Consider the following 57,671-nt stretch of genomic DNA (forward strand, 5'->3'; position numbering starts at 1 on the left):
GTCCAAAGGTTTCACTGAAGACAGCGGACTCAATGTTGGAGATTTCGGCAATGATCTCACTGAAACCAGAGGTCAGGTTGCTAATTTCGGTCAGGATGCCACCAACAGCGGTCTCGATGAAAGAGATTTCGGATTTGATTTCCGGCAAACCAAAGGTTGGGTTGAAGATTGCAGATTCGATATTGGAAACTTCCGCCTTAATCTCACTGAGTCCAAAGGTTTCACTGAAGACAGCGGACTCAATGTTGGAGATTTCGGCAATGATCTCACTGAAACCAGAGGTCAGGTTGCTAATTTCGGTCAGGATGCCACCAACAGCGGTCTCGATAAAAGAGATTTCAGATTTGATTTCCTCTAAGCCAAAGGTTGGGCTAAATACAGCAGATTCAATGGCAGAGATTTCTGATTTAATATCCGATAACAAAGCACCTGGGCATTCAACATTAAGTGTGCTTACAATGGAGAGTATTTCGGATACTTCGGATTTAATTTCTTCCAGACCAAAGGTGGGGTTGAAGACTGCGGATTCGATATTGGAAATCTCAGCCTTAATCTCACTAAGCCCAAAGGATGGGTTGTTAATCTCGGTCAGGATGCCACCGATAATGCTCTCGATGAAGGAGATTTCAGACTTAATTTCTGGCAGACCAAAGGTTGGATTAAAGATACCATTCTCGATGTTTCTTATTTCACGCTTAATTTCTGGTAAACCAAAGGTGGGACTAAATACGCCCCTTTCGATGTTGCGTACTTCTCGTTTAATTTCCTGTAAGCCAAAGGTTGGACTGAAGATGGCACATTCAATATTTCTAATTTCCCTTTTAATTTCCTGTAAGCCAAATTTCCTGTGATTTAACAAGCAGAAAATAAGTTTTAGCTTAATACAGGTAAAAATAAAGCACTTTAACAATTTGTCATCATGGGGGGGTTGTGGTTTGCAAGGATTATGAGGTTTACAGGGATTATGGGGGGTACAGGAATCATTCCATGCTCCATCATTGCAGCCACAGTGGCTGCCAAAATCATCAAAATCACCAAAATCATTGGACCCTGCCCAATCGAGCATATTACCCCAATCCTGTGCATTCCCCCAATCGTCCCCAAAGCCTAAGGATTGTTCTAATTTACTTAGGCTACTGGATAGATCTTCAATGATTTGCTCTGCAATGTCATCGGGCAAACCATTTGGGTAGGACTTAAGCACATGGTCGGGAATATCACCGGTTAAATCTTGGGCGGAATAATTTGGGACCTTATCAAGCATGGATTCAACCATTGTTTTGATATGTTTCTTGAACTCCGTTTGATTCATTATAAAAAGTACCTCCTTTCCGTATTCATGTTAATTTATTCCACTAACCTGGAATCCGTTACACCATAAACTAAAAAAACACCCGAAGCGGGTGTTTTTCTAGTTTAATTTTTATGCGATGGGAACCTGCTGTTTTTGTAAAATTTTCAAAATCACGGTTATCGTCATTTTTTCTTCTACTTCTTTGAAAAATTTTTCTTCAAAGGGAAGATTCATACCACAGGGGCGTTGGCGATTTAGATATTCGGTGTAATCTAAGACCCTTGCACTAATTAATTCACAGTAAGGTAGTTCATTAAAGAATTCTTGACTTACCTGATTGTATTCAGAAAAATCGCCGGAAAGTAAATGATCTTTTTCGGCAAAGCCAGGGCCGGATAGTTGTTCGGTGCGGAAGAACTCAAATTCTTGTGTCGTATTTGTTAGCAAAGTAGCTGGTGGTGTTGTAAAGGTAACCGATGTCATACAACTAAAGGGAACATCCACGGTGCAGTGACGAAGGTCACCACATACTCCTTCGTGATTTGAGCAAAGGCGGGTAGAATAATCGATGTTTTTACGGACAAATCCTTTAATGGAAAGCATGGCGGGACCAGTGATGGCACCCGTGCCATTGGGATCTTGCAACAGCAAGCATTGAGTAACCTTTACCTTGTGCTTGATGAATTTTACTTCCAGCGCTGGTTCCGGTAATTTAATGATGGAGTTTACTGGAATAGTAATTTGCAATTCGGACAAAACCACGGGAATTTTTACAGTAACAGGTAATGTAGCAACAGGTATGGTTATAGAAGGAAATGTACTGGAACATTGACATTGTGTTCCACCAGTAACAATTTTACTGGGTTTAAAGGGTGGGCAGCATCCTGACATATTATCAAACCTCCTTTTATATGATACTGCATGTTATTCAACATAGGTAAGGTTTGATACAAAAAATTGGAAGAGGAGCCAAAAAAACTAATTTTAGGAAGATAATCTCTTATCAACCATGCTTTTTTAACAAACCCCTATAAACTAGTTTCACAAAGCACGACATCAGCTTTAAGGGTACCTTAGGCTGAAGGTTGATAACTAAAGTATAAATACAATTTTTTTAATATAAAATTTAAAATTGGTAACATATTCCTATTAAGTTAAATACTATATGGTAAGAAATGTAAAACAAAATAACCAGGGACTAAATCCCTGGTTACGTCTTGAAAAAACCTTGGCTGTCTGATTAATTGCTAGGGAGTACCATTGGTAATGGGTACTTGTTGATTTTGCAGTACTTTAAGAGTAATGTAGAGAACCATCTTTTCTTCCACTTGGGAAAATTCTTTTTCTTCAAAGGGAATGGTGGTATTTGGTCTCGTGCGGTTAAGGTACTCATCATACTCAACAATTCTTGCATTGATCAGTTCGCAATAGGGTAATTCTGTAAAGAATTCTTCACTAACTTGGTTATACTCTGAGAAATCACCGGAAAGAAGATGGTCTTTTTCGGCAAAGCCCGCATTACGGGGTAACTTTTCTCTGCGGAAAAATTCAAACTCATCCCGGGTATTGGCAATGGGGGCTTGGGGTGGTGTAGTAAAGGGAATGGTTGTTGTGCAACTGTAAGGCACATCAACTGTGCAGTGACGGATATCGCCGCAAACCCCTTCAGCGTTGGAGCAGGACCGGGTAGCATAATCAATGTTCTTACGTACAAAGCCCTTAAGGAATAAGGTTCCTGTGGTGGTTTCTACTGGAACGCCGCCCACGGTGGGTTCTTGCAGCAGCAGGCATTGGGTTACTTTTACACGCTTCTTAATATTTTTGATTTCCAGTGCTGGTTCCGGTAAAGTGATGACGGAATCCAGATTTACCTTTACAGTTATCTCTGATATTACCACAGGAATTTTAACTGTAACAGGCAAAGTAGCAACTGGTATGGATACGGCTGGAAATGTACTGGCACAGGTTGGCTGGGAGCCACCGCCAATTACTTTAACACATGCTTGCTTACAAAAAGCATCATTATTGGACATGTCTCTAATCCCCCTTAATGTTTTATAGTGCATGGTATTCAAATCAAACCAATGGTGTTACATTATGGGAAAAAATCAAGAAAAATTTGTTCTGCAAGCTATTTTCTGTTAACTATGGTTCATGTGTAATCCTTGGGGCAATCCTTTGTGGTATTTGCAAATCCATCGTTATCCAAAAATTCCTCCATTGCCTGCTGTAACTTTACGATATTATCCAATTCGCAATGAATATTATCTTCGGAGTTCCCCTGTTGAACGGAGTCCTCTTCGATTATGGAAACCTCCTCAGATTCTATCCCCTCAGATTCTTCCTTCATCATTTCATCGTCTTGGTCTACCGTTTTTGGAGGTACGATGGGGGGCGGCGGTGGTTGAAAGGGAGAAAGCAAAACCTGTTGATTTTGCAGTAGTTTAAGGGTTAGGTTAAGAACCATTTTTTCCTCGATTTGTTCAAATTCCTTCTCTCCGATAAGGGCTTCTTCATTATCAGGGTGGGATCCCTCAATAAATTCATCGTATTCGAGTATCTTGGCACTGATCATTTCACAATAAGGCAATTCGTTAAAATGTTCCATGCTAATTTGGTTAAATTCACTCATATCTCCGGAAAGAAGTTGGTCCTTTTCAGAAAAACCCTTGCCTTGTAATTTTTCTTTACGACTAAACTGGAACTGACTAACACTATTTTCCAGTATCGGTAAAGGTAAGGTTTGATAGGTAACAGTAGTTACACAGTTAAAAGGAACGTCCACCGTACAATGACGGATATCGCCACAAACACCTTCAGAGTTCGTACATTGTGAAGTTGCATAGTCAATATTTTTGCGGATAAAGCCCTTTATGAAGAGGTTACCTGGATTGGTAACCGTTCCAGGTTCCTGGAGCAGTAAACATTGGGTCAGCTTTACATTTTTCTTAATTTCTTTTATTTCTAAGGCGGACTCAGGAAGTTTGATCGTGGAATTTAAAAATAACTGTATCTGAAACTCTGATAAAACCACCGGGATTTTAGCTTTAAATGGGCCAACAATTGGTAAGAGATTACCGCTAAATATCTCACTGGTACAATTATTTAAAATTTGACCAGTGACCTTAGCACATTTTTGGAGATTAGACGATTCTTTTTTGTGTGGAAAGATTTCTGTTTTTGTTACTTTAGATTCAGCTAAAGGGGCCACGGCCTTCTCAGGATCGTCAAATATTGCAAGGGCTTTAATTTCTTGAGTTATTTCTAGGGGTTCTTCTTTTATTTCTAAGGAGTCCTCTTTTTTAGGTAAAACATCTTTAATTTTATCGAAGGTCTCTGCCTTTATCCATTTTGCGGAGATAATATCGAGTTGAGATAATTCCTCCAAATCAACACGGATATCATCCATGATTTCTGGTTCAAGAATTTGATAAATGTCCTCATCCGGGACAAAGGCTTGAGTGATCTGTGAATCACGAGATTCATCTTCAAAGGCATCTTCCTGGTTCCTCTGGCTTGGCATAATGTCCTCTTTAAGGACTTCCTCTTTAAGGACTTCAATCGTTTCACTTTCCTTTTCATCATTAGGGCTGCTATAAAAGGAGCTATTTTGTATGTTTGGGTTTACCTGGACTAATAATTTTTCAAATTCCTTTAGTATTTCTTTATTTGTATATTGACTTCTACCAGGTAGGAAGAAGTTTTTAAAATCAAACATGTCTATCCTCCTCCAACTTTTTATAACATGCTATTCAAGACTGTTTGAACAGGTTATTGAAAATCTTTAAAAATTAAGATTATTGTCAATTACTTTTTAAATACTATCGTTGCAAAAATGAAGCTGACGATACCGGCAGCTTCATTTTTTTGCAATTATTATAGTTGACCCTGGAAGTAAATGTTAAGTGTGATAGCACTGGCAGCATTTACGGCACTGTAATATAACCGTGCATATTTTAGGAAAGTAGTATTGACAAAGGTTTGCATGCTGTTTTGGTTAATGGTGGTGTTGCTTACATCATCAATCCAATGAATGTTGTCGGGGCTTATTTGCAGTTTAACCAGTGCCTGGGCGTTTTCCTCAAGGGAAGCATTAATCACCCCGTAGGTCCAGGCATTGACCGTAAAGATATTTGTTTCAGCGATGGGACCGCCGTTTACATCCGCGTTATCTGCCACCACGATAATTACTTCGGTGGTACCGATAGCTGTATTAACTGAACCAGTTACCAACAATCCGCCCGCAGGAGGTGTAATGGCTAACCCATCAGCAGAGGCTGTGACGGTGAGTCCATGGGCAGGTGCGGTGATGGCCAGCCCCGTTGAGGTGATGGCTAAACCGCTCGCAGGAGGTGTAATGGCTAAACCATCGGCAGAGGCTGTGACGGTGAGACCATTGACAGGTGCCGTGATAGCCAACCCCGTTGAGGTGATAGCTAAACCGTCCGTAGGCGGTGTAATGGCTAAACCAGTTGATGTAATTGTCAGATTACCGCTGGAATCGGTGTTTAATGCGGTATTATTGCCCCCATAAATCTTGATGCGAGCGTAATCCGGATTGTCCTGAAAAATTTTAAAGTTAGGCATATTGTGCTGCCCCCTTTGTTAAATTTTACCTCACCTTAGAATATTTCGGTGGATTGTAGAAAGTTACACTTTTTATGCATATTTTAAAAAAGAATGTTAATTTTAAGGGAGTATTCGCGATGGCAAACCAGATTAGTTTATGCATGATTGTTAAAAATGAGGAAGCAAACATTGGTAGGTGTTTACAAAGTGTAACTGGCGTTGTGGATGAAATGATTATTGTTGATACTGGTTCAACCGATCGGACATTAGAGATTGCAAAGGGATTGGGAGCTAAAATCTTTCACTATGAGTGGAACGATAATTTTAGCGAAGCTAGAAATTATTCACTGGAGCAGGCAAAATCAGACTGGATTTTATTCTTAGATGCAGATGAGGAATTGACGAATGAGAGCAAAGGTAATTTGGAAAAATATGTTGGGGAAGAAAAGTGTGAGGGGTATTTTATTAAAATAATTAATTATATAGGCAAAGAGGGGTGGGTAGAAACCTGCCCTGACTTGGTGTTCCGCCTCTTTAGAAATAAACCGCAGTACCGCTTTCACGGTGCTATTCATGAACAAATTGCCGATGTAATTCTCAAAAATAATAAAACGGCATCCTATCAAATCGCTGAAGGGATTGTAATCAATCATTATGGCTACTTAGATAGTCAAATAGAAGAAAAAAATAAAAAAGAAAGAAATCTAAAAATCATAGAAAAGGAAATGTCAGAAAGCCCAAATAACTACATTTTACAATATCACTATGGGATTGAATTATTTCGTTTAGAGAGGTTTGCAGAGGCTGCAAAGGTCCTCATACAGGTGGCTAACCAAACGGACACCGGTACAATTTACTTCCCTAAGCTGTTAAGATATATCGTTCTTTCTTATTACTCAGCCAAACAGCCGGCAAAGGCCCTGGAGGTAGTGCAGCTTGGCAGCAGATTTTTTCCTCACTATGCGGATCTTTATCATTATGCCGGCCTATGTTGTCTGGACCTAAAACGTTATAAAAAAGCCGCTGAATTTTTCCTGCAGGCTGTGGCCTTGCCGGAACAGCCGCCCCAATTTGCATCCTTTGCCGGGGTCAGGGGCTTCCGTTCCTACTATTATCTCGGTCAAATTGCCGAAAAGTTTTTAAACCTTGAAGAAGCTCTGCAACACTACCTGGCTAGTCTAAGGGATAATCCTCATTTTATCTATTCACTGGAAAGGATTATAAAGATACTAGAGCCCCGTCAAAACCCAGATTACACGAAGGAATGTTTAGAGAAGGTTCTTGATTTCAACAGTACCCAGGCCATGTTGGCACTCTCCAATATTTTTTATGACCAGGGTGCTTATCCGTTATGCCTTGAATTTATTGACCAGGTTATTGCCCGGGGAATTGTCTCAGGGGAAATTATGCTCCGGAAAGCCTTTTGTTTGATTCAAAGGAGAAGGGATCTTGAGGCACTAAGAATTTTAGGGGAGTTTACCCCGGAAAGCCCTCTTTACCACCTGGTTAAATTTAATGAGTTATTTTGTTATTGGGTTCAAGGTAAGAAAAAAAAGGTTCGCGGGATAGCGGATACTTTCCTAAGCATGGGACTTTCGGAGGATACAGAAAGCATTCTTAAATTGATGTTGAAATGCCAAGAGAAGAGAAAGACAGCACGAAAAATTCATATTGGGACGGATGGCGTTGCTCTGCTGTTGGACATTGTTAAGAGACTGCTTGATTTAGGGCAAATTGAAAGGGCTTCTGAGATGCTGGCCGGAGTTGTTCCCAGATGCCTGGAGGATAAGAAACGGGATTTTATTCTAATTTTCTATGAATATGGTTACCATGAAAAAGCGGTTGAATTAATTGAGGAGCATTTAGAACTTGAACCCACAGGAGAGGGACATTTTCTTCTGGCTGAGATATACAGCAAGCAAGAACGTTACGTTGAGGCCGAGCTGCATTACCGCTATGCATTAGAAATGGAGCCGGACGTACCCCATTATTATATGAAGCAAATTGAGTTTTACGAGCAGTGGAGGAAGGTTCTAAGGACAAATTCTTCGGATAATAACGAGGGTATAGCGGATGGAGGGGCATTTAAACATGAGTGAAATGACCATAAGTTTAGCTATGATCGTTAAAAATGAGTCCTCCCGTCTGAGTACCTGCCTGGAAAGTGTCAAAGCTCTAGTTGATGAAATTGTTATAGTGGATACTGGCTCTACCGATGATACCCCTCAGATCGCATACCAATATACTGAGAAGGTATACTTTTATGCGTGGCAGGGGGATTTTGGTGCTGCCCGTAACTATGCCATTTCCCAAGCATCCGGTGACTGGATCCTTTCCCTTGATGCAGATGAGGCATTGATTTGTGATTTTGTTAACCTTAGGGATTTAATCAGAAGTGACAAAAATGTTGAAGCATACATGGTACCCCTTGAACATCCAATTAACGAACAAACCGGGGAATTCAATAACTTTCTAGTTCTTCGCTTGTTTAGGCGGAAAGCGGATTATTATTTTATGGGCAGGATTCATGAACAGATCGTTGTTAACAACCCGGAGGTAGTAGCCGTAGCAGAGGGCATAAAGATTAAACACGGGATGCTATCGTCAAAGGAACGCAACAAGAAGAAGAGACGAAACCTGATCGCATTAAGGAATGAAAGTAGCCATGATCCCGAGAATTCATTTGTTAATTATTATCTGGGTGTGGAGTGGCTAGGTCTAGGCAAACCAAACCTGGCTCTACCATATCTGGAAAAAGCTTATAGAGATTTAACGGATGATTCCATTATGTTTAAGTCAGCCGCCTTGCGCTATTTACTGACCTGTCTGAACCTAATGAAGGAGTTTGACAAAGTCATCATCCTGGGTCAGGCAGCAGCGTTACGTTACAAGGGCTATCCAGATGTTTATTACCTGACCGGCTGTGCCTTGGAGGAAAAGGAAGAATATAAACTGGCCATTAAATGGTTTAAGCAAGCTACCCAATGTGATGCACCGGCAGCACTTTTTAGTCACCAACAGGGTACAAATGATTTTTTAGCCTATTATCATTTAGGCTTTTGTCACGAAAAAATTAATAGCATGCAAGGTGCCGAACAGTGTTACGAGCAAGCAATCAATCACAATAACCAGTATCACTATCCGAGCAACGGCTTGTTTCTGGTTAAACTTTATCGATGCGGTTGGAACGATACATTACAATACTTCAGAGAAAAAAACTTCTTTAATAATCCTCGCATAGCCCTAACAGTGGCTGAGCTCTTTAATAGAATGAAATTACCCCAGTATGCCAAACAGTGTTTAGTGGAGATGAAGGATCAGTTTGAACCAACCATTGAACTTCTATACGGCCTGGGAAAGTACCATATTTTATCTGGCGACATAAAGCAAGGCCTAGACTTTATGGAACAAGTGCCCGATGAGAGTGACCTTTACCTTGAGGCCAAAACATATATGGCACTGGGGTTACTCTTAAAGGGGAATTACCACTTGGCTAGGACGATGAGTTTAGAGCTTTGGAGGAAAAAAGAGCATCGATTTGCTGCCAGGGTGCTTAATCATTTGAGTCAGTTTGTTCATAGGGGTTTGCCCTTTGACAATTATCTGAAATATGAAAAGGAAGATGTCATCACCTTTTATCTAAAATTACTTGCTATCTGCCATGACTATCTGCCGGACTATCCCAGCAGGGATGTTTCTCAGATACACAATCTTTTGACAACATTGCAAAGGGCGGTAACCTTTCTTCCTGGGGGCGGCCACAGACTGAATCGTTACTACTTAGAAAAAATGAATGAAATAAAAGGGTTTGTTGATTATAAGTTTTAAAGTTGGTGAATGGCAAATTGTCAGGAAAAACCGTGAGTCTGTGTTTGATCGTAAAAAATGAAAGAGAACGTTTACTCAATTGTATTAATAGTGCGAGACAAATTGTTAATGAGGTTGTCGTGGTAGATACGGGCTCCACAGATGACACCGTTGGGATTGCCAGGGCAGCAGGGGCCAGGGTATTTAGCTATGCCTGGCAGGGTAACTTTTCTGATGCGAGAAACTATGCTTTGGAGCAGGCTACAGGCCAGTGGATACTGGTACTGGATGCAGATGAGGTTCTGGCACCGCTGGACGTGAATTACTTTAATAAGCTGCTTGCCGCTGATCAGGTTGAAGGTTACTTCGTTTCGATTCAAAGTTATCAGGGCGATGGCGGAGAGATTATGACGGACAATGTTGTCAGACTCTTTAAAAACAACCCCTTATACCGATTTAGCGGTGCTATTCATGAACAGGTGGCACCGTCCATTCTCAAAGAAACGGCTGGAAAGGGTCTGCGGGCCTGCTCCCTCCTTATTAACCATTTCGGCTATCTTGATATTGAAATCAAAAAGAAGGAAAAATTTAAACGTAATACCTTCATTATTATCAAAGAGCTGGAAAAAAGCCCCGCTGATCCCTTTCTTTTATATTCTCTGGCCTTGGAATATTTTCAGCGGGGTTTGATAGCCGAGGGTGTTAAATGTTTGGAAAAAGCTCTCCCACAAATGAATGGATCAGAGGGCTATTACCAGGATGTTATCGTTGCCACGGCTAACGGTTTATTAAATCTTGGCCAATTGGATCCATTATTTAGGTTCCTAGAGGAGTTTTTGAAGGTATTTCCCAATCACCAACAGTTGCTGATATGCAGGGGTCTGGGGCAGCTGCAGGCGCAGCAGTATGCTCAGGCTACCGAAGATTTAGTAAGGTCCTTGGGAGAAGACGAAGGTAAATTTCTGCCAAGGCATCAACATCTATGTCTGGTTGGTGATGTTTTGATGTCTTTGGGGCATGTTGATAAAGCGGTGGAACTGTATCTAGCTTCATTAAAGCATGAAAGTGGGTATATCTATCCCTTAATTAAAATTGTCGATTTACTTGGGTGTGCTTATCCGTTAATTGACGAGAAATTGAGCAGAGTAATGTCCGTAAACCGATTGGATCGTTTATGGAGACAGTTATTAAAGGAGCAAAAACCTTCTTATGCAATTGTCATTATTTTTTTAGAGATTGGTTTATTGTTGAAAAAGCCTGATCCAGAATTTATGCCGAGCCAATTAGTACTTGAATTATATCAATTCGTTCATTTTGAGCCTTTTCTTAAGAGGGCATCCTTTAACTATTTATGTGTTTCGGTTAGACAGTTATATTATTATTCTTTAATGTTGGAAAAGGGCTATGCTGATTTTCCAATAAATGATCGAGTAAGCAAGTTAATGAAGGAATTAATGATTCTGTTTGTCAAGGATTACTGCCCAAGGGCTGCTGCCAAAGGTTTAAATGTCTTGGGCTGGAGTGCGTTAGGGGGGGCTGGTGCTGAAAAAGAGAGTATTGATCGGTAGTCCGATAAAACAGAAGAAAGCAATTTTGCAAGAATTTCTACATTCTTTAGAGAAGCTGGAAAGGCGTGGTCTGCAGCTTGATTTTGTTTTTATTGATGATAACAACGACCATAATTTATTGGAGCAATTTGCAAGAAAAAGGGATCATGTTTTGATTTTAAAAAATGATGGAAAGGATTTATATGTATGTGATGAAAAGACCCATCAATGGAATGAACAATTAATCTGGAAGGTAGCCTCATTTAAAAACACTTTCATCGATATGGCCATTAAGGAAGGGTATGATTATTTATTTCTTGTTGATTCAGATTTGTACCTGCAGCCTAAAACCATACGTCATCTAGTCAGCCTAAATAAGGATATTGTTTCCGAGGTCTTTTGGACTACTTGGGAACCGGAATTAGCACCCATGCCACAGGTATGGGTAGCGGATCAATACAAACTTTTTGATTCGAAAAGGGGGGAGCCCCTGGACGAAGAAGAAGTTAAAAAACGAATGATGGCGTTTATTGAGCTGTTGCAAAGGCCAGGGACCTATAAAGTTGGTGGCTTGGGAGCATGTACTTTAATTAGCAGGCAGGCCTTATTAAAAGGGGTTTCTTTTAATGAAATATACAATATCAGCCTCTGGGGCGAGGATCGGCATTTTTGTGTCAGAGCAGCGGCTTTAGGCCTGGAACTCTATGCAGATACTTTTTATCCGCCCTTTCATATCTATCGAGAATCAGAGCTGGCAGAGCTTAAAATGTATAAGAGAAAGATGGGTTTAATCAGGAAAAAAAAGCAAAGTCAGAAGGACACCGGGCAGGGAAAGGGCGACAAAATCACACTGGCCATGTTAGTACGCAATGAATCTGGCCGGTTTTTAGCGCAAGTTTTAGCTCAGGCCAGGCAATACATTGATAATGCAGTAATTCTGGATGATGCCAGCGAAGATAATACCATTGAGGAGTGCAAGCAGGCATTGGAGGGGATACCCCTGACGGTGGTTTCTAACCCGGTTTCAGGTTTTGATAATGAAGTAAGTCTCAGAAAACAGCTTTGGCAAATGGCCGTTGGGACGAAGCCAGATTGGATTCTAATACTGGATGCGGATGAGGTTTTTGAAGCCAGTGCCCCTGCAATATTAAAAAATTTAGCTAAAAGGAAAGATGTTTACTGGTATTCCTTTCGTCTTTTTGATATGTGGACGGAGCGTCATTATCGGGAAGACAGACACTGGTGTGCCCACCAATTCTTTCGTCCCTTGATGGTTCGCTATATACCAGGCCATGACTACCGGTGGCATGAAGCACCCCTTCACTGTGGCAGGTTCCCCCTTAATATAAGTGGTATGAATGGAGAGAACCACCCCTTGAGAATTAAACACCTGGGGTGGCTGAAACCAGAAGACCGCCTGGCTAAGTATTATCGCTATAAAAAATTGGACCCACAAAGCAGATATGGCATAGCAGAGCAGTATGAGTCCATATTGGATCCCTGCCCAAACCTTGTAGAATGGGTGGAGGAAAAACAAAGATGAAGAATTCCTGAAATTTTAAGTTATTACACAAAATATGCCTTTCTAACATAACGTATATAAAAGGACATGAGGTGTAGTCCCGATGTCTATTTATAACATGGGTGCCATTAAGGATACCTTTGTATTTAATGATAAATTGGCAAAGCCCCAGTGTCATTCGCCGTATCTGCCTGTTGGGAAAATCCGTTCAGGATTTATTAAAGATACAAATTATATTTCCTATGTTTTTTTTGATCTTGCGGAAGTACCTGAAAACCAAGGGATTTCTAAAGCTGCATTATATTTTTATTTTTTTGACCCACCTTTTCTGGGGTTACCGCCAGAATATCTAGGTATTCAATTATTGGCTGGACCATTTAAAGACTGTGGTACTGATTTTTATAATAGGCCGCCGATCATACCTGGAACTTTAAGGATAATACCCATTCATCACAAAGCGAATTGCTTGGTCATACCAGTTACAGATTTTGTTAAAGCCTATCGAACAGGTCGAGTTAAGAACTTCGGTTTTGCACTGGTACCCGTACATAAGGGTACGAACGGCGTTTTACTTTTCCATGGTTCCGATGGAAATGATAAACTAAAACAACCTTTACTAAAAATAAAAACCTTTACTGGTAATCCTTCTAATAAGATAAACTGGGAGAAGGTCTATGCTGTAAAGGAACAGGCAACCTATTCAAGCACAGTGGAGGTCTGGAATTACTCTGTTTTTAGTTTTATTGTTAAAAACATTGGCTCAGAGAATGTACTGATAAAACTACAGGATAGTCCTGACAACGAGACTTTCATTGATGAAGAGCCTGAAATTGAGTTGGTTCCGGGACAATCGAAGGTCGTGGTTAGCAATTTTTTTACTCGTTATCTAAGGCTTACGTTTCGCTTAAAGGTTGATAAATGTGCCGAAGGATCAATTAGGATTTGGGCACAGGGCAGACAATAAAATGTAAAAGTGCTGTTAAATTGTGCCTGGGGAATTTGTCTGGCATTAATTGTAAAAACAACTTTTAAACTTAAAGGAAAGCAACAGGAAGCTGGTACATAAAAATTGTACCGGCTTCCTGTTGCTTTTCCACCAGGGGTGGTTAGCCCCGCTCAACTGCTTTTTTCAGTGCATCATAATGTTCTTGTACATAACTTTGTGATACGCCACTGCCGTGGGGCTTGCTATTATGTAAATACATATCAAAGTGTCCAGTGACCTCATTGTCTTGAATATTTTCGATGGTTGTATGAGGCATGCCAGAGAGGGAAGCTGCAATATTTTTGCCATCAATATGAATGCAAACTGGTCTGGGTGTCCAAGTCCAAGTGTTAAAAAGACTTAGCATGATCTCCGTGTCCTCTTTAGTTAGGGGCTCCACATCACAATGATTGCTTCCCCCTAATACTTTAAGCTTTAAAACCTTCCCGGTTGCTATATCTGTAATAGAAAAGGTTCGGTTTGGTTTAAGGATATGAATGCCCTCCTCAAACCAATCAACTAATTGACCGTAACGGGCAGAAGAATTTTCCTCTAAGGCATCGCTGCGGTTGATATCGCTACCACGGGATACCGTGCCCTTTAAAACTAGTGTTTGTCCTGCATAGATAAGATCACCCTTGAGATTGTTTAACTGACGCAGGTTTTCAACGCTAAGACCGTGTTTATTTGCTATCAGCCCTAGGGTATCCCCTGGTAACACCGTATAAAGGGTATTATTTGGGCGGTAAGCTGCAACGGTAGAAGCAGGCTCAGGCTTTTCCTGGGTTATCGCCGGGGAAGTGAGAGGAAGCCAGCCATTCTGGTTGGTATTATTCGTGGTGGGTTGTATTTTTTCCTTTGCCACTGGTTGCTGGGCACCTGAAATTTCATCAAGATAAAGAACTTGTCCCACGGTAAGAGAGTCATTTTTTAAATTGTTTAAGGCTTTTATTTTCTCTACAGAAATACTATAGTTTTGGGATATTTTCCAAAGGGAATCGCCTTCTTTGACGGTATGATTGGAAGCAAAGACAGGGTTTGTGCTTAACAAAAGTGAGAACAGGAGTCCTGGTAAGATATATTTCTTTTTTATCATTTGGCAAACTCCTTTAGGCAATGTTTATATAAAGCTTCATAAATTCTACAGGATGATCCATAAATATCCATTACTACCATTTTAACGATAGGATAATGTTATTTCAAGCAGAAAAAAGTTTCGTTTTTTACTACGGTTTATCAAAGGAGATTTAAATTGAGACAGGATTTTTTATGATGGGTGAGAAATATCTATTTAGAGAACAAGATAAGATAGGTGATAAACAATGAGTAAAAACAAAATTCGCAAAAACCTTACGGATCAAGAAATGTTTGCCGGTTACAAGGAAGAGGCTACCTTTGAAAATACTTGGGAGGATACAATTGTCCATAAACCAAAAATTAAACCTGTCAAGAAAGATTCCGATCAGGAGGGCATGCATTCCTTTTTCACCCCGGAACTTCAAGAACAGGTTGGTAAAGCTTTGTTGGAACTTAAACTAGAGCTTTATAAACAGGGAATTATTGATTATCGGCTGGAGGTAAGCCGGGAGGGCAACTCAGTGGTACTAACGGCCTTCAATGCGGTTGGCAAGCAGAAGAAACCTGAAAAAGCTGTGCCGAAACGTTAAGTTTCGGCACAGCCCCTTTCTCCGTATTCCGTTTACCCTTTGCTTGTGACTGCCCGCCTTGTGTTAATCACTGTTGGGTTGAGGCGGCGATGAAACAAGCGCGTTTAATGCTTAAGCTCTAATGTCCAAACCATTCTATTTTCCATCCCGTTTGAGGAGATTCGTAAACCATACCGCAATCCCAATACTGTTCTCCGTTGATACCATCCCACGCTTCATTGTATCGAAGATCCACCGTTACCCTAAAGACCTTCGTTTTTTTATCGGGCTCCTCTTTAATCCGTTCTGTTTTCAAAATTTTTGCGAATTTCGGGTTATCAAAACTTGACTTTGTTCCAATATTGGCATCTGTTAAAGGCAGTCCGATTCTTTCGTTAAATAACGCATCGTTTGGTATATTGATCGTCAAATTCTCCAGCAGCGTTTTTTTCGAGATGCAGTATTGCGCGGTCTTAGTGTCTTTTCGATCCAGTGCCGCGAAATATTTCTCAATGACCTGTTCCGGCTGTAATTTGGATAACCTTTTTTCGACGCTATCCCTTTCAATCCTGTCCGCAAGCCATTCATAAAGCGTTTGCCCAGTCACTTTTTCAAAGCTGTTGCCTTTCAGACTGCAGGCGTTAAAAGTGCTGTGTCGACCGGCGCTGATGAAAGCGCCGATGATTTTGCCGCCGTTTTTGACGACAATGCCTCTGCAATTCTCTATCGGGTGGAACTCCTGCGGCATAGGCTCATGGATTCGGTAGATTTCTACATCAATGTTGGCGGTGGCGTATCTGTTCATGTCCAGGCCGATATCCTTTGAAAGCTCGTTATTATAGGCAAAATAATATGTACCTGGGTCAAATTCAGATAAAACTTTGATCTTGTTTAACCCATAATTTATCCCGCCAAGCTGATAATCCAGTGTCCAGCCATAGGCATGAAACAGAGCTGCGGCATCGGGGTCATCTATATGGACGGTAATGTTTGCATTCTCCAGAAACGAATCGATATAACGCGCAAAATCGGTCCCTGTTTCGTAAAGGCCGCCGTCTTTTACGATGTAAGCCTTATCATACAGCGTATCGTAGTAAAGCCCGCAGCTATATCCACCGATCTCATTTGACAATTTTATCGTATACTGATTGGTATGATTATTTTCCAAATCATCCTCTTGTGCTGACGTCCGGCTCGTTCGGAGGGTTGTATCAATATATGCCACGATTTTGGTGTCGGTTGTCTCAAACTCGTCTGCCGTCTTAAAACCCTTGTTTTCGGAATGAAACGTAATTTTCACCCTATCATAATCGGTTGCATAGGCTGTTTCCGAAAGCCCTGAAGCACTTTCCGGTAATGAGTTTGGCCGGGTGCCTTGATTTGACGGGTTTTCGAGGGTCGGTTCCATTGGCCTGCTGGCCAAAAGAAAAATGCTGATTGCGACGACAGCCACGGTCGCCGCTGCGCGTATCCAAAACGTGGGCTTTTTATAATGCAGCACATTCTTCACCCTTGCCTTTACTCCCGTTTCGCCAAAAGCCAGCGGGCTGGGAAGCCCGCTTTTTTTAGCCGACAGAGCGAGAAGGGAATGGGAATAATCGCCTCGGATGTCGGAATCATAGCGTTTCATCACACGCTCGTCCGCTGACAGCTCCATGTCCCTCGCCATCAGTGCGTAGGAAACCCAGACGATGGGATTAAACCAATGCGCGCATGTGATCAAAAAGGCCAGCGGCTTGATCAGATAATCAAGGCGTCGGATATGCGTCCGCTCATGTGCTATCACATATTCAAGCTCTTTTTCACCAAGCCCTGTGGGGATATAGATTCTGGGATGCAGAAAGCCCAGCACAAAGGGTGTTTTGATCAGATCGGTTTCGTAAACGTTGTTACTTACCAGGATTGCGGTCATGACCCGTTTTTTCAAACGCAGATAGCTGATCAGCCCATACAGCAACAGCGCAAAAATGCCAGCCAGCCAAAGATACGATCCGATTTCCAGCGCAATTTGAACAGGATTGGCGCTGTTTATGGGGCTTACGGGCGGCAGGGATTTTTCAATAGCGGTATTGACGGCATGATCGACGGCCGGTACCCCGCTTTGGATGGATGGGTTCTGGGAAAAAATGATATCGTGTGGTATGGTTTGTGGTTGCACAGGAACGGCGCTCATCGGCAATTGGATCGAAAAGGGGCAAACAAGCCGAAAGAATACCACCGCCCAAAGCGCATACGAATAGATTTTCGGTGCTTTTCTCAGGGCCGGACGGATCAGGATGACGATCAGCGCGATGAAGCTCGCGCTCAGGCTCATGTTCAGAATTCCGATCAGCAATCCGCTCATTTCGTCGCCTCCTGAATCATTTTCCTGATTTGTTCGGCCTCGTCCCGCGTGAGCTTTTTGTCCTGCAAAAACGCAGCGACAAAGCAGGGTAAAGAGTTGTCGAAGGCCTTTTCGAGTATCTGTTCGCTCTCGTATTTTTGTACCTGTATGCGTTTAACGAGGGCCGTTACAACGGCTTTCTCGTTTTTTAACACACCCCGCTCCGACAGTCGCTTGATAACGGAGTACGTAGTGGATTTTTTCCACCCGAATTTGCTCTGACACAGCTTGACAAGTTCCGTTGAGTTAATCGGCTCTTTCTCCCAGACAATACACATGAAACGGTATTCGGCGTCGAATATTTTTATGTCCCCCATTTGAAGCCCCTCCTTGCAGAGTCGAATGTGTTAGACCTTATTTTGAGTCTGACGCATTCGACCTGTATTTGTCAAGAAAAAAGTTTATTCGGGCAACCTCCTTTATCTCTCTGTATAGACGAAAACGCCTTATTCCCAGAGGATCGCCTGGAAATGAGGTGCTTTCTTTCCGTATTCAGCTTGTTAGCGGGTAGGTTCACCATTGTTTCTTGTGACTGTCCGCCTTTGGCTGGCAGTCATTTTTCTTCTTAGGCACTTATTAACAGTAAGTCAAGCAATAAAGGAAAAGGGATTTAGCCAAACAGGCACGAATTTTGAAATGGATAGTTTTACGAAGGGGGAAGCAATTTTGAGCCTTCGCTTTATCGTTGGTAGGGCAGGAAGTGGCAAGAGTCATAGCTGTTTAGCAGAGGTACAACAGAAGCTGCGGGAAAATCAGGGGGAAGGGCCCATTATTCTGTTGGTACCGGAACAAGCCACTTTTCAATATGAATACATGCTGGCCACCACCCCGGAACTGAAGGGCATGATCCGAGCCCAGGTCTTAAGCTTTCGTCGTTTGGCCTACCGGGTTCTCCAAGAGATGGGTGGGTCCGCCAGGGCCCATCTTGGTGAATTAGGTAAAAAGATGGTACTCCGGCGAATTATTGAGCGTCGTAAGTCAGAGTTGAGAATATTTCACCGGGCAGCAAAGCAGCCTGGTTTTGCCGACAGTTTGGCCAGTACCTTGTCGGAGTTAAAACTTTACAGCGTTGAACCGGGGGACTTACAAAAGGGCTTACATCATATGCAGGGTGCAAAGGGCAGTACCATTTTGGATAAACTTCAGGATCTTAATCTGCTCTATAAAGATTTTGAAGAATTTTTAGCAGATCGTTTTATCGATCCAGATGATTATTTAAATTTGCTGGCCCAGCACCTTAAGGGGTCTCCTACTGTTCAAGGAGCAGAAATATACATCGATGGTTTTACTGGTTTTACACCCCAGGAATACGGGGTGATCGAGCAAATTCTAGGTACCGCAGCCAGGGTACATGTGGCACTTTGCTTTGATCCCATTTACTTAGTGGAAGCTTGCGAGGAATTGGAGCTGTTTTACCCCACGGTGGAGACCTATCATACCCTACGGGATCTGGCTGGCTCTTTAAGAGTTCCCCTGGAGGAACCGAGATTATGCCAGGCTGATACGCCGGTTCGCTTTGCCAGGGAATCTGCCATTGCCCATTTAGAGAAAAACTACTTCAATCACCCACTGCAAGCCGGGAACACGGCCCAGGGGGTAACCCTGGTGGCCTGTGCCAACCGCCGGGCGGAGGTGGAGGCTGCGGCCAGGGAAACGATTCGCCTCTGCCGGGAAGAGGGCATGCATTGGCGGGATATTGTGATCATGCTGAGGGATTTAGCCAATTATGGTGACCTCGTCAGTACCATTTTTGCTGATTATGGGATACCTGTTTTTATTGATCAAAAAAGGCAGGTGCTCCATCATCCACTGGTGGAACTGATACGCAGTGCCCTGGAGGTGGTCTGTCAACGGTGGACCTATGACCCGGTCTTTCGCTATTTAAAAACAGATTTGGTTCCCGTACAGCGCAACGAAATAGATTGGCTGGAAAATTACGTCCTATCCCACGGCATCCGGGGTAATCGTTGGATTGACAACAGGGCTTGGACCTATCGGAAGCAGTATACCCTGGGTGAGGATCAGGAGTTTAATGACCGTGCGGCAGAGGAACTGGCCCAAATTAATCAGATACGCTATGCTGCCATTGCACAGCTAAATGATTTTTATAAAAAGGCAACGAAATGTCGTCAGGTCCGTGATATCACCACGGCCCTTTTTGAATTACTGGAATCTTTGGCTGTGGCCGAGCGTATGGAAGTTTGGGCGAAGGAAGCAGAGAAGGCCGGTCGGTTAATCGAGGCCAGAGAACATGCCCAGATCTGGGATAATGTCATCCTGTTGTTGGATGAGATTGTCGAGGCCATGGGAGATGAGGAACTGAGTTTGGAAGAATACGCCCAGGTTCTGGAGGCTGGGCTGGAAGGTTTAAAGCTGGGCCTTATTCCACCGGGACTAGATCAAGTGGTGGTAGGGACACTGGAGCGTTCTCGGAACCCCAATGTTAGGGCAGCGCTGGTGCTTGGTATCAGTGACGGTGTTTTACCGGCTCGGCCAACGGAAGAGGGATTATTTAGTGACTCTGAGCGGGAAACATTAAGGGAAAATGGTGTAAATATAGCACCGGGGATCAGAAGAAAGCTTTTTGATGAGCAATATTTAATCTATGTGGCCCTAACCAGGGCCAGTGAAAAGCTGTGGCTTAGCTATCCCCAGGCGGATGACGAGGGAAAGGCCCTTAGACCATCCCAGGTCGTGCAGCGGGTTAAGGAACTGCTGCCCCTTGTTGAAGAACATATTTTGTCAGTGGAACCGCCCGCTGCCGGGGGAGAGGGGGATCTGTCTTTTGTGGCCAGTCCGGGTCGCACCCTATCTTATTTAGCCTCTATGTTTAGAGAAACGGTGGCTGGCCATCCGGTAGATCCAGTGTGGCGGGATGTTTATTCTTGGTTTGTCCGGCACCCCCAGTATCAGGAATCCTGTGCTAGGGCGTTGGCTGGCCTCTATCATGTAAATCAGGAAACCCCTCTGCCTGCGAGCCTGGGGCGTAGATTGTATGGCCATCCTTTAAGGGCCAGTGTGTCTCGCCTGGAACGTTTTATCACCTGTCCCTTTTCCCATTTTCTAGCCCATGGCCTAAAACTAAAGGAACGCGGCCAGTTTAAATTAGCCGCACCGGATTTGGGGCAGTTCTTCCATGCAGCCCTTAAACAATTTGCGGATCAAATAAAGCTTCTAAAAATGGATTGGGGCCAATTATCCCGTACCCAGATAGTCACCCTCACCGGGGAAATAGTGGCTGAACTGGCACCTCAATTGCAAAATGAAATTCTTCTCAGTACCGCCCGGCATCGTTATTTAATTAAGAAGCTGAGAAGAACCTTAGAAAGAGCGATATTTACTCTGACGGAACATGCCAGAAGGGGTGCCTTTCGACCAATAGCGGTGGAACTGGGCTTTGGTCCTCAGGCTGAATTGCCGGCAGTCCAATTGACTTGTGCGGAGGGTTATCAAATGGAAATGGTGGGGCGTATTGACCGCATTGATAGTGCCTGTGAGGGTGGGCAGCACTATTTTTCGGTTATTGACTATAAGTCGGGACAACCGGACATTCGATTAAACGATATTGTCCACGGTTTAAAGCTGCAACTGCTTACCTATCTGGATGTAGCCCTGCGTCAGGCAAAGCGATTGACCCAGCATGAGGCTTTGCCCGCTGGTATGCTTTATTTTAGTGTCCGGGACCCTTTGTTGACCACTGCCGGTCCCATAACAGAAGAAGAGGCTGAGAAAAGTCTTCTTAAACAGCTAAAAATGAAAGGTCTGTTACTTGCTGATCCATTGGTGATTGCCCAAATGGATCAAGGGATGAGCGGGCAATCGGAATTATTGCCTGTGGGTTTGAAGAAGAATGGGGACTTTTATGCTAATTCCAAGGTTCTTACGGAAGAACAGTTTAAGCTGTTAAGAGATTACCTAGAGGTTAAATTAAAGTCCATTGGTCAGCGTCTGCTTAACGGAGATGTTAGTCTAAGTCCCTATCAGAGAGGGAAAGAAAAGGCTTGCTCTTACTGCATCTTTAAAGCAGTTTGCCAGTTTGACCCACTGCTGGAGGATAACTTATTCCGACTGCTGGCAGATCAAGAGGAGCAGGTACTCTGGTCGCTGATCAAGGAAAGCCTGGGTGATAAACATGAGTGATAAAAGATGGACCGAAGAACAACTGGCTGCCATTACCACCCGTGATCATAACCTATTAGTGGCCGCCGCCGCCGGTGCCGGTAAAACCGCAGTTCTGGTGGAAAGGATTATTCAATTAATTACCGATCCCCACAAGCCGGTAGATGTGGACCAACTATTAGTTGTTACCTTCACCAATGCCGCAGCGGCGGAAATGCGTGAACGTATTGGCCAGGCCTTGAGAAAGGCCATCGAGGATAACCCCTTTTCTAAAAAACTTACGAAACAGTTAACCATGTTGAACCACGCCTCCATTACCACCCTGCACTCCTTCTGTCTGGATTTATTAAGACGTTACTTTTACCAATTGGATTTAGACCCGGGTTTCCGGGTGGCCGATGAATCCGAGTCGGAACTCTTGCGCTTGGATGTGCTGGAGGAACTCTTTGAAGCACGTTATAATCGGGAAGGGTCAGAAACCTTTGCCCTTTTGGTGGATAGTTACGGTGGCCCAAGGGATGATGCCAAATTACAGGAATTAGTTCTGGAACTATATCGTTTTTCTGGCAGTCATCCCCTGCCTAAACATTGGTTGCAGGGACTGGCGGAAAACTATGCTATTTCCGAGGATAAAACCCTAGATGATCTACCCTGGCTAACGCAGATAAAGGAATATGTTATTCAGGAACTGAGGGGAGTTTTAGGCCTTCTCAAACAGGCAGATCGGTTGGCCAGACAGCCAGGCGGACCGGAACCCTATGGCAAAACCCTGGGGGTAGATATGATCACTATTGAGCCCCTGGCCAATAGTTCAAGTAGTGTTTGTTGGGATCAATTATACCGTTCCTTGACCTTGGTTAAGTGGGGTAAATTAAGCCCTTGCCGGGGTGAGATTGATGACAATTTGAAGAATAAAGCCCAGGGCCTAAGGAATAAGGCCAAAGATAAGTTTAATGAGCTATTAAACACTTATTTCTGTGCCGAGCCCTCCGTTATTTTAGAGGACTTACGTTCTTTACAGCCCCTCATCAGCGAGTTAGCCAATCTGACCATTGAGTTTATGGCGCTTTACCAGCAGAAAAAACAGGCCAAGGGGTTGGTGGATTTTGGGGACCTGGAGCACTATTGCCTGGCCATCCTGCTCGATAAAAACAGTCCTGAGGGTGAACTGCACCCCTCGGCTGTGGCCCTTGAATTACAACAAAAGTTTGCCGAAGTACTGGTGGATGAATATCAGGATATCAATGCTGTGCAGGAGACGATTTTAAGGCTGGTTTCTAAAACAAATAACCGTTTCATGGTGGGAGATGTTAAACAAAGTATTTACCGCTTCCGGTTGGCGGAACCGAAACTATTTCTTAGCAAATCGGAACGCTATCGTCACTCTGACAAACCAGAGGGTATTCGCATCGGACTGAGTAAAAACTTCCGCAGCCGATTGGAGATTGTGCATGGGGTTAACTTTATTTTCCGTCAAATTATGACCAAGGCTGCTGGTGAAATACTTTATGATCAATTGGAGGAGCTTCATTATGGTGCTGATTACCCCCAGCAGGATGGGGTAATCACAGCAGGGGGTCCGGTGGAAGTTCATTTAATCGATCGTAAGGACAAGCAGGCAGAAATAATCAATGTCGAGGTGCCGGAACCAGAAGAAACTGGCGGTGAGTCTGAAGATCAGGAAGATTTAGATAATGATCAAGCTGAGGCCAGACTAATCGGCGGGCGCATTTTAGAAATGGTCAAGGGTTCGGAATTTAAGGTGTGGGATCATGCTGTGGGTCAATACCGTCCGGTAAGTTATCGTGATATCGTTATTTTACTGAGGGCCACCACGGGACGAGCCAATACCTTTCTGGAAGAACTAAGGGATATGGGCGTGCCCACTTATGCTGAACTGGGCACGGGCTACTTTGAGGCAGTGGAGGTAGAAACCTTTCTCTCTCTCTTAAAAATACTGGATAATCCCAGACAGGATGTCCCCTTGGCCGGGGTGCTTAGGTCCCCCATGGTGGGCCTTGGGGCTGGGGATTTAGCTGAAATACGCCTTTGCAGCAAGGAAGGGGATTTTTACGATGCGGTCTTAGCAGCTGCCCAGGGGGAGTTCGGTGCCTTATCTGTTAACCTAAGCAAATTCCTCAACCAACTGGAGGAGTGGCGCTCCCGGGCCAGGCGGGGCTCGCTGGCAGAATTAATTTGGCTGCTGTACCGGGAAACCGGTTACTATGATTATGTTGGCGGTATGGTGGGAGGAACCCAGAGACAAGGCAATTTACGGGTACTCTACCACCGGGCAAAACAATATGAAGCCACGTCCTTTCGGGGCTTATTCCGTTTCCTGCGCTTTGTGGAACGGCTCAAAAATGCCGGCAATGATTTAGGGGCAGCCAGATCATTGGGAGAAAATGAAGACGTGGTTCGCATCATGAGTATACACAAAAGTAAGGGCTTGGAATTTCCCGTTGTCTTTGTGGCAGGTTTAGGCAAAAAGTTCAACCTAATGGATTTAAATAAAGAGGTTCTCATGCATAAGGAACTTGGCCTGGGGCCTCAGATTATTCAACTAAGTAAGCGGGTTTCCTACCCCAGCCTGCCGAAACTTATGCTCAAGCAGCAGATTCGCAGGGAGTCTGTGGCCGAGGAAATGAGGGTGCTGTATGTTGCCTTGACCAGGGCCAGGGAAAAATTAATCCTGGTGGGGTCTGTGCGAGATTTGGCACAATCCCTGGAAAGGTGGGGTACCTCCGTGGCCCAGGCTGGCTGGCCTCTGCCGGATGCTGAACGAATGGCCGCCAAGTGTTATCTGGACTGGCTTTGTCCAGCCATTGCCCGGCACCGCAAGGGCCATGAACTGCGCAGGTTGCTGGAGGCAGACATGCAGCCCTGCGGGGCAGTGGCTGAGGACCCGTCGGATTGGCAGGTAGTATACCATGCCACGAAAGATATGCAAAAAAAGGATCAAGAAAAAAGCGGGCCGGCCCATGAACTTTTGACCCAAATAAAAAATCTCCAACCCTTGGAGGCTGGACCATTGGCAGCAGAAATTGAGTGCCGCTTAAGCTGGACCTACGGACGGTCTTTGATCACTACCCGACCGGCCAAAGCCGCTGTGACGGAGGTAAAACACAAGTTTGATCAATTTGTTCAACAAGAAGAAGGAATAATGCCCTATCGGCCTCAAATCACTGGCCGCCCTCGATTTTTACAGCAAGCCAAGGGTTTGACGTCTGCCGAAAGGGGTTCAGCCCTTCACTTGGTCATGCAGCATATATCCTTAGATCAGGTGCCGGATGAAGAGGCTGTTCAGCATCTTCTGGAAAAGCTGATGCAAAGGGAAATTCTCCTGCCGGAGCAGGCGGCGGTGATTAATCCAGCCCAGATTTTAAGCTTCTTTGCCAGCCCCATCGGCCAAAGAGTGCTGCAAGCCCCCCGGGTAGAGCGGGAACTGCCCTTTAGTCTGGCCTTGCCCGCCACGGAAATCTATCAGGATCTCCCCGGGGCCTATGCCCAGGAGATGGTTTTGGTTCAGGGAGTTATTGATTGCCTGGTGGATGAGCAGGATGGTTATCTGCTGATTGATTATAAGTCCGATTCGGTATACCAGGGGCAAGCTTCCCCAATGGAACGGTACCGGGGGCAAATCAACCTGTATACCCGTGCTGTGCAGGATATTTTAAGAAAACCAGTGAAGGAGCGGGTAATTTATCTCTTTGATAATGGGGCAGTTGTTTATATTTAGCTAATGGCCATGAGCTATGGGCCGTGACCCATATTATCAAGTTGAAAAAAGACCCTTGACAACAAAGAAATTTCCAGCATGAATCTTTTCACAATGAGCATTACTAAATCGGGAGGTGATTGTGCTGCTAGACTTTGAAGATCTTGTTATACCAAAGCCCGATACGCTAGCCGGCCCCGGTTTAGTTCGCTTAAAAGATGTATTAGATGACCAAACAAATCCCCTGGCAACTTTTAACGAAGAAGAGTAAAATTTGTCAATTTTGCGACAGGAGATATCCTATTTTTATCGAATACCTTAATTGAACTTTTCCGGTTTTGGCCAGTTTCACCTCTTAGAAGGTGAGCTGGCATTTTTTATTTACGTTTATAAAGTATTCTCTGCATCATACACGGGCAAAAATAATTTGAAAAATACTGCGTAGGGAACGATCTTGACCATTCCCTACGAGAACAATAAATGAATATATCTATAAAAACCACTTGTTACCAATGAATTGGGAGATCTTACAACTATTATTTTTAATATAAAAATGATATCATATTGGTATCGGTAAAATATAACTTGGAGGCGATAAAATGACCGAAAAGAATGTTTGGAAGGTAAATGGATTTTTGGCTATTTTAGTTTTACTTGCCTTAGTAGGGAGTGCCGTTTATCTCTTCCTCAAGCTTCACTTTATTACGGGGGCCTTTGTAATCTTTGCCTTTGTCATTTTGGCCAGTGGAATCGTTATCGTGCAGCCTAATCAGGCCAGGGCAGTCACTTTTTTTGGGCGCTATATGGGTAGCATTCGGGAAAATGGCATCTGGTTAACCATTCCCTTTTCCGTTAATAAAAAGGTTTCCTTAAGGGTAAGAAACTTTAACAGTGCCAAATTAAAGGTAAACGATGTAGAAGGGAATCCGATTGAAATTGCTGCTGTAATTGTTTTCAAGGTAGTGGACTCGGCCAAAGCTTTGTTTGATGTTGATAGCTACGAACAATTTGTGGAGATCCAAAGTGAAACGGCTTTGCGCCATGTGGCTACGAAATATCCCTATGATAATTTCGAAAGTGAAGGCTATTCCTTGCGTGGCAATACAGAGGAAATTGCTGCTGAGCTAGGCAAAGAGTTACAAGCACGTTTGGAAGTAGCAGGTGTTCAGGTGATGGAAGCCCGTTTGACACATCTGGCCTATGCAACTGAAATTGCCAGTGCCATGTTGCAGCGTCAACAGGCCTCTGCTATTATTGCAGCCCGCCAAAAGATTGTCGAAGGGGCAGTGGGAATGGCTCAAATGGCCATTGAGAAACTGCTTCAAGAAGGTACAGTGGAGCTTGACGATGAACGCAAGGTTACCATGATCAACAATTTAATGGTGGCCATTGTTTCTGAAAAGTCAGCCCAGCCGGTCATTAATGCAGGAAGCCTGTACTAGAAGGTGATAAAGTGCCACCAAGAAAAAGTTTCCCTTTAAGAATCGACCCTCGACTGCATGAGGCCCTGGAAAAATGGGCAGCCGATGAGCTGCGCAGTGTTAATGCACATATTGAGTATCTACTCAGGGAAGCGGTCAAGAAAGCTGGCAGACTACCAAAGAAAGAACCTGAAACTAAATAAGAATTATAAAGTAATGTCGCTTGCCCACTTATTTTAGTAGGTAAGCGACATTTTTGGTTATTGTGGTGCATAAACCTTTTCTATAATGCCGCCGAGTTTCTCTATGAATTTTTACGGCCTGCTCCAATTGCTCTTGGTTTTTGGGTTAAACTATAGCATGAGAGGTGGTTTTATTGGCATTTAAACAAGAAGCAGTCAATATTGGCAAAAAGATTTTGGGTGTTACAGCGGGTGCAGTTATCATGGCGGTAGCCTTTAATGGGTTGGTTATTCCCTATGGCCTGTTATCGGGTGGTGTTGGGGGACTGGCTTTAATGGGTAATTACCTATTGGATTTGCCAGTTGCTCTGGGAATTTTTTTCTTAAATATTCCTATTTTTATTTGGGGATTAAAGGAACTGAATAAAAAATTAATTATCTACAGCTTATTGGGGACTTTTATTATGGTTCTAGCCCTTCCTTTAACGAAACCGTATATTAAGGCACCTCAAATAGACTTGTTTTTGGCAGCCATTTATTCAGGTGTGGTGGGTGGCTTCGGTGCTGGATTAGTTTTTCGGTTTGGGGCATCCACTGGTGGTGCGGATATTATCTCAATGGTTATGAAAAAAAAGAAAAATATTGCCATAGGGACATTTTTATTTTATAGCAATATTGCCGTGTTAGCTCTGTTTATTTTCTTTTTTGATTTAAAAATAGTGATGTATACGGCCCTTTCCATGTGGGTAAGCGGTAAAGTGACCGATTTTGTTATTGAGGGGATTAACCGTAATAAGTCAGTAACGATCATTTCAGATAAAAGTGAGGTTATCGCTAAACGAATAATTGTAGAATTACATCGGGGTGTAACACTTTTAGATGGCCAGGGTGGATTTTCGGGGAGTTCCAAGAAGGTAATAACCTGTGTAGTCAACAATTTTGAAATTGGTAGGCTAAAGGAGATTGTTATCCGCAGTGATGAATTTGCCTTTATGTTTGTTACCGAAACAGCCGAAGTGACGGGGAACGGATTTGGTGGCTACAAATCCTGACTCAGGAGAACCGTCCCCTTGAGTCTAAGAGTCTAAGACCAAACCGTCAGTTAATAACTGACAGTTTGGTCTAATTTCATGCAAAACTTCCGATTGCTCCCTTCAAGAACCTCCCCTTGAATTATGCACCTGACATGTCAACTAGTTAATTGAAAAATCTATTTTCTTATGATAATCGCCCAATAATAATTCAAATTCCCACCTGCCGCAGTCAAAGGGGTAGTCATCACTGGCATCCAACCAAAAGTAGAATTTGTCGTCACCCTTAAAGAGATTTAATTTGGAGTGAAAAACTAGCTCTCTCTGATGACCATTCCTATAATACCAATTACCTGCACCAGAAATATCCTGTGATAAGGGTTGGCTTAGTTCGGCATAGACACATACCCTTTTAGATTGGGTTGAAAACTGGTTGGTAATATTAACCGGTGCACAGTCAATATTAATATCCTCACAGGTAATCAGTTTTGGGACTTCTATTAGCTGACTGGATTTTTCAAGATCTATCAGTGGTTTAAAACTACGAATATTTGCTAATAGATCCTTAACCGCATTTATTGGGATAGCAAAGTTAAGATTTCCTTCACCGCCGGCAAAAGTGATTCCGATTAATTGTCCATGACGATTAAACAATCCACCACCATGACTGCCATGTGTAATGGGTGTTGTTGTTTGGATCAATTGAATCCCTTGAATGGTAGGAATACCACTAACGATACCAGTTGAAATGGTATTTTGTAGTCCCTCTGGACTGCCGATGGCCATTACTTCTTCTCCTAACCTTAGATCATCCGAATCACCGATCAATGCAGGTTTTAAGTTTGCGTCATAAATTTTTAAAATAGCGATATCGATACCTTCATCATATTTCACGACTGAAACAGGGTACTGGGTACCATTGCTGCGCAAAACCCGAATGGTGTCGTACCCGTCAATTACATGGTAATTCGTTAATAATAATCCATCGGGGCTTATGATGACCCCGCTTCCCTGAGACATTGTTGCTTGATCGGTACAAAAAACAGTTACAACACTTGGTTCATTTTGGGCTACCTTAACGGTGTCCATTTTACTTTGGGGAGACCTATTTTGAGCCGTTGTAATATACACAGCGTTGGTAGTGTCATCCCAGTTGACTTCTGCCTCGAAGGATTCTGCTATAAACCTAAGGGGAACATAGGACTGGCCTTGAATTACTGTGGGTGGAACGGATAAAGTTATGTTTTTACCATTAACTGTCGCAGTTAAACTATCAATCGTTAGTTTAAGCTTGGTTGGTTCTTGATGAATCAAAATAACCCCGTTCTTATAACGAATGTTTTGATTACTAATGGACAAACCGTTTAAGATAGCCCTTAATGGCACGAACATACTTCCTTTTATGGTTTGGGGAGGTGTATCACAATGCAGCGGAGAATTATTGATGACAATCGATATTTCAGCCTTTGCTAGAGAGGGAAAAGCTGTTATACCAAATAAAATTGTAATGATGGTTAATAATATTAGTGTAAGCGGGGTCTTTCTCATAGCTACCTCCTATTGAAATAAGTTTAAAGACCCTGTAATCAAGGTCAAAAAACTTTAAATTTCAAAAAATTTAGAGAAAAGGCGGCACACTGCCTTCTGATGAAATTGGTATGAACGAAACGAAGATATGCCAAAAACCGGTGGCCCGCTATTGTATGTAAGCACATAAGGCCAAACCATCAGATAATATCTGGTAGTTTGGCCTTGTTTAATGTAAAACTTCCGATTGTTTCCTTCAAAAACCGTCCCCGCTGAATATTTATTCCGGCCAAGCTGCCTGGGGTGATTTGCTGAATTTGGCATCCCAAATTACGTGGAATTTTAAACTGCCGTCTTCACTAATTTCGCCAGACAATTGTTTGTTAGAAATCATAATGTCAAAGGATTGATTAACGTATTCATCAAAGAGCAATTTTCCTGCGTCTTCTTTGCTAAAGGCAATGGGTAAACGTACACCGTTTTGCCATTTTACCAGCAGCAGATACATATCTGACTCAGGGTCGTAGGCCCAGCTTGGGGGAGAATATTCACCTCCGGCGGCTTCCAGGGGTTCGGTCCAAGCAGGGTGAACTAAAACCATTGTGGTACGTGCATATTCCTTGCCATCGTCTTCATAATTTAGATCCGCCCAGGCTCCGAAATCGGGGCTGTAGGCAGCACCACCATATTCTTTAATAATATCAAATTGTTGTTCCTGTGACATAAATCTTCTCCTCCCAAAAATCTTTTAACAAATAGTCCTGTGGACATTATTCCCATCTTAAAACAATTCAATCTGTTCTAGCTTGGTTTTTGCTTTTTGGTCAAGGCTTTCTTTAAGGTGGGGTCGTCCTTCCCGTAACCATAGTTTATAGCCCTGGGATTGGAAAATTGTTTCTGGTTGTTTTCCGGCGGTCATGCAGATAAAAGTTCCATCTAACTGCCAAAGATATAAAAAAACCTTATCCGCCGCTGCATTGACCTGAACCCTGGCTACGCACCACTGGCCTTTATATTTCCAATAGATGTATTCTTGGTCAAGGCTTGTTATATCCACCCAAGTACCCCCAAAATAGCAATTCAGTTATTCATTCGCCATAAACCTAGAAAATCCTGTTTTTTAATTACTTTCCGCAGCCTTTTGCCCTTACAATGCCGTATAAGATTTTATAACGACACGGCGGAAAGCCTTACATATCAGGCTTTCCGCCGTTTTTTCTGATAGATTTTACGGGGTTGCTGGACAATCCCAACTGTATGCCGATGCCGTTTAAGGTGTGGCCAAAAATCCCGCCCACGGTGTAGCAGTCACCCGTTAGCGGTGTGTCGTTATTTTGATGCGCGCTCAACTGCTATCGCAACCGTACCTTTTACATTGTTCAACACACCGCTGTTGTTGTTTTTGTCTAATCTTTTACCGTCGAAATTTCCAATCCACAAATAGTATGTGCCTGCTAATGACTTAGGAACGATGAAAGAATTAGAATCTTTCATAAAGTTGCTTGAAAGTCCGGTTTCACCGAGGTATCCCTTGTCGTCATTCGAATCGTTCGTCTTGCGAAAATCGGCATTCAAATTCCCGTTTCCTTCTGCCGTTATGTCATATAGAATTATATCGCCTTCTTCAAGGGTATATGGCCCTCCTACCGCCACAAATTCATCAATATCTAAAGACTTTACATCAACGTTAATGGCTTACTTGGTTTCTGTAGACCCTATCATTGGTTTTTTTGCCTGTTTATCAACATGGACATTGATAACATTGTCAATGTTGTCCCCTGCCGAACTGGCGGCCAATGCTAATCCTGTGCCGCCGATTACCAGGATTGCTACAACAGCTAAAACCGCAATAGACTTCTTCGTTTTCTTAACGTTCAACATTCTTATCAATCTTCTTTCAATGTGCTTCTTACTTTCGCATAGGGAAGAACAAAAAGCCGTGTTCATGCCGACATGGTTATCCAGCGCGTTCAAGATGGCTTCGCCATAGCGTTTTCTTTCCCCGTGTGAAGGGTACGATATATTTTGTTTTTTTAATTTATTGCAACATGCCATCCGGCTTTGCTTTAGCGGAAATTATTTTGTATTTTTAATAAACCTTGCATTTTTCTTACACGGCAGGGTATGTCTAAATATATGTCGAAGCTAGATTGAGGAGAAAATAATTAGCTGGAGGGTTGGCTATGACAGCAGAACAAAATCTGAAAGATCAATGGGGAAAAAATATAGAATTTCTTCCTGATTTTTGGGTTGATACTGAGAAATTATCCGTTATCCAAGACCTCATGTTTTCTGGCATTAACGTTATGCTTACCGGCGATCCCGGTACTGGTAAAACCGAGCTTACCAAGCGTTTGGCCCATGCCCATCATCTTTCCTTTCATCGGGTCAATGTAGGGGCCATTCGGACTCCCAGGGATTGGTTTGGTCATTGGGAGTTTATTGGCGGCCAAACTGTCTTTATCCAGTCAGAATTTGTCAATGCCATTCAAAGGCCGGGTGTTATTGCCCTGGACGAATTTAACCGGGTTACTCCGGATATTCACAATTCCATTTATACCATCCTAGACCACAACCGGGAAGTTTACATTGAAGAAACGAAACAATATATTACGGTACATCCCCAGTGTATCTTTGTGGCCACGGAAAACCGTGGACGCAGCCACACCGGTACCTTTATGGAAGATACCGCGGTGGAGGATCGTTTTGAAACCATCAAACTAGAATTACCCCCGATTGAAATCATGGCGGAATTGCTAATAAAGGTTTACGGAGTAAATGAAGAACAGGCACTTTTGTTGGCTAGAATTACGCATAAATTAAACAGTCTTTACCATGAGGAAAGTCTCAGTCGCCCCACTGGCTTCCGACCAGCCATCGCGGCCACGGCCTTAATAAAAAGGGGACAGCCTTTAAATACTGCACTGAAATATACCTTTGTCAATCGGTTTTCCCCAGATGGCGGTGTAGACAGTGAACAAACCACGGTTTTACAAGTTATTCAAGCTTATTTAAAGTAATAAACTTAATCATAACCTCATTATTGGAGGTGAGTCGGTGACGCTAGAACATGATGGAGAACAATGGCGTAACAAAAGCCTGTCGGATTTTTGGTTAACAGGCAGGGGGTTGGATAATAACAAAGGGGATAGGGGACAGACCTATGCCATGTTTAGCCATAAACTGTTGGGGTCCGAGGATATAGATGCCCAAGCTATGGCTATGACTGCCATCCTAGGGGCCATTTCCCGGGTGGTTGATATTGTACATGGAAAAAATAAATTTACCGTAGATTTTAGCTCCAAGGAATCCAGAACAGATTTTGCGGCAAAAAAAATTGCCCTGAGTGGGGAACCGCTGTATAATCCACCCTCCGGATACATGATGCCGGATATTGTGGATGTACTTACGGGGATGGCCCTACATGAAGCGGCCCATGCCCAATTTAGCAAACCGGAGTACTATACAGAGATGCCTGGCAATTCCTTTATGGCGGTCATTCGCAATGTAGTTGAGGATGTTTATGTGGAACAACTTACCTCCCTTTATTATCCTGGCTATTCTGGTTATTTTTGGAAATACCGTCATTATGAGTTTGATCTGAATTCAGGCAAATGGGAACACAAACCCCGTAAAAACTTAATGGAAAATGAATTACACCTTCGTACCACTGAGTTTTTGCTAGTTATGCGTTCCACCAGGGGTTATACCTCCAAGGTAGCTAGGGTCAACAAAGTAGCGGATCTTCTAAAAAAATATATAAATATTGACAGTCCTGCTAGATTGGAGAAATTAAATACCAGAACCGTCAGTAGAAGGATTTATGAAGAATTATTTGGTAACCTGATCCAACATGATATCGCTTATTCTTTACCCAGTTCACTGCTGGACTACAACAATAGGGGAAATCATCAGGCTGAATCAGGCAACAGCGACAATAGCAATAAGACAAACATTCCTAGTGATTTACAAAACTTAATCCAAAATATGCGTCAGGAAAAGTTACAGGTTGCTAACATGAGCGAACTGATGGAAGCTGGCTTAGATCCTGACTATCCGCCACCTCCGCCACCCATGGTGGTTTTTAGAAGACCTTTATTGGGCGAGGGGGCCACCGAGCGATATGAACAGGCTAGGGGTGTTGTAAATCCCTTTGTTATTCGGCTGCGAAATCGTTTAAGTTGGGCAAACACCCGGCAGGTTATCAATCAATATCAATTGCCCAGTGGGGAATTGGATGAAGATAGCCTGTATCAAGCTAGTTTTTCCAACCGAATATTCCGTCGTACTGAGATTATCGATACCAGAACCAGAGACCTGGATATATGTCTGTTGGTGGATACCAGTGCCTCTATGGTTTATTCTGCCGGAGAGGGGCTTTCCAGGGTTGAATTGGCCAGAAATTTAGCAGCACTTTTTGTGGAAGCTTTAGAACCGGTAAAATCGATTAGAACATGGGTTTTTGGTTTTAACCTAAAAGGTGCTGTCAATATGTATGAGCTATACTCCCCAAACTTAATGAACAAAGCTCGTCTTGGCGTTACCGATGCAGAGGGTACCACACCGGAGGGTACGGCAGTAAAATATGCTGCCCTAAGGATGATGGCTGAGGGACGACCCTTTGTGCAAAAAGTATTAATTGTTATTGCCGACGGCAATCCCAATCCCGGCCCGGAAACTAAGCTGGTAAAAGAGCAAGTAAAACGGTTAAAAGCCTTGGGGTGCAAAACCATTAGTATTTTATTGGGGGACAGGCCACCGGAATATGGCTATGAAAATATTATTCCTTGGTCCGACTATTTTACAGTTACCACTGAATTTGGTCGTTTACTAAAAAAACTTGTTGAGGAAAAGTAAATTGATATAAAGCCAGATTTCTCTTTTTGGGAGTCTGGCTTTTTGTTTGTCAATAGCGTGGAATAAAAGTTATAAATAAATCAATTTATATGTCTAATGAAAAAATAAATAACCGCTTTTAGAAAATTTGCGACCAAATCGGAAATTATTACTTTTTACAGCGTAATGACAAATAATATATGTCAGACCGCATTTAGACTGACATGAAAGAGTTTCTTAGCGTGAAAAAAGCTAAAACAATAAAAATAAATTTAAATTATTTGCAAAAAAACACTTGAAATCAAAAAAAGCTTTTGGTAGCATAACCGAAAATAGAGAATGACAAAGTAAACTAGGATTGAAAATAAAAACAAGTTAAATAAAAAAAGATCTGCAGCACAGGAGGTGAATTTATGTTTTTTCGCAAAATTACTACCAAGAAAAACGGCAGGGAATACGTTTATGTAAAGTTAATCGAGAATTACCGCCAAGAGGGTAAGGTAAAGCAAAGAGTTATTGCAAATTTTGGTAGTATGGAGAATCTATCTTCTGACCGAATTAACTATTTAATTGCCAGTCTTAGAAAACTTCACAATGAAGTTAGACAACCGTCTGATCAAGACGTTCCTGTGGGACTTACAACAAAAGTTAACGAAATTAGGGAAGCAATTGACAATTGTAACATTAAAAAGACAATGAGTTCGTTATTTGGAGATAAAATGTATCAAATGGCTGAGGCGATACTGGTCAAGGCAATTATGGCCAGTGAGGTTAGAAAACCCATACAAGAAGTATGTAAGGGTTTAGGCCTGGTGGATACGACTAGCTTACAATTCTATAATATTATGAAAAGAATTGGCGAGGAGGATACCAAGGAGGTTTTGCTTAAGGACAGGTTAGCTTTTGCTAAGGGAAATGAAAACATTCACAATCCCATTGTCATTCACGTTTTTAAGAGTCAGTTTGAAGGACACTCCTTTGATGTAGATACGACCAATAATGTCTATTTACCTGAAAATTACTGTAAACAAATCTATGTTTTGATGGCTTTGGATTACCAAGGGAATTTGTTGGATTTTGAACATGCTGACAATCAAAAGGAATTATCTGAGCTATTAAGTTACTTAATTCACAGACTTAATAAGCACATAAGCAGTCAAATAGTAGTTTTGGATGAGGAAAACTGTGTGAAAGAACACAGAGATTATCTTTTGGCTCAAAGGATCACGGAGACTTCAGAGCAACTGAATAACACGAATGAGATTAAAGTTATCCGGTATAGTCAAATAAGTGATAGCCAAATTAAAGAAATCAAGGCCAAATTAGCAAAGGTCGCAGCAGGCTTGGAGCATATCAAAGCAGATGTTTTATTGGGGAAAATGACCAAGGAACAGGCAGTGAGAAAGAAAGCTGATCAGATAATAAAAAGTAATGAGTGTGGGGATTTAGTGTCCTATTCCATTAATGAAAGTATCCAGACCTTTAACTATGAAATAAATGAAGAAATACTTATGCAAAAAAAGCAATCTAAGCTTAATGAGCCTTGGGGTATTATTAACTCAGACTTAGTAATGCCACTTCAAATAAATGAACTGCATATAAAAACAAACCAGTTTTATCACATAACTGATCAATTAAATATCCCACCCATTAATTTGTACGTGGATTATCATTATTCTCCAGAAATTATCTCAGGCCATATACAGCTTGAGATGTTAAAAACCCAAGTACAAAGCGCACTGCACAAAAATGCACAGGGGGGTGAGGCCATTAATTAAATTTGTCAATACAAAGTTATTTTTTCGTCAAAGAAATCTTATCATCTTTAGCCTGAACAATCAATACTTAAATACAAAAAATTGTCACTACGGTTTTTGAATTTTCGTCTAATGCACCTTTTACAAAAGATTAGACAGGGGGGTAACCTATATGCGGAGTTTGTATGAAGCGTTAATGGCCGCATCGAGAGCCCATGCTAAATGGGAAATCGAAATGTCCAATAATATTATGAGAAATCGAAGACACCTATTTGTTTTAGCACTCATGATGCTTCCACTAATCATTCCTGCCATTGGGCATGCTGCAGACCTACCTAGTTTCCTTGGAGGCAAGAGTGCCTATGGGCCGTCTCACTATAATCCAATGATGTTCTATGGTTCGATGGCAGTTGGTGTTTGTGCTGGTCTAATTACCGGCTGTATTGGCGCCGGCGGTGGTTTTGTAATTACGCCAGCTTTAATGAGTCTTGGTGTTAAAGGTATTTTGGCAGTTGGTACCGACCAGTTTCACATATTTGCCAAGGCCATTATGGGTACTGTCATTCACAAAAAACTTGGCAACGTAAATGTTTCCCTGGCCATTGCCTTCCTGGTGGGGTCAGGTATTGGTGTAACCGCGGGGGGTACATTAAACCGTGCTTTGTTTAATGCAAACCCAGTCCTCAGCGATTTTGTTATTAGCTTAATATACGTAATTATGCTGGGATTCCTCGGATTCTATTCCATGTACGATTTTATTAAGAATAGACATACGGATGGAGATGCCCATGGTGGGCCTGCCGGCATGACTAAGTTAGCCCAAAAACTACAAAGTGTTAATCTTGCTCCTATGGTTAAGTTTGATGAGGATTTGGTTCCCGGCGGACGTAAAATCTCTGGTTGGTTTGTGGCTTTCTGTGGTGCGGTGGTTGGTTTTGCAGCGGCCATCATGGGTGTTGGCGGCGGTTTCCTGACCTTCCCAATGTTTGTCTATGGTTTAGGTGTATCCTCCTTTACCACAGTAGGTACAGATATTCTGCAGATCATTTTTACTGCTGGTTATAGTTCCATCGCCCAATATGCTATCTATGGCTACATTTTCTATACCTTAGCAATGGGTATGTTAGTTGGTTCTCTGCTGGGTATCCAGATTGGCGCAGCAACCACTAAAGTGGTTTCCGGTATCTATATCCGTGCTTTCTATGCGATCGCTATCTTAGCCGGTTTTGTTAACAGGGCCTTTGCATTACCTGAAAAAATGACTCAGATGGGTTATATCTCTATGAGCAGTGAAACCGGTGCTTTACTTGCTAATATTGGTGCCTGGATATTCTTTGGTTTAGTTCTTGTTTTTGCAGGATGGATTATCCTAAGCTTTATTCGTGGTCTCCCCACCCTGCGAGCTGAAACTGCCAAGGCGTCCGTCGCGTCTGAAGGGAAAGGAGTGGGCCATTAATGATTAGAGATACAAAAGCTTTTCTTATTGGTCTGGTTATGATGATATCTTTCATGGGGATTTATGCCTACATGATGAGTCCTTCCTTTGGTGATGGTAGAAATGGCTTAGAATTTGCCGATGATATGTTCAACTCCATATCCAAGGGATCTGTGTATAATGTAATCCAGGGTGAAATTAAGAAGGTTGACAGTTGGCAGGGTAATACTATTGATGTAACTCTAACCGGCACAGACGAGGAGCAGGCTGCTAGATGGACCGCAGCACTGCAAAGGGTAAATGGTGCGGAAGTTAGTCAAGCAGAAAAAACGGTTATATTTAAAGGGGATCTTGGGGCATTACTGATCAATATTTCTGAGGATTGTTCCTACATGTTCCAAAATAATGGGGATGCATTAAAACAAAAATATAACGCAGATCCAAGGGAAGTCACGAACCGGTGGTATAATATTTCCAAAGCCGTTGTGAAGGACTTGGATAAACAGGCAAAATTTAAGGAATCAATCGCCATTCAGCAGTACCAGAAAAAAGTTATTGAACCATCCTATAATTATTATGGTGTAGATTCCAAACAGGTGTCAGAAAATAAGGGTATTATGACCTTCATGATGTTGTTTTATCTGGTCTATACCATGTGGTATGGTTTTGCCATCTACTACCTCTGTCAAGGCTTTGGAATTACCATGAGCAAATCTGGTAAAAAGCAAGAGGCATAGCTTTAAATTCTCTAAAAAATCAAACGCGATAGGAAACACTAAAGGCTTACGCCATACCCTTTGGGGCACGACACTCTTTCGTGTACGGGGGACTTGGCGTAAGCCTTAGTTAATTTGGCTACAAAGTATATGGAGGATTTTTTGTCAATATTATTTTTTGATACATATAAAAATCATCTAGCTTTCCTTCCCAAAGGCTAAAAATGAAGGAACAAGTGAAAACATTACCCTTTTTGACCTTTATGTACAATGACAAAAAAATTATGTCATACCTTATATAATCAGCATTTTCATTAAAAAATGTAGTGATACTATTAAAAAACAATATAAAAATTTTGTTTTTGTGTAAAAAAGCTCTTGCCTTTATAAAACCTATTTGCTACTATTTGCGCAAGCCTAAAGATTGTGCGAGTATAAAAGATGATCCAAAAGGATCTTAGAAATTAGGATATTACTATTATGAACGGAATGATGGGAGGTGGAGGTTTGTTTTTTCGAAAAATTACTACCAAGAAAAATGGTAAGGAATATGCGTACGTAAAGCTAATAGAGAATTATCGTACCAACGGAAAAATCAAACAACGAGTTGTTGCCAACTTTGGTAGTGTTGAAAACCTTTCGCCTGAAAGAATAAATGATTTGATACAAAGTTTAAAAAAACTTTGTAAAGATGTAGAGTCCCAGGAACAAAGCAAACCGATTTTCACGGAGGTAATAGCAAGGATTCCAGCGGTGACAGGTAGGGTTAGAAACTCGCCATTAATGAAAGCTTTAAAAGAAAGACTTAATCCGAAGCAATATCAAATCATAGAAGCAATGGTTATAAAGGTAGTGGTAGCAGCGGAAACGAATATCCCAATCCAGGATGCCTGCAAAGAAATGGGGTTAGTCGAAGCAAACAGCATTGATTTTTACAAGGCATTAAAAATTATAGGCCAAAGAAGTACAAAAGAATTGATTTTAGACACTTACTCCAAATCGAACACAGTTTTTGTTCATCTGGTGGAAAGTGTTTTCAGTGGAACATCCTTTGAGGTAGATATGGATGGAAATTCATTTTTACCCAGAGATTATAAAAAAACCTTTAAATTGCTGCTTGCATGTGACGTTGAAGGTAATCCGCTGAGTTTTGAGGTAGTTGAGGATACAGCCAAATTAGCAGAGCATCTAGGGGTATTGGTTAAATCGCTGTTGAAAGTAGTAAAGGGGGATATTGTCGTCCTAGACCCCAATGGGCAGCTGGTCGATGAAGAAATGCAGTATATAACTGCACAACCAGTGAAGGATGAAAATTCGAATGATGTGGTTTATTTTGAAACGACAAAGTTAGAACAAAAAAGCAAAGAAAAGGTTAAGGAATTTAAAGCAAGCCTAGCAAAAGTAACTGCCGGTTTAGAAAATATAAAGGCCGATATTTTATTGGGAAAGCTTAGCAGGGAATCGGCAGTACGAAAAAGGGCAGATTCGGTAATAAAATTAAATGACTTTGCAGACATCGTTAATTATCAATATCATGAGGCCACCCATACATTTGAATACCAAATTAAGGAGGCTGCATTAAAGGAAAAAACATTCTCTGTTGTCACAACCACTTGGGGGGCACCGAAGGAAAAATTTAAAGGAGGTTGGCAGATAAATAGAGTAGAGATTAAAACAGAACCCTACGAGAACTTAACTGATCAGCTAGTTATACCACCCATTAGTATGTATGCTGATTATCATTACTCTACAGAAATAATCTCTGGTCATATAGCCTTGGAGATTATAAAAACCCAATAACCCAGGTTAGAAAATACCTAAGATCGGGGGTGATGTTTAAAAAATTGTCAATATAAAATTCTTCCCAACTTGGATTTTAGCACATTTTTATGAACTGATCAATACTTTCGTGTGAATTAACAGAAAATTTGTCATTACAGTAAACCAGTTTCAAGCACCTTTTAAACAAAATTTTATTCGAAGGGAGTAGTCTGCATGAGAGGATTATATGAGGCCCTAATGAGTGCCTCCCGAGCCCATGCAAAATGGGAAATCGAAATGTCTAATAACATCGTAAGAAGCAGAAAACACTTATTAATTTTACTCATCATGAGTTTACCTTTAATTATTCCAGCCATTGGTCATGCCGCTGATTTACCCTCCTTCCTGGGTGGAAAAAGTGCTTTTGGACCTTCGCACTTTACTCCAGTGATGTTTTATGGGTCCATGGCAGTGGGTGTTTGCGCCGGGCTTATTACCGGGTGTATTGGTGCCGGTGGCGGTTTCGTTATTACTCCTGCCCTGATGAGCTTAGGCGTAAAGGGGATTCTGGCCGTAGGTACAGACCAATTCCACATTTTTGCTAAGGCTATCATGGGTACGGTTATTCATAGAAAATTAGGGAATGTTAACGTATCTCTGGCCATTGCCTTCCTGGTTGGTTCCGGTATTGGTGTTACCGGTGGCGGTTCTTTGAATCGATCCTTATATAATGCTAACCCCGTCATGAGTGATTTTGTTATCAGTACAATTTATGTGGTGATCCTAGGATTTCTGGGTTTCTACTCCATGTACGACTTTATTAAGACCAGAGGTCAAATGAATCAAGGTGATGCCCACGGTGGTCCCGTAGGATTAACTCCCCTGGCTATTAAACTGCAAAAGGTTAACCTGGCACCGATGATTAAGTTTGATGAGGATATTATTCCTGGTGGACGTAAAATATCCGGTTGGTTTGTAGCATTATGCGGTTGCGTCACTGGTTTTCTGGCAGCCATCATGGGTGTAGGCGGCGGCTTCGTTACCTTCCCGATGTTTGTATATGGTCTGGGGGTTTCCTCCTTCACCACAGTGGGAACTGATATTCTACAAATTATCTTTACTGCTGGTTACAGTTCCATCGCCCAATATGCTATCTACGGTTACATTTTCTATACTCTGGCCATGGGTATGCTGGTTGGTTCTCTGCTTGGTATTCAAATCGGTGCAGCTACCACCAAGGTAGTTCCCGGCATTTACATCCGAGCTTTCTACGCCATTGCAATTATGGCCGGTTTTGTTAACAGAGCCTTTGCTCTGCCAGAGAAAATGGGTCAAATGGGTTATATCAGTATTGCTCCTAAAACAGGTGCAGTCCTTAACACCATTGGAACTTGGCTCTTCTTTGGATTGATATTACTCTTTGCTGGTTGGATCATTCTAAGCTTTATCAAAGGTATTCCTACCTTACGGGCGGAAACTGCCGAAGCTGCAGTATCCGATGGGAAAGGAGTGAGCCAATAATATGATAAGAGATAGCAAATCATTTTTAATCGGAATGGTTATGTTACTATCCTTCATAGGTATCTACATCTATATGATGAGTCCATCCTTTGGTGATGGCAGAAACGGTTTGGAATTTGCTGATGATATGTTCAACTCCATTTCCAAAGGCTCTGCCCAAGAGGTTGTGCAAGGTGAAGTGAAAAAGGCAGAAAAATGGATTGGCACAGAAATTGAGGTAAATCTCACAGGCAAGGATGCAGATCAGGCTGAGAGATGGGCCGCTGCCATGCAAAAGGTTGATGGTGCTGTAATAAATGTGGATCAAGAAAAAATCTCTTTGAAGACCGATTTTGGCAAACTGCTGGCTAATATCTCCGAAGATTGTGTCGTAATGTATGATAACAAAGGTGATGTTTTACAGCAAAAATATAACACCGATCCCAGAGATGCCACGAATCGTTGGTACAGTATTACCAAAGCCATCTCTAAGGATCTGGAAAAACAGCAAAAATTCCAAGAGTCAATCTACCTGCAAACCTATCAGAAAAAAGTTATCGAGCCCGCCTATAACTACTATGGGGTAGAGACCAAATTTGTTAAAGATAACAAAGGCGTTATGACCTTCCTGTTAATCTTCTATATGGTTTACACCCTCTGGTACGGCTTTGCAATCTACTACATCTGTGGCGGCTTTGGCATTACGATGACCAAGAGTGCCAAGAAAGAAGCGTAACGAAATACTCCAAACACCCTGTGCCTGCCAGGGTGTTTTTTTTTGGCCTTCAGAGTGACGATAAATGGCAAGATGATTACGAATCTGGTAATATTGTAGTGATATATTTTTGAGAGAATGATAAAACCCGTCAAATTATCAGGGCTAGTTATCCCCCCTCGCTGATGCAATATCCCATAGTATTTTATCAGTGTACGGTTAATCCAGCTTACGAGCGGTTATTTTTAGTTTAAACGAGGTGAATTTATGGATTTATTTAGCTCATCCAGAAGCAGCTTACAGGCTGCCCCTTTGGCCGAAAGAATGCGACCTCGGAACCTGGATGACTTTATTGGTCAGGAACACATTGTGGGTAAAGGGAGGTTGCTGCGCCGCGCCATTGAGGCCGATAAGTTAGGGTCCATTATTTTGTATGGTCCACCGGGCAGTGGCAAAACCACCTTAGCCACCATTATTTCAGAAATGACGAAGGCTAACTTTGTTAAAATTAATGCGGTTTCTGCCGGGGTAGCAGAGATTCGTGCAGAAATAAAAAAGGCCCAAGATAACTTAAATTTCTACGGCCAACGGTCCATTTTTTTTATTGATGAGATTCATGCCTTAAAAAGAGGGGCTCAGCAGGATTGTTTGCTGGAAGCGGTGGAAAAGGGTGTGGTTACTATTATCGGGGCAACCACAGAAAATCCTTATTTTGAGCTTAATGGGGCACTATTGAGCCGTTCCAGGATATTTCAATTGGCGGAACACAGCTCCAATGACCTAAAACAATTGATTCAGCGTAGTCTTATGGATGAAGAAAATGGTTTGGGTATGTACCGGGTGCAGCTTGCGGAGGATGCGGTAACACACTTTATCGAAATGTCTGGTGGGGATGCCAGAAATGTTCTCAACGCCCTGGAGCTAGCGGTGCTTTCAACGGCACCCTCAGAGGATGGTTGCCGCCACATTACCCTGGAAGTGGCGGAGGACTCCACCCAGCAACGCTATATTCGCTATGACAAGTCTGGTGATAATCACTATGATGTGATATCGGCCTTTATTAAAAGCATTCGAGGTTCTGCGCCGGATGCGGCCCTGCACTATTATGCAAGAATGACTGCCGCAGGTGAGGATCAGCGCTTTATCGTTCGCCGCTTAATTGTTCACGCTTCCGAGGATATTGGTATGGCTGATCCCCAAGCTATGTTGATGGCCCATGCTGCTTGGAATGCCTTGGAAACAGTTGGCCTGCCAGAGGCTCGCATTCCCATTGCCCAATGTATTCTTTATTTAGCCACGGCACCAAAAAGTAACAGTGTCATAGCAGCCATTGATGAAGCCATGGGAGATATTAAGAATAAAGCTGCAGGCAGGGTACCACTTCACCTTAAAGATACTCATTACAGAGGTGCCAGGGAGCTGGGGCATACTGGGTATAAATACCCCCATAACTACCCTGGACATTATGTGGAACAACAGTATCTGCCGGATGCTTTACAGGGAGTAACCTATTATAGACCTACGGAGCAGGGTAGGGAAAAATTAATAAAAAAACGCTTGTCTCTAAAAAGCAAAAAGGAATAATCTTTTAGACAGGGAATTACATATTAAAGATGAAAGGGGTAAAGAGGTGTCAGAGATAACCAATCAATATATTAACCTAGCCCAAAGACGCTCCCAATTGGCCTATTTAGATATTACGGAAAAAGAAGTTCAAGTGATGATGGCTCATAAAGAGTTGTTTATGAGTGAAGCCCAAGGGGTAGTAGATAAATTTTATCAGCATGTATTAAATTTTCCTTATTTAAGAGAACTTTTGAATCGATATAGCACGGTGGAGCGTTTAAAGGAAGCCCAAAAAATATATTTTATTTCTTTGTGTGAACCACTGAGTGATGATTACCTTCAAAGAAGGTTATTTATTGGTAAAAAGCACCAACAGATAGGGCTATATCCCAATTGGTATTTAGGTACCTATCAAATTTATATCGGCCAAATTCAACGCATTTTAGCTAACTATCATGGAAGCTGTACGGAAACCTATGCCGAGGCATTACAAGCCTTTTTGAAAAGAATAAACCTGGATATGCAGTTAGCCATTGAAACCTATATTTTAGACCAACTGCAACAGCTTATTTCCTTTCAAAAGGATATCGGGTCAGTGGCAGAAATAATCGATGACATTGCCGAACAGACAAATATGCTTTCCTTAAATGCTTCCATCGAAGCAGCCAGAGCTGGCGATCATGGCCGAACCTTTGCGGTGGTGGCTCAAGAAGTAAGAAAACTGGCCCAGAGATCTTCACAATCCGCCAAGGATATTGCCCAAATGGTGGCTTCTAATCAGCAGGTCATTGAGAAAATGAAAAAAACCTCCGATGAATAATAAGACCCCGTGGGGTCTTTTATTTATTCGGTTAATGTCAGCCATTCTTCCAGAAAAGAATCAATTTTAGACCTTTTACCATCGATTTCCCTGCTAAGTTCTAAGCATGCAGTATAATCCTGGGAGATTGCCGGGCTTGCCAATGAAATTTCCAGCTGGTTAATGTCCGCCTCGGTTTGGGCAATTAACTGTTCTAACTCTTCAATTCTTTTCAGGCGCTTTCTTTCCTGTCTTTGCAATTCTTTATTTTCTAAATAACTTTGCTTACCAACCTGCTCCTTGACAGTCGCAATTTGGTTTGATTGCGAACTTTTCTCAGCTTTCTTTGCCAGGTAATAGTCATAGTTACCTAAATAACTGGTCACTCCGGTGGGGTTTAGCTCAATAATTCGGCTGGCCATTTTATTGAGAAAATAACGGTCGTGGGAAACAAACAAAATGGTTCCAGGATAGTCAAGCAAAGCACTTTCCAAAACCTCCCGGCTTAATATATCCAGGTGGTTGGTGGGTTCATCCAGAATTAGTAGATTTGCCTTTTCCAACATTAATTTAGCCAGGGAAAGTCTAGCCCTTTCCCCCCCGCTGAGAGCAGCAACTTTTTTGTAAACATCATCCTCCCGAAAGAGGAAATTACCAAGCACTGTTCTTACATCCTTTTCGTCCATCAGACGGTAATCGTCCCACAGTTCATCCAGCACCGTTTTTTGTGGGCAAAGTTTTTCCTGTTGTTGGGCATAATAACCGATGCTAACATTGGTGCCTAGGCGGATGTTCCCCTCAATTGGAGATAATTGACCTATGATGGTTTTTAACAAAGTGGATTTACCAATGCCGTTAGGGCCCAAGAGGGCTAAACTTTCACCCCGTTCCAGGGAAAAGCTAATGTTAATTGCCAACTTGGTATTGGGATAGCCAATACTAAGCCGGGAAGTCTGCAAAACATCTTTGCCACTTTGACGGTTAATATCGAAGGAAAAATAGACCTGTTGTTTGGATATAGGTGCTTCCACCAGTTCCATTTTTTCTAGCAGCTTCATACGGCTTTGGGCCCTGCGGGTGGTGGATGCCCGCACAATATTGCGCTGGATAAAATCCTTTGTTTTGGCAATTACTTCTTGTTGTTGTTCAAATTGCTTAAGCTGTGTTTCCTGTTGCTGCGCCTTTAAATCAATAAAACCTGAATAATTGGTTTTATAAGTGGCAGCAGTACCATGCTCCAACTCAATAATGCGGTTTACCACCATATCTAAAAAATAACGGTCGTGGGAAACCACCAAAACTGCCCCGGTATAGGTTTGTAAATGTTGTTCTAACCAGGATAAAGTGTGTATATCAAGATAATTAGTAGGTTCATCAAGAATAAGTAAGTTTGGTTTACTTAAAAGGTTTTTGGCCAGAGCCAATCGGGTTTTTTGCCCACCACTCAGGGATGAAATGGGGGAATTATGGTCTAGATCTGAAAAATTAAGACCTTGCAAGACACCGCGAATCAATGAATGATAGCTATAACCCCCCAGGTCACGAAAGGTATCCGAGAGATGGGCATACTCTTCCATAATTTTTTGATAGGCTGCAGGGTTATTAAGCTGGGCTTGACCCATGGTCTCTTCCAGTTGCCTAAGCTTATGTTCCATATCCATTAAATGCTGAAAGACCGACAGCATTTCTTCATAAATGGATTTTTGGGAATCCAGCCCACTGTCCTGTGCCAAGTAACCAATGGTTAAACCGGCTTGTTTAAAAATATCTCCGCCATCGGGACTATGCTGAGCGGTAAGTATTTTCAAGAGAGTTGATTTTCCAGCGCCGTTAACACCCACCAGACCTATTTTTTCATGATCCTGGATTGAGATGGTGACGTTTTTTAAGACCTGTTTTACACCAAAGTATTTAGAAATATTGTTTGTCTGCAGTAATATCATTTTAAACTCCTCCAGTATAAAAGTTTAACCCAACTGGTGAAACGTTACAAGAAAGAAGTATAATTTAGCTATTAGCTATCCTGGAAAATGGCCATGAGCCGTGGGCCATGGGCTTTTAGCCATCAGTCATCAGCTGTCAGCCATCAGCCTTTTTGGGCTTCCATAAACCTTTGTCATCCTGAGCGGCAGCGAAGGATGACAGAGATAGCGGTTTTTAAAGCCCATGGCCCACGGCCCACGGCTCATGGCCATTTTAAAGGATGCTAAAAGAAAGGGTGTGTTAGCATGGAGTTAAAAATTACTGTGGTAGCTGAAAATTCCGTAAATAAAAGAGATCTCATGGCAGAACATGGTTTGTCCCTACTGGTTGAAACTCCCGAGTTTTCCTTGCTCTTTGATACGGGACAGGGTTATACCATTGAATCAAATGTTCGAACCCTGCAGATAGATCTTACCCAAATTGATGCCATTGCTTTAAGTCATAGCCACTATGACCATACCGGGGGACTTAAAAAGGTTTTGGCTTTGTCTGGGCCCAAACCTGTATATGGGCACCCGGCAATATTTGATGAAAAGTTTTATCTGGACAAGGAAGGGGAACTGCACCCCAATGGGATACCCTTTAGTAAAAGGGAATTAGAGGCCCTGGGGGCTGAGTTTCATCTGGGTACTAAACCGATCTATTTAAGCAATAATATTATCCTGGCTGGTCAGATTCCCCGGGTAACTGATTTTGAAGAAGTAAACCCTCACTTTGTAGTCAAAAGGACTGAGGAATATCCTGTAGATCCCCTGCCCGATGATCAAGCTTTATTTATTAAAACCTCCAAGGGGATTGTCGTTATAGTTGGCTGTAGCCACTCAGGCTTGATAAATATATTACTCTATGCTAAACAAGTAACCGGGGTGGAGGATATCTATGCTGTGGTGGGTGGCACCCATTTGGTGGAAGCAAAGGATGAAAGACTTTCTCATACAATCGAGGCCTTAAAAGAAATGAAAGTAGAAAAACTGGCTGTTTCTCATTGTACAGGCTTTCATGCCCAGATGAAACTGAAAGAGGCCTTTGGTGACGACTTTGTATTAAATAATGTCGGTCACTGTATGAAAATAGAATAGCTCTCCTTGCCGCCAGTGGTACTATCAGAAAATGAAAACTTTATGTCATCCTGAGCGATAGCGAAGGATCTTGGGGATAGCCCCAAAGATTGGTGGCAGCGTTGAAGTTTTGGTAACATAGCCGACGGTTGACGTCTGGGGACTTGTTGACTAAATACATATTCCCTCGGATGCCGCACATAGAGTAAGCTTTTTTTGTCGGTTTAATTTTTTAATCGCCTTTTCCCTGGACAGTGCTTGGCCCTTGGTATAATCCCCTTCCACATAGGCTAACTGCACAGGCAGCCGGCAACGGGTATATTTGCTGGCCTTGCCTTGGCCATGCATGAGTAGTCTCTTGTACAGGTCATTGGTAATTCCTGTATATAAGGTATCGTCAGAACATTTCAGAATATAAACTACATAGCAATCATTCACTTTAATAGTACCCCTTTTGTTAGGATTACTTCTTTATTATAGTAATGGCAGACAAAAAAAGGTAGTAAAAATAATAAATGGGCTGTAACTTAAAAAGTTACAGCCCATCATCTTATTCTGTATCTTTAATCAATTGTTCCTGCTTAGGGCAAGCCCCTTTACACTTGCGGTAAAAATTATAACAGGTGAAAAATAACCAACCAACTTGTTTTTCTCTGGTTTCATAATCCATTTTAGGTTCGATGGTAACAACTTCATTTACCTTTTCACAGAATTTTTCCAAGAATATCCCTCCTAGTCAAATAACTAACTATATATTGAATTGTATTCCAAAATTAGCTATAAAACAACCCCCTATAATAAATAGATACATTTTATGTAAGGCATAATGGATTAATAATTAATTAAAAAAGAAAGGGAGTTTGTCCCGTCATCTTTATATAAAACTGCAAAAAATGCAGGAACAAGTCTTTTTATCAAGAAAATAGTAATTTAAGGAATTGGATTTTGCTTTTTCGTGTAAAATTATGGTAGTATGCCGCTGGAGGAAGGAAGAACACCATGATAAGAGTTTCTGGAATAAAGTTGACCTTGGATCAAGATGAAGCTGATATTAGAAAAGGATTATTGTCGAAACTCAAAATCAAGGAAAGAGATTTGCTTGACTATCGTATTTTTAAGCGTTCCGTGGATGCTAGAAAAAGGGATCAGGTCTGTTTTATTTATACAGTGGATGCAGTGGTTGCCCATGAAGATAAAATCCTCAAGAAATTTGCCGGGGACAAAGATGTATCTTCCTCCCCAGATCTTGATTATAAATATATCAAACCAGGAGTGGTTCCTTTAAAGAACAGACCAATCATTATTGGTACTGGCCCTGGGGGGCTGTTTGCCGGATTAATTTTAGCAGTTATGGGCTATCGGCCGTTATTGCTGGAAAGGGGAGCGGATGTTGACACAAGAAGCGAGGCAGTGAGAACCTTTTGGAAAACCGGCAAACTTGATACCGAATGTAACGTCCAATTTGGTGAAGGGGGAGCGGGGACTTTTTCGGATGGTAAATTAACAACCTTAATACGTGATCCCCGCTGTCGCAAAGTTTTGGAGGAAATGGTGTCCTCCGGGGCACCAACTGAGATATTATATTCCCATAAACCACACGTAGGGACAGATGTTTTACGGTGTGTAGTGAAAAATATTCGCCATCGGATCATAAGCCTGGGTGGGGAAGTTTGTTTTAATGCCAAAGTATCAGATATTAAAATAGATCAAGGAAAGTTAACCGGCGTCGTGGTAAATGATGAAGAATTAATTAAAGCAGAAGTGGTACTGTTGGCCATCGGCCATAGTGCCAGGGATACCTTTAAAATGTTATATGACAAAGGTGTCAAGATTACCCCAAAGGCCTTTTCTATTGGGGTAAGAGTTGAACACCCCCAGGAATTAATAAATCGTGCCCAATACAAGCAGTTTGCCCACCATTCAAAGCTTGGGCCGGCAGAATATAAGTTGGCCTATCACTCATCAAGCGGACGTTCGGCCTATACCTTTTGCATGTGTCCCGGGGGTGTCGTTGTGGCTGCCGCATCTGAGGAGGGTGGCGTTGTAACCAATGGTATGAGTGAATATGCCCGCAGTGCTGAAAATGCCAACAGTGCGTTATTGGTGGGAGTAAGGCCTGAAGATTTTAATAGTGAGCATCCCTTAGCCGGTGTAGAATTTCAGCGTCAATGGGAAAGGAAGGCCTTTGAGCTAGCAGGAGCCAATTATCAGGCACCAGCTCAATTAGTGGGAGATTTCCTGGCAGACAGACCATCACGGCAAATTGGACAGGTGGAACCTTCCTACCGCAAAGCTGTGTCTTTGGCGGAGCTTAAACATTGTCTGCCCACCTATGTGGTGGAAACTTTAAAGGAAGCAATTTTGGATTTTGATAAAAAGTTAAAGGGCTTTGCCTTGCCAGAAGCAATCCTTACAGGGGTTGAAACCAGAAGTTCTTCGCCGATTCGTATTGAGCGTAACGAGCAGCAGCAGTCTAACATGGGGGGGCTTTATCCGGTGGGCGAGGGGGCAGGTTATGCAGGGGGCATTGTGTCTGCCGCAGTGGATGGTATTCGTGTGGCAGAAGCGGTTATAGCTAAGTATAAACCCCTAGGAGATGGAACCTATGTCTAAGTCTAAAAACAAAATTATTGTTATTGGGGGAGGAGCGGCCGGCCTGTTGGCAGCAATTGTGGCTGGTCGGTGCGATGCCCATGTTACTATTTTAGAGAGAAATCAACGAGTTGGCAAAAAAATTCTTGCCACGGGCAATGGCAGATGCAATTTAACCAATATGGAAATGGATATAGGGCATTTTCATGGTTCTTCTCCTAAATTTGCCATTACTGCCTTGCAGCAGTTTAATAATTATCAAGCCATCGAGTTTTTTGAGCAATTGGGTATCTCTCATAAAGTAGAGGAAAGGGGCAAGGTCTATCCTTTTTCCAACCAAGCCTCCAGTGTTCTGGACGTATTAAGGCACGAATTGGAACGTTTAGAAGTAGAAACCATCGTAGAGGCAGAGGTTAAGGAAATAAAGAAAAATAAAAACGGTTTTGACGTTACCATAAAAAATGGAGATAATTTTTTTGCCCATAAAGTAATCCTAGCCACCGGAGGGAAAGCTGCTCCAAATTTGGGTTCCACAGGAAGTGGTTATCAACTGGCGGAAAAGTTGGGACATCGTTTAGTTGAGCCCTATCCTGCCCTGGTTCAACTAAAATTAGCGGAGTCCTTTTTAAAGCAGATAAAGGGCATAAAAATTGATGGCGAAGCTGCGATTATCGTTCATAAAAGGCCAATGGCCCAGGCCCAGGGTGAAATCCTATTTACAGAGTATGGTATATCAGGACCACCTATTTTTGATCTTAGCCGTACTGCGGCCCAATGGCTGCATAAAAACAAACAGGTGTGGCTTAAGGTAAGCATAATCACCCATCTTTCCAGGGAAGAATTGGCCCAGTATATTCTGAAACGATTTCAGGACAACCCGACAAAAAATCTTGTTTTTAGTTTTGTAGGGTTTATTAATAAGCAACTGATACCAGTATTGTTGAAACAAGCGGGGATTCGTGATATTAATAAAAAAGTAGCAGAGGTTACATCTGCTGAACGGGAGAAAATACTTGATATTTTACAAGACTGGCAATTTGAAGTCATCGGAACCAACACCTGGACTGCTGCTCAAGTAACAGCCGGTGGGGTTGATGTTCGGGATATTAATCCCCAAACAATGGAATCAAAAATTGTTCCAGGATTATATTTTGCTGGTGAAATAATGGATATAGACGGTGACTGTGGTGGGTATAACTTACAATGGGCCTGGTCCTCTGGTTATGCAGCAGGAAGAAATGCGGTATTGGCATGATTGGTTATTAATCTTCCTCCTCTACAGTCCATTCATCCGGCCAGTTCATAATCTTACTGATTCGATGTGAGTTGCCATTTATAAAGCGGGTAGCAAATTGGTCGGCGTCCTGCTCGGATTTTTCATCGTTATTGGTTAAGAAGCTGTTGACATATTGGAATCGGTGTCTTAGTTCATGAACGAGGGCGTGCAGGGAGTAAAGCTGTTTACTGTGTCGATCATCTCCATCATCCGTTTGGACAAAAATGTATATGGCGGCAGTATCCGTTGCTTCATCATAGGTTCCTTCCAGATCACCTCGCAATTCCTCTAATGAAAAGCTTAAGCTGCGGGAGAAGAATTTAAAAATATCTAGCCTGGTTTCATAGACCACGACGGTTTTGGGCCGGTAGTCCTTACCCAGCAGCTTTATAAGCTGTTCAATTTGTTTATTGGTGATGATGTTCTGGTTATTAATGATTTTCAACTAGGTCACCTCCCTTTGATATCTCAGGATGACATAGTATTATATTATCCCACCTATATTGTCAAGATTTATTTCAATTAAGATTAAAGATAAGATTAAAGAGAGGTTCTATGCTAAGATTAAGTATTTTAAAATTAAAGATGCCCTTTGGGGCAAGAATGATAAAAACCGCCCTAGCGGTGATGATAGCAGTTTTTCTGGCCAGGGAATTTGAGTTAAATGCAGTTGTTGCTGCTATAACAGCCATTGTCAATGTGCAGCCCACCTTAAGTAGATCCCTGCACAATGCTTTTGAACAAATCATTGTCCATATTGTTGGTGTAATCATTGGCTTAACCATCGGATTTCTGTGGTCACCAGGCCCACTGGCCATGGGGATTGCTACACCGCTGGTCATTTGGTCTGCCCTAAGATTGGGATTTGGCGAAGTTGTTATGGCACTGATGCCGATGGTTATTATCTTAAGTTCACCGGAAGAGGCCTTTTTATCGGAAGCCCTTTATAGAAGTCTGGTTATATTTTTAGGTTTGGCCGTGGGTATGGCTGTTAATGGACTGGTTGCCCCGCCCCGTTATCGGGACCGATTGCTGGTAAGTCTGCAAAAACTCAATACTGCAACAGTGGATTTCTTTACGGAGATGACGAATGATTTTATCATTCCCCAACAAAAGCCCTTTGAAGCTTACGAAGAAAAACGTCAGGAGGTTAAAAGCATCCTCAAGGAAAGCCGCTTGTACCTTGAATTATGGAATGAACAATTGGGACGGCACAAATCCCCCTTCCCCTGGCAAGACCAAATGCTGGAACGCTATATTGATTTTAATGCTAACCTTTACCATAAATGCAAAGATATTTATGAGAATACAAAGGAACGTATTGCCTGGCGTGAACATATGGGAAACCCTGTCATATCCGAAGAATTTGCGGCAATTTTAGCGATGCTGCAGCACGGTCTAATTGAGTTTCAACGGTTGAATGAGCAGTTAAGAAGGTCTATATTCGAAGGAAAGCCAGCCCAAAGCTATCCTGTGGACGATGAATTTTGGCAAGAGATGAGTGATTATGTAGATATGTGGCACGAGAAATTAACCGGTGCCTATTATATGCATGCTTTACTTTTTTTAGCCGTGGTTGCTAATAACTTAAAGTATGGAACCCGTGCCACCAAGGAATTTTTAAACATGATCAACGAAAAGCAAAGCGCAGGAACCTTTGCTAAAAGAAATAAGTCTGCCGTCCGTTCTTAGAAGAATTTAGAATATGATTTAAATTATGGTATAATGAGAAAATATTGCGGCACAGAGGTGAAAATATGAGCACATTTGTGGATGACCTTCAGAAAAAAAGACGGGTATTTACCGTGCTTTTTGTTGCTTTTACAGCTATTTATGGTCTCGTTTTCTGGCAAGGGGAGACTAAACTAACGGAACATCAACTTCAATATGTTGTCTTAGGCTGGAGATTGTCTTTGGCAGCTCTTTCCCTATGGTTTGGCTACGCCATCGGTCTCAAACAACACACCGTATGGTTTGTCAGTTTGTTAGCCATTTTACCAGTTGTATCGTGGATTGGCGTCCTCTACCTGCTGTTTAAGAGTGGATCGATGCTGTTTGAGGCGAAGAAGGCCCAAAAAGGAAGCAAAGCACAAGTAACTGAGAGGGAAAAGGGTGGCAAGAAACAGGGAAAGAAAAGGAAATAATCGTCATCAGCCGTTAGCCCTCAGCTTTAGGATAGCATTAGAGCGGAGTGCGGAAGACAAAAGAGGCTTTTTCTAATAGTCTCTTTTATTTTGTGGCAAAATAGGAGAAACGTGATTATGGAGGCCCAAAGTGACTAAATTAACCTATGATGATATTTTTAAAGACCTTGTCAAATCAGCCTATGATGGTGACTTGGAGCAAGAGGTTGAAAGACTAAAGAAAGATGGCCATAGCCATGTTAATGACTTTATTCATTACGCCACGGGCGGGGGAGATCCCGATAAAGTTGTATTTAAGATAAAGGACTGTGACCTTGATTGCGGTTGCAATGATCAGGGGTGTCAGGTTTCCTGCTTGATGGGTGCTATTGAACGTGATGCGAAAGGAAACGTAGTCATCAGAAGTAGTGACTGCAATGACTGCGGCCACTGTGTGAACCTTTGTGAGCATAACTGTTTGGTGGATAAAAAAGAATTTATCCCTCTGATAGAGGTATTAAAAAATCGCAATATTCCAGTATATGCCATTATTGCACCCGCGTTTATAGGGCAATTTGGCCCCGAGGTTACACCGGGTAAAATGAGAGCAGCTTTAAAAAAGTTGGGTTTTTACGGTATGGTGGAAGTGGCCCTTTTTGCTGATATACTTACCTTTCGAGAAGCTTTAGAATTTGATGCCCATGTACGCAAAGAAGGTGACTTTGTTCTTACCAGTATGTGTTGCCCCATGTGGGTCTCCATGGTCAAAAAGGTATATAAACAATTAGCACCCCATATAACTCCCTCCGTGTCACCCATGGTGGCCTGCGGCAGGGGGGTTAAAAAATTGCACCCGGACGCGAAGGTAGTTTTTATCGGTCCTTGTATAGCTAAAAAGGCCGAGGCAAAGGAACCAGACGTAAAGGATGCAGTGGATGTAGTCATTACATTTAAGGAGCTAAAACAGATTTTTGAGGCAGTGGGTATTAACCCTGCGGAGGTGGAAGCAGATGAAAAGGAACATTCCTCCACAGGTGGCAGGATCTATGCCCGTACCGGCGGTGTAAGTGAGGCTGTTGCTGCTGCTTTGAAGAGGATAAGACCGGATAAACCGATCCAAATAAAAGCTGTACAAGCCCACGGCGTTAAAGAATGCCGTAAAATGCTGCAAGAGGCCCTGGAAGGAAAAACATCGGCAAACTTTTATGAAGGAATGGGTTGTTTCGGTGGTTGTGTCGGAGGTCCCCATGTATTAATAGACCCGGCCCAGGGAACAAACCTGGTGAATGGGTACGGCGACGAGGCCATAAGCCTCACACCGGCAGATAATAAATATGTGCTGGCTTTGTTAAAAAGCCTTGGTTTTGATGAAATAGAGGATTTGTTTGATGAAGAAAAGGCCAAGATGTTCAGTCGGAGCTTAAATCTTTAGAGGAACTGTAGGGAGCGGTCTTGACCGTTCTGTTCACGCAACGCCGGCAACAGCGGAAGGATTAAATGTAAGGGAACGACACGGGGTCGCTCCCTTACATTTTTTAGGCTATTTATTGTTTCTGGTCCATCAAGTAAAGAAGAATTTTGGTAAATTGTAAACTAACTAATTCGCTAACCGGTACGCCGGTTTCTTCTGAACGTTTTTCAATTACGTGTATTTGATTGCGTAAAAATTCATAGATAATATACTCTGCCACATCTTCTGGGGTTGAACCTTTCTTTGAGGCGTACTCTTCTAACATCTTTATTGTTTCTTCCGACAGGTTAAGCTCTAATTCTTTGTTTTGTTCCATTGCTGCACCCTCCATTGACATTAATTGTTTATCATTAGATTTATTCTATATACAAGTCCCGGTCCCTGCCGGCAAAATAATTTTTTCACAAGGATTTACTTGGATTGAGTCGAATTATCTTTAGTAAGATAGTAGGAGGGGAGTTCAGATTATGACTTACAGCTATAAACAGGAACTATTGGAACAGTTAGAAAACGGCTCATTACCTGAAATTGATCCATCAAATCGTTTCACCTTTGAGTGTAAAAACCAGTGTATGGGCAGATGCTGCAATTCAATAACGATTCTGTTAGACCCTTGGGATGTTGAAATTATGGCTAGACACCTGGGTATGTCAGGACAGAAATTTTTGGCGCAGTACTGCAAATATGAGTTTAATAACCAATTAAAATGGCCCTATGTCAGATTGAAACATGCTGAAGATGGACCCTGTATTTTTATGTTGGAGGATGGGAGATGTGAGATATACCCAGTACGTTCTCGCAATTGCAGAACCTATCCTATTGGCAGAGCGGTGCGGTTTGAGCAGGATGGGACCAAATCAGAACGCATCTTTGTTGTGGAAAAAATGGGTTTTTGCCTGGGACACAAATCGGAAAAGACTTGGACAGTTGAAGAGTGGTTTGCAGATGCCCAGTGTGAGAAGTTTTATGAATTATCCGATCTGTATTTAGAGGTTATCCATTATGCCACAACTCAACTAAACAGCCAGGCATGGAGCAATGAAAATATAGCTAGAATGATGTTGCCCCTACTGTATGGTCCAGATGTACTGAGGGGAAAGTTGGGGATATCCGAGGAAGAAGTGAGCCACGAGGATTTTTACCGCCGCAGAATGAAAGCATTGAAAGTTATATTAACAGATATTGCCGCAGGTTTTGGCTTTGGTCCGAATGCTGGTGAGGTTTTTTCAGGCAGCCTAATGGAACGAATGAAGGAAGTTCTGGTTACCGGATAGTATAGAAGGGAGTGTCGCATAACTACTTTGTAGTAAGAGACACTCCCCTTTTGATTAAGAATTGCTAAATACTTTTTGTGTTTCCTCCATTGAAATAAAGTCCAGGAAGGTTTGTACGATGGAGGACAAAGGCTTCTCCTTATTAACAATAACAGAGAAATTGCGGAAGATATTGACATTTGCGATGCGGCAAGTTTTTACAGTTTTCAATTGAATTTCTTTAGTAACCGCTAAGCCGGATAAAATAGTAGCACCCAGTCCAGCCTCCACTGCACCGATAACGGCTTGGGTATTACCAAGTTCCATCACCATGTTTAGGTTGCCGGGGTCTAATCCCGCCTCCTTCAAGGTAGCCTCCATGACCACCCGAGTACCGGAGCCTTCTTCCCTTAACACAAAGGGAAGGGCAGCCACTTCTTTTAAAGTAAGGTTCTTTTTCACCGTTAGCGGGTGATTAACGGGGAGAACTACTAAAAGTTCGTCTTTCATAAAAGGCTTAGAAATGATATTCTCGTTGGTTGCAGGACCTTCTATAAGCCCCAAATCCAATTTGTTTGACAAAATGTGTTCAACGATGTGTTGCGTGTTGTTAACTTCTAGGTGTATAGTTACTTCTGGGTAATCATGACTAAACATACCCATAATTTTTGGCAAAACATTTTCTGCAATGGTATGACTGGCTCCGAGGGTTAAATTACCACTTAGTTCCCCAACCAGATCATTTATATGTTGTTCTGAGTGCTCAACCAGATCTAGTATTTGATTGATGTATTTAAGCAATACTTCCCCAAATCGAGTTATTTTTAGTTTTTTATTCGATCGGTCAAATAATTTTGCACCGTAATGCTGCTCTAATAGATAAATATTATGATTGATGGTAGGTTGGGATAAATCCAGTATTTTACTGGCTTTGGTTATGTTTAATGTCTCAGCAAGGGTTTTAAAAACCCTAAAATGGGACAAGTTCATGGTATCACCTTCACTCTTTGCCTAATAGGCATAATATCTCCTAATTATATTCGGTCTATCAGAGAAATGTCTGCCAGGTTGCTGACAAA

47 protein-coding genes and 1 pseudogene are annotated in these 57,671 nt (G+C 42.3%); 29 read left to right on the plus strand and 19 right to left on the minus strand.

Translation table 11 applies throughout. The features are described 5' to 3' along the window. From AC1U9Z_RS12365 to AC1U9Z_RS12385, 5 genes and pseudogenes are all read right to left on the minus strand, one after another. Positions 1–1,312, minus strand: a pseudogene (locus tag AC1U9Z_RS12365) (hypothetical protein); the annotation flags it as partial. A gap of 111 nt (positions 1,313–1,423) precedes the next feature. Then, entirely contained in the window at positions 1,424–2,185 is a 762-nt protein-coding gene (locus tag AC1U9Z_RS12370; protein ID WP_333529231.1) for a CsxC family protein, read from the minus strand. A gap of 356 nt (positions 2,186–2,541) precedes the next feature. After that, positions 2,542–3,327, minus strand: coding sequence for a CsxC family protein (locus AC1U9Z_RS12375; protein WP_333529232.1), 786 nt, complete (start codon positions 3,325–3,327; stop codon positions 2,542–2,544). A gap of 119 nt (positions 3,328–3,446) precedes the next feature. Further along, entirely contained in the window at positions 3,447–5,012 is a 1,566-nt protein-coding gene (locus tag AC1U9Z_RS12380; protein WP_333529233.1) for a CsxC family protein, read from the minus strand. Between the two features lie 158 nt (positions 5,013–5,170). Next, positions 5,171–5,881: a DUF6385 domain-containing protein gene (locus tag AC1U9Z_RS12385; protein WP_479957586.1), complete on the minus strand. Its 711-nt coding sequence runs from the start codon at positions 5,879–5,881 to the stop codon at positions 5,171–5,173. A gap of 119 nt (positions 5,882–6,000) precedes the next feature. Between AC1U9Z_RS12385 and AC1U9Z_RS12390 the strand changes: the two genes are divergently transcribed. The 5 genes from AC1U9Z_RS12390 to AC1U9Z_RS12410 all read left to right on the plus strand — a co-directional run bounded on the left by AC1U9Z_RS12390 (position 6,001) and on the right by AC1U9Z_RS12410 (position 13,703). Next, on the plus strand, positions 6,001–7,962 hold the full coding sequence (locus tag AC1U9Z_RS12390) for a glycosyltransferase (RefSeq protein ID WP_333529235.1): 1,962 nt from the start codon (positions 6,001–6,003) through the stop codon (positions 7,960–7,962). Continuing rightward, the gene (locus AC1U9Z_RS12395; RefSeq protein ID WP_333529236.1) at positions 7,955–9,691 is read left to right on the plus strand and encodes a glycosyltransferase; all 1,737 of its coding nucleotides are present in this window, start codon (positions 7,955–7,957) and stop codon (positions 9,689–9,691) included. The genes AC1U9Z_RS12390 and AC1U9Z_RS12395 overlap by 8 nt, the downstream gene beginning before the upstream one ends. 17 nt (positions 9,692–9,708) lie before the next feature. Beyond that, the gene (locus tag AC1U9Z_RS12400) at positions 9,709–11,238 is read left to right on the plus strand and encodes a glycosyltransferase family 2 protein (RefSeq protein WP_333529237.1); all 1,530 of its coding nucleotides are present in this window, start codon (positions 9,709–9,711) and stop codon (positions 11,236–11,238) included. Then, positions 11,213–12,760 carry a glycosyltransferase gene (locus tag AC1U9Z_RS12405; protein ID WP_333529282.1) on the plus strand — a complete coding sequence of 516 codons (1,548 nt, stop codon included), beginning with the start codon at positions 11,213–11,215 and terminating at the stop codon, positions 12,758–12,760. Before AC1U9Z_RS12400 ends, AC1U9Z_RS12405 begins: the two co-directional genes overlap by 26 nt. Positions 12,761–12,842: 82 nt before the next feature. After that, positions 12,843–13,703 carry a DUF6385 domain-containing protein gene (locus AC1U9Z_RS12410; RefSeq protein ID WP_333529238.1) on the plus strand — a complete coding sequence of 287 codons (861 nt, stop codon included), beginning with the start codon at positions 12,843–12,845 and terminating at the stop codon, positions 13,701–13,703. 142 nt (positions 13,704–13,845) lie between these two features. Here AC1U9Z_RS12410 and AC1U9Z_RS12415 read toward each other — a convergent pair whose 3' ends face one another. Further along, positions 13,846–14,820 (minus strand): LysM peptidoglycan-binding domain-containing protein, encoded by a 975-nt coding sequence (locus AC1U9Z_RS12415; protein WP_333529239.1) that lies wholly within the window; start codon positions 14,818–14,820, stop codon positions 13,846–13,848. Between the two features lie 226 nt (positions 14,821–15,046). Here AC1U9Z_RS12415 and AC1U9Z_RS12420 point away from each other — a divergent pair, with 226 nt between their 5' ends. Next, positions 15,047–15,391: a hypothetical protein gene (locus AC1U9Z_RS12420; RefSeq protein ID WP_333529240.1), complete on the plus strand. Its 345-nt coding sequence runs from the start codon at positions 15,047–15,049 to the stop codon at positions 15,389–15,391. A 118-nt stretch (positions 15,392–15,509) separates the two neighbouring features. Here AC1U9Z_RS12420 and AC1U9Z_RS12425 read toward each other — a convergent pair whose 3' ends face one another. Both AC1U9Z_RS12425 and AC1U9Z_RS12430 read right to left on the minus strand, forming a co-directional pair. Then, complete coding sequence (locus AC1U9Z_RS12425) at positions 15,510–17,714, minus strand: M56 family metallopeptidase (RefSeq protein WP_333529241.1); 2,205 nt, start codon at positions 17,712–17,714, stop codon at positions 15,510–15,512. After that, positions 17,711–18,070 carry a BlaI/MecI/CopY family transcriptional regulator gene (locus tag AC1U9Z_RS12430; protein WP_333529242.1) on the minus strand — a complete coding sequence of 120 codons (360 nt, stop codon included), beginning with the start codon at positions 18,068–18,070 and terminating at the stop codon, positions 17,711–17,713. Before AC1U9Z_RS12430 ends, AC1U9Z_RS12425 begins: the two co-directional genes overlap by 4 nt. A gap of 349 nt (positions 18,071–18,419) precedes the next feature. Here AC1U9Z_RS12430 and addB point away from each other — a divergent pair, with 349 nt between their 5' ends. The 6 genes from addB (at position 18,420) to AC1U9Z_RS12460 (ending at position 28,245) form a co-directional block, all read left to right on the plus strand. Further along, positions 18,420–21,893, plus strand: a complete 3,474-nt coding sequence (gene addB / locus AC1U9Z_RS12435) for a helicase-exonuclease AddAB subunit AddB (protein ID WP_333529243.1) — start codon at positions 18,420–18,422, stop codon at positions 21,891–21,893. Then, positions 21,886–25,611, plus strand: a complete 3,726-nt coding sequence (addA, locus tag AC1U9Z_RS12440; protein WP_333529244.1) for a helicase-exonuclease AddAB subunit AddA — start codon at positions 21,886–21,888, stop codon at positions 25,609–25,611. The genes addB and addA overlap by 8 nt, the downstream gene beginning before the upstream one ends. A gap of 121 nt (positions 25,612–25,732) precedes the next feature. Beyond that, on the plus strand, positions 25,733–25,861 hold the full coding sequence (locus AC1U9Z_RS12445; protein WP_333529245.1) for a hypothetical protein: 129 nt from the start codon (positions 25,733–25,735) through the stop codon (positions 25,859–25,861). 328 nt (positions 25,862–26,189) lie between these two features. Further along, the gene (locus tag AC1U9Z_RS12450) at positions 26,190–27,032 is read left to right on the plus strand and encodes an SPFH domain-containing protein (protein ID WP_333529246.1); all 843 of its coding nucleotides are present in this window, start codon (positions 26,190–26,192) and stop codon (positions 27,030–27,032) included. Positions 27,033–27,043: 11 nt separating this feature from the next. Continuing rightward, positions 27,044–27,214 (plus strand): type II toxin-antitoxin system antitoxin, encoded by a 171-nt coding sequence (locus AC1U9Z_RS12455; protein WP_333529247.1) that lies wholly within the window; start codon positions 27,044–27,046, stop codon positions 27,212–27,214. A 173-nt stretch (positions 27,215–27,387) separates the two neighbouring features. Further along, positions 27,388–28,245, plus strand: a complete 858-nt coding sequence (locus tag AC1U9Z_RS12460; protein ID WP_333529248.1) for a YitT family protein — start codon at positions 27,388–27,390, stop codon at positions 28,243–28,245. Positions 28,246–28,386: 141 nt separating this feature from the next. On the opposite strand, the gene AC1U9Z_RS12465 is transcribed toward AC1U9Z_RS12460, so the two are convergent. The 5 genes from AC1U9Z_RS12465 to AC1U9Z_RS12485 form a co-directional block, all read right to left on the minus strand. Further along, on the minus strand, positions 28,387–29,772 hold the full coding sequence (locus AC1U9Z_RS12465) for a trypsin-like peptidase domain-containing protein (RefSeq protein WP_333529249.1): 1,386 nt from the start codon (positions 29,770–29,772) through the stop codon (positions 28,387–28,389). Positions 29,773–30,031: 259 nt separating this feature from the next. Then, positions 30,032–30,475: a hypothetical protein gene (locus AC1U9Z_RS12470; RefSeq protein WP_333529250.1), complete on the minus strand. Its 444-nt coding sequence runs from the start codon at positions 30,473–30,475 to the stop codon at positions 30,032–30,034. A 57-nt stretch (positions 30,476–30,532) separates the two neighbouring features. Beyond that, entirely contained in the window at positions 30,533–30,808 is a 276-nt protein-coding gene (locus AC1U9Z_RS12475) for a hypothetical protein (protein WP_333529251.1), read from the minus strand. Positions 30,809–31,080: 272 nt separating this feature from the next. After that, entirely contained in the window at positions 31,081–31,326 is a 246-nt protein-coding gene (locus AC1U9Z_RS12480; protein WP_479957589.1) for a hypothetical protein, read from the minus strand. A gap of 120 nt (positions 31,327–31,446) precedes the next feature. Continuing rightward, positions 31,447–31,725, minus strand: a complete 279-nt coding sequence (locus tag AC1U9Z_RS12485) for a hypothetical protein (protein WP_333529253.1) — start codon at positions 31,723–31,725, stop codon at positions 31,447–31,449. A 209-nt stretch (positions 31,726–31,934) separates the two neighbouring features. On the opposite strand from AC1U9Z_RS12485, the gene AC1U9Z_RS12490 reads away from it, so the two are divergent. The 10 genes from AC1U9Z_RS12490 to AC1U9Z_RS12535 all read left to right on the plus strand — a co-directional run bounded on the left by AC1U9Z_RS12490 (position 31,935) and on the right by AC1U9Z_RS12535 (position 44,857). Then, positions 31,935–32,771, plus strand: a complete 837-nt coding sequence (locus AC1U9Z_RS12490) for an AAA family ATPase (RefSeq protein WP_479957591.1) — start codon at positions 31,935–31,937, stop codon at positions 32,769–32,771. 37 nt (positions 32,772–32,808) lie between these two features. After that, the gene (locus AC1U9Z_RS12495; protein WP_333529255.1) at positions 32,809–34,608 is read left to right on the plus strand and encodes a vWA domain-containing protein; all 1,800 of its coding nucleotides are present in this window, start codon (positions 32,809–32,811) and stop codon (positions 34,606–34,608) included. A gap of 392 nt (positions 34,609–35,000) precedes the next feature. Continuing rightward, complete coding sequence (locus AC1U9Z_RS12500) at positions 35,001–36,365, plus strand: hypothetical protein (protein ID WP_333529256.1); 1,365 nt, start codon at positions 35,001–35,003, stop codon at positions 36,363–36,365. Positions 36,366–36,516: 151 nt separating this feature from the next. Then, positions 36,517–37,800, plus strand: coding sequence for a sulfite exporter TauE/SafE family protein (locus tag AC1U9Z_RS12505; RefSeq protein ID WP_333529257.1), 1,284 nt, complete (start codon positions 36,517–36,519; stop codon positions 37,798–37,800). Continuing rightward, complete coding sequence (locus AC1U9Z_RS12510; RefSeq protein WP_333529258.1) at positions 37,800–38,516, plus strand: hypothetical protein; 717 nt, start codon at positions 37,800–37,802, stop codon at positions 38,514–38,516. The genes AC1U9Z_RS12505 and AC1U9Z_RS12510 overlap by 1 nt, the downstream gene beginning before the upstream one ends. A gap of 486 nt (positions 38,517–39,002) precedes the next feature. Further along, a complete protein-coding gene (locus tag AC1U9Z_RS12515; protein ID WP_333529259.1) occupies positions 39,003–40,295 on the plus strand; it encodes a hypothetical protein in 1,293 nt (430 codons plus the stop codon). A gap of 195 nt (positions 40,296–40,490) precedes the next feature. Next, positions 40,491–41,777 (plus strand): sulfite exporter TauE/SafE family protein, encoded by a 1,287-nt coding sequence (locus tag AC1U9Z_RS12520; protein WP_333529260.1) that lies wholly within the window; start codon positions 40,491–40,493, stop codon positions 41,775–41,777. 1 nt (position 41,778) lies between these two features. Next, entirely contained in the window at positions 41,779–42,492 is a 714-nt protein-coding gene (locus AC1U9Z_RS12525) for a hypothetical protein (protein WP_333529261.1), read from the plus strand. A gap of 246 nt (positions 42,493–42,738) precedes the next feature. Further along, positions 42,739–44,055: a replication-associated recombination protein A gene (locus AC1U9Z_RS12530; RefSeq protein WP_333529262.1), complete on the plus strand. Its 1,317-nt coding sequence runs from the start codon at positions 42,739–42,741 to the stop codon at positions 44,053–44,055. A gap of 46 nt (positions 44,056–44,101) precedes the next feature. Next, positions 44,102–44,857, plus strand: coding sequence for a globin-coupled sensor protein (locus AC1U9Z_RS12535; RefSeq protein WP_333529263.1), 756 nt, complete (start codon positions 44,102–44,104; stop codon positions 44,855–44,857). Positions 44,858–44,880: 23 nt separating this feature from the next. Here the strand turns inward: AC1U9Z_RS12535 and AC1U9Z_RS12540 are convergent, their stop codons facing one another. Next, positions 44,881–46,779: an ABC transporter ATP-binding protein gene (locus AC1U9Z_RS12540; RefSeq protein ID WP_333529264.1), complete on the minus strand. Its 1,899-nt coding sequence runs from the start codon at positions 46,777–46,779 to the stop codon at positions 44,881–44,883. 285 nt (positions 46,780–47,064) lie between these two features. Between AC1U9Z_RS12540 and AC1U9Z_RS12545 the strand changes: the two genes are divergently transcribed. After that, positions 47,065–47,898: an MBL fold metallo-hydrolase gene (locus AC1U9Z_RS12545; RefSeq protein WP_333529265.1), complete on the plus strand. Its 834-nt coding sequence runs from the start codon at positions 47,065–47,067 to the stop codon at positions 47,896–47,898. Between the two features lie 150 nt (positions 47,899–48,048). Here the strand turns inward: AC1U9Z_RS12545 and AC1U9Z_RS12550 are convergent, their stop codons facing one another. Beyond that, complete coding sequence (locus AC1U9Z_RS12550; protein WP_333529266.1) at positions 48,049–48,315, minus strand: GIY-YIG nuclease family protein; 267 nt, start codon at positions 48,313–48,315, stop codon at positions 48,049–48,051. Positions 48,316–48,427: 112 nt separating this feature from the next. Beyond that, positions 48,428–48,598, minus strand: coding sequence for a hypothetical protein (locus AC1U9Z_RS12555; RefSeq protein ID WP_333529267.1), 171 nt, complete (start codon positions 48,596–48,598; stop codon positions 48,428–48,430). Between the two features lie 278 nt (positions 48,599–48,876). Here AC1U9Z_RS12555 and AC1U9Z_RS12560 point away from each other — a divergent pair, with 278 nt between their 5' ends. After that, positions 48,877–50,490 carry an NAD(P)/FAD-dependent oxidoreductase gene (locus AC1U9Z_RS12560; RefSeq protein WP_333529268.1) on the plus strand — a complete coding sequence of 538 codons (1,614 nt, stop codon included), beginning with the start codon at positions 48,877–48,879 and terminating at the stop codon, positions 50,488–50,490. After that, entirely contained in the window at positions 50,483–51,724 is a 1,242-nt protein-coding gene (locus tag AC1U9Z_RS12565; RefSeq protein WP_333529269.1) for a BaiN/RdsA family NAD(P)/FAD-dependent oxidoreductase, read from the plus strand. The genes AC1U9Z_RS12560 and AC1U9Z_RS12565 overlap by 8 nt, the downstream gene beginning before the upstream one ends. A gap of 7 nt (positions 51,725–51,731) precedes the next feature. Here AC1U9Z_RS12565 and AC1U9Z_RS12570 read toward each other — a convergent pair whose 3' ends face one another. Further along, the gene (locus AC1U9Z_RS12570) at positions 51,732–52,190 is read right to left on the minus strand and encodes a hypothetical protein (RefSeq protein WP_333529270.1); all 459 of its coding nucleotides are present in this window, start codon (positions 52,188–52,190) and stop codon (positions 51,732–51,734) included. A gap of 110 nt (positions 52,191–52,300) precedes the next feature. Here AC1U9Z_RS12570 and AC1U9Z_RS12575 point away from each other — a divergent pair, with 110 nt between their 5' ends. The 3 genes from AC1U9Z_RS12575 to AC1U9Z_RS12585 all read left to right on the plus strand — a co-directional run bounded on the left by AC1U9Z_RS12575 (position 52,301) and on the right by AC1U9Z_RS12585 (position 55,300). Then, entirely contained in the window at positions 52,301–53,437 is a 1,137-nt protein-coding gene (locus AC1U9Z_RS12575; RefSeq protein ID WP_333529271.1) for an FUSC family protein, read from the plus strand. 65 nt (positions 53,438–53,502) lie between these two features. Next, positions 53,503–53,889 carry a hypothetical protein gene (locus AC1U9Z_RS12580; protein WP_333529272.1) on the plus strand — a complete coding sequence of 129 codons (387 nt, stop codon included), beginning with the start codon at positions 53,503–53,505 and terminating at the stop codon, positions 53,887–53,889. A gap of 130 nt (positions 53,890–54,019) precedes the next feature. Continuing rightward, positions 54,020–55,300 (plus strand): [Fe-Fe] hydrogenase large subunit C-terminal domain-containing protein, encoded by a 1,281-nt coding sequence (locus tag AC1U9Z_RS12585; RefSeq protein WP_333529273.1) that lies wholly within the window; start codon positions 54,020–54,022, stop codon positions 55,298–55,300. Between the two features lie 112 nt (positions 55,301–55,412). Here AC1U9Z_RS12585 and AC1U9Z_RS12590 read toward each other — a convergent pair whose 3' ends face one another. Beyond that, the gene (locus AC1U9Z_RS12590; RefSeq protein ID WP_333529274.1) at positions 55,413–55,655 is read right to left on the minus strand and encodes a hypothetical protein; all 243 of its coding nucleotides are present in this window, start codon (positions 55,653–55,655) and stop codon (positions 55,413–55,415) included. A gap of 151 nt (positions 55,656–55,806) precedes the next feature. Here AC1U9Z_RS12590 and AC1U9Z_RS12595 point away from each other — a divergent pair, with 151 nt between their 5' ends. Further along, entirely contained in the window at positions 55,807–56,613 is an 807-nt protein-coding gene (locus AC1U9Z_RS12595; protein ID WP_333529275.1) for a YkgJ family cysteine cluster protein, read from the plus strand. A gap of 54 nt (positions 56,614–56,667) precedes the next feature. Here the strand turns inward: AC1U9Z_RS12595 and AC1U9Z_RS12600 are convergent, their stop codons facing one another. Continuing rightward, on the minus strand, positions 56,668–57,582 hold the full coding sequence (locus tag AC1U9Z_RS12600; protein WP_333529276.1) for a LysR family transcriptional regulator: 915 nt from the start codon (positions 57,580–57,582) through the stop codon (positions 56,668–56,670). Positions 57,583–57,671: the final 89 nt, after the last annotated feature.

The sequence above is a fragment of the Desulfotomaculum sp. genome (genome assembly GCF_982386235.1).

What these genes read in the sequence shown, in the direction of transcription:
- AC1U9Z_RS12590 (WP_333529274.1), bottom strand. Translation starts at nt 55,655, where the DNA reads ATGGAACAAAACAAAGAATTAGAGCTTAACCTGTCGGAAGAAACAATA.
- AC1U9Z_RS12500 (WP_333529256.1), top strand. Translation starts at nt 35,001, where the DNA reads ATGTTTTTTCGCAAAATTACTACCAAGAAAAACGGCAGGGAATACGTT.
- AC1U9Z_RS12410 (WP_333529238.1), top strand. Translation starts at nt 12,843, where the DNA reads ATGTCTATTTATAACATGGGTGCCATTAAGGATACCTTTGTATTTAAT.
- AC1U9Z_RS12375 (WP_333529232.1), bottom strand. Translation starts at nt 3,327, where the DNA reads ATGTCCAATAATGATGCTTTTTGTAAGCAAGCATGTGTTAAAGTAATT.
- AC1U9Z_RS12385 (WP_479957586.1), bottom strand. Translation starts at nt 5,881, where the DNA reads ATGCCTAACTTTAAAATTTTTCAGGACAATCCGGATTACGCTCGCATC.
- AC1U9Z_RS12580 (WP_333529272.1), top strand. Translation starts at nt 53,503, where the DNA reads ATGAGCACATTTGTGGATGACCTTCAGAAAAAAAGACGGGTATTTACC.
- AC1U9Z_RS12565 (WP_333529269.1), top strand. Translation starts at nt 50,483, where the DNA reads ATGTCTAAGTCTAAAAACAAAATTATTGTTATTGGGGGAGGAGCGGCC.
- AC1U9Z_RS12595 (WP_333529275.1), top strand. Translation starts at nt 55,807, where the DNA reads ATGACTTACAGCTATAAACAGGAACTATTGGAACAGTTAGAAAACGGC.
- AC1U9Z_RS12420 (WP_333529240.1), top strand. Translation starts at nt 15,047, where the DNA reads ATGAGTAAAAACAAAATTCGCAAAAACCTTACGGATCAAGAAATGTTT.
- AC1U9Z_RS12545 (WP_333529265.1), top strand. Translation starts at nt 47,065, where the DNA reads ATGGAGTTAAAAATTACTGTGGTAGCTGAAAATTCCGTAAATAAAAGA.
- AC1U9Z_RS12380 (WP_333529233.1), bottom strand. Translation starts at nt 5,012, where the DNA reads ATGTTTGATTTTAAAAACTTCTTCCTACCTGGTAGAAGTCAATATACA.
- AC1U9Z_RS12540 (WP_333529264.1), bottom strand. Translation starts at nt 46,779, where the DNA reads ATGATATTACTGCAGACAAACAATATTTCTAAATACTTTGGTGTAAAA.
- AC1U9Z_RS12505 (WP_333529257.1), top strand. Translation starts at nt 36,517, where the DNA reads ATGCGGAGTTTGTATGAAGCGTTAATGGCCGCATCGAGAGCCCATGCT.
- AC1U9Z_RS12490 (WP_479957591.1), top strand. Translation starts at nt 31,935, where the DNA reads ATGACAGCAGAACAAAATCTGAAAGATCAATGGGGAAAAAATATAGAA.
- AC1U9Z_RS12530 (WP_333529262.1), top strand. Translation starts at nt 42,739, where the DNA reads ATGGATTTATTTAGCTCATCCAGAAGCAGCTTACAGGCTGCCCCTTTG.
- AC1U9Z_RS12450 (WP_333529246.1), top strand. Translation starts at nt 26,190, where the DNA reads ATGACCGAAAAGAATGTTTGGAAGGTAAATGGATTTTTGGCTATTTTA.
- AC1U9Z_RS12525 (WP_333529261.1), top strand. Translation starts at nt 41,779, where the DNA reads ATGATAAGAGATAGCAAATCATTTTTAATCGGAATGGTTATGTTACTA.
- AC1U9Z_RS12465 (WP_333529249.1), bottom strand. Translation starts at nt 29,772, where the DNA reads ATGAGAAAGACCCCGCTTACACTAATATTATTAACCATCATTACAATT.
- AC1U9Z_RS12560 (WP_333529268.1), top strand. Translation starts at nt 48,877, where the DNA reads ATGATAAGAGTTTCTGGAATAAAGTTGACCTTGGATCAAGATGAAGCT.
- AC1U9Z_RS12510 (WP_333529258.1), top strand. Translation starts at nt 37,800, where the DNA reads ATGATTAGAGATACAAAAGCTTTTCTTATTGGTCTGGTTATGATGATA.
- AC1U9Z_RS12370 (WP_333529231.1), bottom strand. Translation starts at nt 2,185, where the DNA reads ATGTCAGGATGCTGCCCACCCTTTAAACCCAGTAAAATTGTTACTGGT.
- AC1U9Z_RS12415 (WP_333529239.1), bottom strand. Translation starts at nt 14,820, where the DNA reads ATGATAAAAAAGAAATATATCTTACCAGGACTCCTGTTCTCACTTTTG.
- AC1U9Z_RS12470 (WP_333529250.1), bottom strand. Translation starts at nt 30,475, where the DNA reads ATGTCACAGGAACAACAATTTGATATTATTAAAGAATATGGTGGTGCT.
- addA (WP_333529244.1), top strand. Translation starts at nt 21,886, where the DNA reads ATGAGTGATAAAAGATGGACCGAAGAACAACTGGCTGCCATTACCACC.
- AC1U9Z_RS12520 (WP_333529260.1), top strand. Translation starts at nt 40,491, where the DNA reads ATGAGAGGATTATATGAGGCCCTAATGAGTGCCTCCCGAGCCCATGCA.
- AC1U9Z_RS12390 (WP_333529235.1), top strand. Translation starts at nt 6,001, where the DNA reads ATGGCAAACCAGATTAGTTTATGCATGATTGTTAAAAATGAGGAAGCA.
- AC1U9Z_RS12430 (WP_333529242.1), bottom strand. Translation starts at nt 18,070, where the DNA reads ATGGGGGACATAAAAATATTCGACGCCGAATACCGTTTCATGTGTATT.
- AC1U9Z_RS12600 (WP_333529276.1), bottom strand. Translation starts at nt 57,582, where the DNA reads ATGAACTTGTCCCATTTTAGGGTTTTTAAAACCCTTGCTGAGACATTA.
- AC1U9Z_RS12395 (WP_333529236.1), top strand. Translation starts at nt 7,955, where the DNA reads ATGAGTGAAATGACCATAAGTTTAGCTATGATCGTTAAAAATGAGTCC.
- AC1U9Z_RS12575 (WP_333529271.1), top strand. Translation starts at nt 52,301, where the DNA reads ATGCTAAGATTAAGTATTTTAAAATTAAAGATGCCCTTTGGGGCAAGA.
- AC1U9Z_RS12425 (WP_333529241.1), bottom strand. Translation starts at nt 17,714, where the DNA reads ATGAGCGGATTGCTGATCGGAATTCTGAACATGAGCCTGAGCGCGAGC.